Source organism: Stenotrophomonas sp. YJH_SMC_110, assembly GCF_059369255.1.
In genome coordinates, this window is record NZ_JCAFSM010000001.1 from 629,607 (window position 1) to 684,330 (window position 54,724).

The 54,724-nt window shown below is 67.6% G+C and carries 56 protein-coding genes (2 of these 56 only partly in view); 22 read left to right on the plus strand and 34 right to left on the minus strand.

Annotation, left to right across the window (positions count from 1 at the left end):
• On the plus strand, positions 1–122 hold the 3' portion of the coding sequence (locus AC5P6H_RS02760; protein WP_049439303.1) for a PepSY domain-containing protein. The gene continues 2,401 nt to the left of window position 1, outside the view; 122 of the gene's 2,523 nt are visible here — the last part of the coding sequence; its start codon lies beyond the left edge, outside the window; it ends in the stop codon at positions 120–122.
• Positions 123–214: 92 nt separating this feature from the next.
• On the opposite strand, the gene AC5P6H_RS02765 is transcribed toward AC5P6H_RS02760, so the two are convergent.
• Positions 215–2,752, minus strand: coding sequence for a methyl-accepting chemotaxis protein (locus AC5P6H_RS02765; protein WP_346601334.1), 2,538 nt, complete (start codon positions 2,750–2,752; stop codon positions 215–217).
• A 203-nt stretch (positions 2,753–2,955) separates the two neighbouring features.
• On the opposite strand from AC5P6H_RS02765, the gene AC5P6H_RS02770 reads away from it, so the two are divergent.
• Entirely contained in the window at positions 2,956–3,795 is an 840-nt protein-coding gene (locus AC5P6H_RS02770) for an arylamine N-acetyltransferase family protein (protein WP_495202303.1), read from the plus strand.
• Between the two features lie 65 nt (positions 3,796–3,860).
• Here the strand turns inward: AC5P6H_RS02770 and AC5P6H_RS02775 are convergent, their stop codons facing one another.
• Positions 3,861–4,232, minus strand: coding sequence for a VOC family protein (locus AC5P6H_RS02775; RefSeq protein WP_401729225.1), 372 nt, complete (start codon positions 4,230–4,232; stop codon positions 3,861–3,863).
• A gap of 82 nt (positions 4,233–4,314) precedes the next feature.
• Between AC5P6H_RS02775 and AC5P6H_RS02780 the strand changes: the two genes are divergently transcribed.
• Positions 4,315–5,031, plus strand: coding sequence for a transporter substrate-binding domain-containing protein (locus AC5P6H_RS02780; protein ID WP_495202304.1), 717 nt, complete (start codon positions 4,315–4,317; stop codon positions 5,029–5,031).
• Positions 5,032–5,065: 34 nt separating this feature from the next.
• Here the strand turns inward: AC5P6H_RS02780 and AC5P6H_RS02785 are convergent, their stop codons facing one another.
• Positions 5,066–5,965 (minus strand): LysR substrate-binding domain-containing protein, encoded by a 900-nt coding sequence (locus AC5P6H_RS02785; RefSeq protein WP_032959086.1) that lies wholly within the window; start codon positions 5,963–5,965, stop codon positions 5,066–5,068.
• A gap of 98 nt (positions 5,966–6,063) precedes the next feature.
• Here AC5P6H_RS02785 and AC5P6H_RS02790 point away from each other — a divergent pair, with 98 nt between their 5' ends.
• Entirely contained in the window at positions 6,064–6,207 is a 144-nt protein-coding gene (locus tag AC5P6H_RS02790) for a hypothetical protein (RefSeq protein ID WP_162838509.1), read from the plus strand.
• A gap of 7 nt (positions 6,208–6,214) precedes the next feature.
• Here the strand turns inward: AC5P6H_RS02790 and AC5P6H_RS02795 are convergent, their stop codons facing one another.
• Positions 6,215–6,781 carry a GIY-YIG nuclease family protein gene (locus AC5P6H_RS02795; RefSeq protein WP_049439308.1) on the minus strand — a complete coding sequence of 189 codons (567 nt, stop codon included), beginning with the start codon at positions 6,779–6,781 and terminating at the stop codon, positions 6,215–6,217.
• Positions 6,782–6,913: 132 nt separating this feature from the next.
• Here AC5P6H_RS02795 and AC5P6H_RS02800 point away from each other — a divergent pair, with 132 nt between their 5' ends.
• Positions 6,914–7,708: a D-alanyl-D-alanine carboxypeptidase family protein gene (locus AC5P6H_RS02800; protein WP_481453179.1), complete on the plus strand. Its 795-nt coding sequence runs from the start codon at positions 6,914–6,916 to the stop codon at positions 7,706–7,708.
• 5 nt (positions 7,709–7,713) lie between these two features.
• On the opposite strand, the gene AC5P6H_RS02805 is transcribed toward AC5P6H_RS02800, so the two are convergent.
• Together AC5P6H_RS02805 and AC5P6H_RS02810 are read right to left on the minus strand one after the other, a co-directional pair.
• On the minus strand, positions 7,714–8,307 hold the full coding sequence (locus AC5P6H_RS02805; RefSeq protein ID WP_049439310.1) for a TetR/AcrR family transcriptional regulator: 594 nt from the start codon (positions 8,305–8,307) through the stop codon (positions 7,714–7,716).
• Positions 8,308–8,323: 16 nt separating this feature from the next.
• Positions 8,324–8,920 (minus strand): NAD(P)H-dependent oxidoreductase, encoded by a 597-nt coding sequence (locus AC5P6H_RS02810; protein ID WP_049407909.1) that lies wholly within the window; start codon positions 8,918–8,920, stop codon positions 8,324–8,326.
• 126 nt (positions 8,921–9,046) lie between these two features.
• Here AC5P6H_RS02810 and AC5P6H_RS02815 point away from each other — a divergent pair, with 126 nt between their 5' ends.
• Positions 9,047–9,580, plus strand: coding sequence for a hypothetical protein (locus AC5P6H_RS02815; protein ID WP_032959082.1), 534 nt, complete (start codon positions 9,047–9,049; stop codon positions 9,578–9,580).
• 57 nt (positions 9,581–9,637) lie between these two features.
• Here AC5P6H_RS02815 and AC5P6H_RS02820 read toward each other — a convergent pair whose 3' ends face one another.
• A complete protein-coding gene (locus tag AC5P6H_RS02820) occupies positions 9,638–10,465 on the minus strand; it encodes an isocitrate lyase/PEP mutase family protein (protein WP_032959081.1) in 828 nt (275 codons plus the stop codon).
• A 164-nt stretch (positions 10,466–10,629) separates the two neighbouring features.
• On the opposite strand from AC5P6H_RS02820, the gene AC5P6H_RS02825 reads away from it, so the two are divergent.
• From AC5P6H_RS02825 to accC, 5 genes are all read left to right on the plus strand, one after another.
• Positions 10,630–11,358: a DOPA 4,5-dioxygenase family protein gene (locus AC5P6H_RS02825; protein ID WP_014648610.1), complete on the plus strand. Its 729-nt coding sequence runs from the start codon at positions 10,630–10,632 to the stop codon at positions 11,356–11,358.
• A 274-nt stretch (positions 11,359–11,632) separates the two neighbouring features.
• Positions 11,633–12,082, plus strand: a complete 450-nt coding sequence (gene aroQ / locus AC5P6H_RS02830) for a type II 3-dehydroquinate dehydratase (protein ID WP_032959080.1) — start codon at positions 11,633–11,635, stop codon at positions 12,080–12,082.
• Positions 12,079–12,504, plus strand: a complete 426-nt coding sequence (locus AC5P6H_RS02835) for a lysozyme inhibitor LprI family protein (RefSeq protein ID WP_032959079.1) — start codon at positions 12,079–12,081, stop codon at positions 12,502–12,504. Before aroQ ends, AC5P6H_RS02835 begins: the two co-directional genes overlap by 4 nt.
• A 54-nt stretch (positions 12,505–12,558) precedes the next feature.
• Positions 12,559–13,038, plus strand: coding sequence for an acetyl-CoA carboxylase biotin carboxyl carrier protein (gene accB / locus AC5P6H_RS02840; RefSeq protein WP_005419696.1), 480 nt, complete (start codon positions 12,559–12,561; stop codon positions 13,036–13,038).
• A 10-nt stretch (positions 13,039–13,048) separates the two neighbouring features.
• Positions 13,049–14,416 (plus strand): acetyl-CoA carboxylase biotin carboxylase subunit, encoded by a 1,368-nt coding sequence (gene accC, locus AC5P6H_RS02845; protein WP_014648613.1) that lies wholly within the window; start codon positions 13,049–13,051, stop codon positions 14,414–14,416.
• Positions 14,417–14,512: 96 nt separating this feature from the next.
• On the opposite strand, the gene AC5P6H_RS02850 is transcribed toward accC, so the two are convergent.
• Positions 14,513–14,887, minus strand: a complete 375-nt coding sequence (locus tag AC5P6H_RS02850; RefSeq protein WP_032959077.1) for a hypothetical protein — start codon at positions 14,885–14,887, stop codon at positions 14,513–14,515.
• A complete protein-coding gene (locus tag AC5P6H_RS02855) occupies positions 14,884–15,855 on the minus strand; it encodes a hypothetical protein (RefSeq protein WP_049439317.1) in 972 nt (323 codons plus the stop codon). The genes AC5P6H_RS02850 and AC5P6H_RS02855 overlap by 4 nt, the downstream gene beginning before the upstream one ends.
• A 164-nt stretch (positions 15,856–16,019) precedes the next feature.
• Here AC5P6H_RS02855 and prmA point away from each other — a divergent pair, with 164 nt between their 5' ends.
• From prmA to fis, 3 genes are all read left to right on the plus strand, one after another.
• Positions 16,020–16,940 carry a 50S ribosomal protein L11 methyltransferase gene (gene prmA, locus AC5P6H_RS02860; RefSeq protein ID WP_014648616.1) on the plus strand — a complete coding sequence of 307 codons (921 nt, stop codon included), beginning with the start codon at positions 16,020–16,022 and terminating at the stop codon, positions 16,938–16,940.
• Between the two features lie 42 nt (positions 16,941–16,982).
• Positions 16,983–17,750: a DUF3426 domain-containing protein gene (locus AC5P6H_RS02865; RefSeq protein ID WP_414611525.1), complete on the plus strand. Its 768-nt coding sequence runs from the start codon at positions 16,983–16,985 to the stop codon at positions 17,748–17,750.
• Between the two features lie 115 nt (positions 17,751–17,865).
• Positions 17,866–18,141, plus strand: a complete 276-nt coding sequence (gene fis / locus AC5P6H_RS02870) for a DNA-binding transcriptional regulator Fis (RefSeq protein WP_005419706.1) — start codon at positions 17,866–17,868, stop codon at positions 18,139–18,141.
• A 126-nt stretch (positions 18,142–18,267) separates the two neighbouring features.
• On the opposite strand, the gene AC5P6H_RS02875 is transcribed toward fis, so the two are convergent.
• From AC5P6H_RS02875 to AC5P6H_RS02900, 6 genes are read right to left on the minus strand one after another with little or no spacing between them, the layout of a single operon-like run.
• A complete protein-coding gene (locus tag AC5P6H_RS02875; RefSeq protein ID WP_014648618.1) occupies positions 18,268–19,263 on the minus strand; it encodes a phosphatidate cytidylyltransferase in 996 nt (331 codons plus the stop codon).
• Positions 19,260–19,889 carry a lysophospholipid acyltransferase family protein gene (locus AC5P6H_RS02880; RefSeq protein WP_014648619.1) on the minus strand — a complete coding sequence of 210 codons (630 nt, stop codon included), beginning with the start codon at positions 19,887–19,889 and terminating at the stop codon, positions 19,260–19,262. The genes AC5P6H_RS02875 and AC5P6H_RS02880 overlap by 4 nt, the downstream gene beginning before the upstream one ends.
• Positions 19,890–19,902: 13 nt before the next feature.
• Positions 19,903–20,340, minus strand: a complete 438-nt coding sequence (locus AC5P6H_RS02885; protein ID WP_126411426.1) for a hypothetical protein — start codon at positions 20,338–20,340, stop codon at positions 19,903–19,905.
• The gene (locus AC5P6H_RS02890; protein WP_126411427.1) at positions 20,337–21,665 is read right to left on the minus strand and encodes a phosphatase PAP2/dual specificity phosphatase family protein; all 1,329 of its coding nucleotides are present in this window, start codon (positions 21,663–21,665) and stop codon (positions 20,337–20,339) included. Before AC5P6H_RS02890 ends, AC5P6H_RS02885 begins: the two co-directional genes overlap by 4 nt.
• On the minus strand, positions 21,665–23,416 hold the full coding sequence (locus AC5P6H_RS02895) for a bifunctional alpha/beta hydrolase/class I SAM-dependent methyltransferase (protein WP_049439322.1): 1,752 nt from the start codon (positions 23,414–23,416) through the stop codon (positions 21,665–21,667). Before AC5P6H_RS02895 ends, AC5P6H_RS02890 begins: the two co-directional genes overlap by 1 nt.
• 34 nt (positions 23,417–23,450) lie before the next feature.
• Positions 23,451–24,068: a CDP-alcohol phosphatidyltransferase family protein gene (locus AC5P6H_RS02900; RefSeq protein ID WP_197604938.1), complete on the minus strand. Its 618-nt coding sequence runs from the start codon at positions 24,066–24,068 to the stop codon at positions 23,451–23,453.
• A gap of 208 nt (positions 24,069–24,276) precedes the next feature.
• Here AC5P6H_RS02900 and purH point away from each other — a divergent pair, with 208 nt between their 5' ends.
• Entirely contained in the window at positions 24,277–25,860 is a 1,584-nt protein-coding gene (gene purH / locus AC5P6H_RS02905) for a bifunctional phosphoribosylaminoimidazolecarboxamide formyltransferase/IMP cyclohydrolase (RefSeq protein WP_288496607.1), read from the plus strand.
• Positions 25,861–25,921: 61 nt separating this feature from the next.
• The gene (gene purD, locus AC5P6H_RS02910; RefSeq protein WP_478409227.1) at positions 25,922–27,205 is read left to right on the plus strand and encodes a phosphoribosylamine--glycine ligase; all 1,284 of its coding nucleotides are present in this window, start codon (positions 25,922–25,924) and stop codon (positions 27,203–27,205) included.
• Between the two features lie 78 nt (positions 27,206–27,283).
• On the opposite strand, the gene AC5P6H_RS02915 is transcribed toward purD, so the two are convergent.
• The 8 genes from AC5P6H_RS02915 to rhlB all read right to left on the minus strand — a co-directional run bounded on the left by AC5P6H_RS02915 (position 27,284) and on the right by rhlB (position 34,410).
• Positions 27,284–27,616, minus strand: a complete 333-nt coding sequence (locus AC5P6H_RS02915; protein WP_169411602.1) for a helix-turn-helix domain-containing protein — start codon at positions 27,614–27,616, stop codon at positions 27,284–27,286.
• Complete coding sequence (locus AC5P6H_RS02920; RefSeq protein ID WP_478409228.1) at positions 27,600–27,989, minus strand: type II toxin-antitoxin system RelE/ParE family toxin; 390 nt, start codon at positions 27,987–27,989, stop codon at positions 27,600–27,602. Before AC5P6H_RS02920 ends, AC5P6H_RS02915 begins: the two co-directional genes overlap by 17 nt.
• A 169-nt stretch (positions 27,990–28,158) precedes the next feature.
• The gene (gene rpoH, locus AC5P6H_RS02925; protein WP_126411431.1) at positions 28,159–29,034 is read right to left on the minus strand and encodes an RNA polymerase sigma factor RpoH; all 876 of its coding nucleotides are present in this window, start codon (positions 29,032–29,034) and stop codon (positions 28,159–28,161) included.
• A 278-nt stretch (positions 29,035–29,312) separates the two neighbouring features.
• A complete protein-coding gene (gene ung, locus AC5P6H_RS02930; protein ID WP_005419723.1) occupies positions 29,313–30,026 on the minus strand; it encodes a uracil-DNA glycosylase in 714 nt (237 codons plus the stop codon).
• A complete protein-coding gene (locus AC5P6H_RS02935; protein WP_019660837.1) occupies positions 30,023–30,865 on the minus strand; it encodes a response regulator in 843 nt (280 codons plus the stop codon). Before AC5P6H_RS02935 ends, ung begins: the two co-directional genes overlap by 4 nt.
• A 7-nt stretch (positions 30,866–30,872) precedes the next feature.
• Positions 30,873–31,820, minus strand: coding sequence for a permease-like cell division protein FtsX (gene ftsX, locus AC5P6H_RS02940; RefSeq protein WP_445391960.1), 948 nt, complete (start codon positions 31,818–31,820; stop codon positions 30,873–30,875).
• 3 nt (positions 31,821–31,823) lie between these two features.
• A complete protein-coding gene (gene ftsE / locus AC5P6H_RS02945; RefSeq protein ID WP_014648630.1) occupies positions 31,824–32,510 on the minus strand; it encodes a cell division ATP-binding protein FtsE in 687 nt (228 codons plus the stop codon).
• 178 nt (positions 32,511–32,688) lie between these two features.
• Positions 32,689–34,410 carry an ATP-dependent RNA helicase RhlB gene (rhlB, locus tag AC5P6H_RS02950; protein WP_049439326.1) on the minus strand — a complete coding sequence of 574 codons (1,722 nt, stop codon included), beginning with the start codon at positions 34,408–34,410 and terminating at the stop codon, positions 32,689–32,691.
• 508 nt (positions 34,411–34,918) lie between these two features.
• Between rhlB and trxA the strand changes: the two genes are divergently transcribed.
• The 3 genes from trxA (at position 34,919) to AC5P6H_RS02965 (ending at position 39,004) form a co-directional block, all read left to right on the plus strand.
• Positions 34,919–35,248: a thioredoxin gene (trxA, locus tag AC5P6H_RS02955; protein WP_005411275.1), complete on the plus strand. Its 330-nt coding sequence runs from the start codon at positions 34,919–34,921 to the stop codon at positions 35,246–35,248.
• Positions 35,249–35,475: 227 nt separating this feature from the next.
• Positions 35,476–37,221 (plus strand): transcription termination factor Rho, encoded by a 1,746-nt coding sequence (gene rho / locus AC5P6H_RS02960; protein WP_046429862.1) that lies wholly within the window; start codon positions 35,476–35,478, stop codon positions 37,219–37,221.
• A gap of 208 nt (positions 37,222–37,429) precedes the next feature.
• Positions 37,430–39,004: a sensor domain-containing diguanylate cyclase gene (locus tag AC5P6H_RS02965; protein WP_032961682.1), complete on the plus strand. Its 1,575-nt coding sequence runs from the start codon at positions 37,430–37,432 to the stop codon at positions 39,002–39,004.
• Positions 39,005–39,043: 39 nt separating this feature from the next.
• Here the strand turns inward: AC5P6H_RS02965 and AC5P6H_RS02970 are convergent, their stop codons facing one another.
• Both AC5P6H_RS02970 and aceK read right to left on the minus strand, forming a co-directional pair.
• Positions 39,044–39,934 carry an energy transducer TonB gene (locus AC5P6H_RS02970; RefSeq protein WP_049439329.1) on the minus strand — a complete coding sequence of 297 codons (891 nt, stop codon included), beginning with the start codon at positions 39,932–39,934 and terminating at the stop codon, positions 39,044–39,046.
• A gap of 80 nt (positions 39,935–40,014) precedes the next feature.
• On the minus strand, positions 40,015–41,745 hold the full coding sequence (aceK, locus tag AC5P6H_RS02975; protein WP_049439331.1) for a bifunctional isocitrate dehydrogenase kinase/phosphatase: 1,731 nt from the start codon (positions 41,743–41,745) through the stop codon (positions 40,015–40,017).
• Positions 41,746–41,900: 155 nt separating this feature from the next.
• Between aceK and AC5P6H_RS02980 the strand changes: the two genes are divergently transcribed.
• Positions 41,901–42,647, plus strand: coding sequence for a KilA-N domain-containing protein (locus tag AC5P6H_RS02980; RefSeq protein ID WP_014648638.1), 747 nt, complete (start codon positions 41,901–41,903; stop codon positions 42,645–42,647).
• A 74-nt stretch (positions 42,648–42,721) separates the two neighbouring features.
• Here AC5P6H_RS02980 and AC5P6H_RS02985 read toward each other — a convergent pair whose 3' ends face one another.
• The 9 genes from AC5P6H_RS02985 to AC5P6H_RS03025 all read right to left on the minus strand — a co-directional run bounded on the left by AC5P6H_RS02985 (position 42,722) and on the right by AC5P6H_RS03025 (position 51,770).
• The gene (locus AC5P6H_RS02985) at positions 42,722–43,081 is read right to left on the minus strand and encodes a hypothetical protein (protein ID WP_014648639.1); all 360 of its coding nucleotides are present in this window, start codon (positions 43,079–43,081) and stop codon (positions 42,722–42,724) included.
• A 53-nt stretch (positions 43,082–43,134) separates the two neighbouring features.
• A complete protein-coding gene (locus AC5P6H_RS02990; RefSeq protein ID WP_014648640.1) occupies positions 43,135–43,551 on the minus strand; it encodes a roadblock/LC7 domain-containing protein in 417 nt (138 codons plus the stop codon).
• Complete coding sequence (locus AC5P6H_RS02995; RefSeq protein WP_197604940.1) at positions 43,544–44,092, minus strand: GTP-binding protein; 549 nt, start codon at positions 44,090–44,092, stop codon at positions 43,544–43,546. Before AC5P6H_RS02995 ends, AC5P6H_RS02990 begins: the two co-directional genes overlap by 8 nt.
• Complete coding sequence (locus tag AC5P6H_RS03000) at positions 44,085–45,050, minus strand: hypothetical protein (protein ID WP_014648642.1); 966 nt, start codon at positions 45,048–45,050, stop codon at positions 44,085–44,087. The genes AC5P6H_RS02995 and AC5P6H_RS03000 overlap by 8 nt, the downstream gene beginning before the upstream one ends.
• 316 nt (positions 45,051–45,366) lie before the next feature.
• Positions 45,367–47,589, minus strand: a complete 2,223-nt coding sequence (locus AC5P6H_RS03005; RefSeq protein WP_046432822.1) for an NADP-dependent isocitrate dehydrogenase — start codon at positions 47,587–47,589, stop codon at positions 45,367–45,369.
• 357 nt (positions 47,590–47,946) lie between these two features.
• The gene (locus AC5P6H_RS03010; RefSeq protein WP_014648644.1) at positions 47,947–48,459 is read right to left on the minus strand and encodes a hypothetical protein; all 513 of its coding nucleotides are present in this window, start codon (positions 48,457–48,459) and stop codon (positions 47,947–47,949) included.
• A 45-nt stretch (positions 48,460–48,504) separates the two neighbouring features.
• Positions 48,505–48,798, minus strand: a complete 294-nt coding sequence (locus AC5P6H_RS03015) for a LysM peptidoglycan-binding domain-containing protein (protein WP_005419771.1) — start codon at positions 48,796–48,798, stop codon at positions 48,505–48,507.
• 285 nt (positions 48,799–49,083) lie between these two features.
• Positions 49,084–49,902, minus strand: coding sequence for an NADPH-dependent 7-cyano-7-deazaguanine reductase QueF (gene queF, locus AC5P6H_RS03020; RefSeq protein ID WP_049439336.1), 819 nt, complete (start codon positions 49,900–49,902; stop codon positions 49,084–49,086).
• Positions 49,903–50,450: 548 nt separating this feature from the next.
• Positions 50,451–51,770: a M20 family metallopeptidase gene (locus AC5P6H_RS03025; protein ID WP_197604946.1), complete on the minus strand. Its 1,320-nt coding sequence runs from the start codon at positions 51,768–51,770 to the stop codon at positions 50,451–50,453.
• 186 nt (positions 51,771–51,956) lie between these two features.
• Here AC5P6H_RS03025 and AC5P6H_RS03030 point away from each other — a divergent pair, with 186 nt between their 5' ends.
• Positions 51,957–53,201 carry an efflux RND transporter periplasmic adaptor subunit gene (locus tag AC5P6H_RS03030; RefSeq protein WP_014648647.1) on the plus strand — a complete coding sequence of 415 codons (1,245 nt, stop codon included), beginning with the start codon at positions 51,957–51,959 and terminating at the stop codon, positions 53,199–53,201.
• A gap of 74 nt (positions 53,202–53,275) precedes the next feature.
• Positions 53,276–54,724: the beginning of an efflux RND transporter permease subunit gene (locus AC5P6H_RS03035; protein WP_049440059.1), read on the plus strand. 1,785 nt of this gene lie beyond the right edge of the window; 1,449 of the gene's 3,234 nt are visible here — the first part of the coding sequence; the start codon lies at positions 53,276–53,278; its stop codon lies beyond the right edge, outside the window.

The following is a 54,724-nucleotide window of genomic DNA, read 5'->3' on the forward strand; positions in this document are numbered from 1 at the left end:
ATGTCTGTGGGTCGTTGCAGGGCATGGCCGAAGGCGTGGACCAGGTGCTGCGAACCGCGCTGGGTGATGAAGCGGTGGAAACGCTGCTGGAAAACGGGCGCTACCGCCGCGACGTGTATTGATTCCTGCCGCCGAACGCTGGTGTGAGCCGAGCATGGGCTCGGCTCTGCAGTGTTCGTGCAGCCGATGTAGCGCCGAGCCCACGCTCGACTGACTAGGCCGCCGCGCGCGCCTGCGGCATCGACTGCAAGCGGAACGCGCCCACGGCTTCTGCCAAGGCACGCACCTGCGCCTGCATCTGCGCCGTGGAGGCACCGGCCTCTTCCACCAGACTGGCGTTGCGCTGGGTGCTGGCTTCCATCTGCACGATGGTCTGGTTCACCTGAGCGATGCCCGCATGCTGGTCCTGCGACGCACTGCGGATACCTGCCAGCAGCTCGGCCAGCTGCTGCACGCTGCCGACGATCTCGCCCATCGTGGTGCCGGCCTGCGCGGCCTGCTGGTTGCCCTGGCCGACACGCGCCACCGAATCCTCGATCAGCCCCTTGATCTGCTTGGCCGCCTCGGCACTGCGCTGCGCCAGCAGGCGCACTTCGGCGGCCACCACGGCGAAGCTGCGGCCCTGCTCGCCGGCACGCGCCGCTTCCACCGCCGCATTGAGGGCAAGGATGTTGGTCTGGAAGGCGATGCCGTCGATCAACTGGGTGATGTCGCCGATCCGGCGCGAGGCTTCGCTGATGCCATGCATGGTCGCGACCACCTGGCCGACCGCCTCGCCACCCCGCTGGGCCACCGCCGCCGCGCCCTGCACCAGTGCATCGGCGCGGCCTGCGGCATCGGCGTTGCGGCCGACGGTATCGGTCAGCTCCTGCATCGACGCCGCGGTCTCTTCCAGGTTGGCGGCCTGCTGCTCGGTGCGCTGCGACAGATCGTGATGGCCGGCGACGATCTCGCCAACGCCGGTATCCAGGCTGGAGGTGGCCTGCTGGATGCGGGTGACGATGCGGCCCAGCTGCGCGACGGTGGCATTGGCATCGTCGCGCATGCGCGCGAACACGCCCTGCAGGTCCCCCTCCATGCGCACGCTGAGGTCGCCGCGGGCCAGCGCAGCCAGCAGTGCCTGCAGGTCACCAAGGTTGGTTTCAAAGGTGGCCAGCAGGCGATTGATGCTGGTCGACAAGGTGCGCACGAAGCCCTGCTTGCCCTCCAGCACGATACGGCCATGCAGGTCGCCGCGTGCTGCAGCATCGACCAGGGCAGCGACCTCGGTTTCCAGCAGCGTCTCCAGCGCACGACTGCGCCATTCCACCGCTACGCCGAGGAACTGCCCTTCGTCGATGATGGGGTTGGCAATCAGCTGGTAGCGCACGCCGGCATGGCCGATCTCGCGCTCCTCGCGCTGGCGCGCGCCGGCCAGGCTGGTCAGCGCCGGATGCAGGCGCACGGCATCGCTGCCCACCAGATCTTCGGCCTCGCGCTCGAGTTGCTGCAGCAGTGCCGGATTGACGTAGGCCACCCGGCCCTCGGCATCGATCACCATCAGCCCGGTCTGCGCACTGTCCAATGCCTGCCGCACACGGGTGTTGCCGCGCGCCACGGCACGCTCGGTCTCGATGCGCGCGCGCAGGCGCTGCTGCATGTCGACCAGGCGCTGCGCCAGCTGGCCGATTTCATCGTTGGCGTTGTAGACGCGCAGGGTGGTGTCGAGTCGGTCGTCGGCGATGTCGCTGGCGAAACGCAGGGTGTCCTGGATCGGCTGGCGCACCGCACGCAGCACCAGCACCAGGCTGGTGATCAACACACCGGCGACCAGCAGCAGGGTCACCGCGAACAGCACGCTCATGGTGCGTGCGCCGGCCTGCTGGCGCGCCTGTGCCTTGGCCAGCGCCGCCACCTGGGCCTGCTGGAAGACGGCCAGCGCCGGCGCCACGCCGGCGGCGGTATCCAGCAGCGATTGCGCCTCTACATCCAGGCCCACGCGGGCGGCGGTATAGCCCAGCAATGCGGCCTGATAGGCCTCCATGCCGTTACGAAGGGCATCCTGCGCATCGGTCGGCAGGCCCACCAGTGCGAGATCGAACGGCAGCTTTTCTTCGCTCGCACGGTCGGCATGGGTGGAGTCGCCATCGAGCAGCAGCAGTGCCTCCTGGCGGCGCATCTTCTGCAGGGACAACGCCAACGAAGGCCGCTGCAACGCATCCACCTGCGCCTGCAGGGCGTCGGCGGCCTGCTGCAATTGCGCGGCGAGGCCGGCATCGCCACGACCCATCTCATCGACGCGTTCGAACAGGGCGGCCACACCCTGCGAGAACGCGCCGGCGGCTTCGGTCAGTGCCCGCAGCGCCTCGCGCCGGCCGGGATCCATCGGCATCGCGCGCAGCGCCTGAAGATCGGCCTGGAGCGCCTTCTGCGTCGCCAGCAGCTGCGCGCGGTCGGCATCGTCGAAACTACGTGCATACTGGGTCTGCAGACGACGCGCCTCGGCCACCCGCGTGGCCACGCTCGCGGCCAGATCGCTGCCGTGCTGGTAGCTGGCCTGGCTGCGCGCCGCCTGCGTGCTGGCATGGCCGGTCCAGGCGTAGACGGCGGCGATCGCGATCAGGCCCAGCCCACAGACCCACAGGGTCGCCTTGAGCTTGCTGGCCACACTGAGCCGATGCGGCTGCAGCCACAGCAGCAGGCCGGGGGACGCCGAGCGCAGTGCGGCAAGCCGCATGCGCAGGGACCGGAGGTGGGGGACGACGGCCGACATGACAGGCTCCAGGCGGAAGGACGCACCTGTATCGGCGGGAAATGGCGCAACTTTAGGGCGCTCCTGGTTCACTCCCACCGATTGCTGGCGGACGCGGCCTTTGTACCCGGCACAGGCGACGGGGGGATGACACCCGCGCAATGCTTGACCTCAACCCCGGTTGGGAGAGCACAGTAGATCTCCCTCCCCCGCCCGGCGCGCGCATGACGACGCTCGATGTCCCCCGCTACCTGCAACGCCTGCAGCTGGATGCACCGCCACCGCTGACGCTGGCGGGCCTGACCCTGCTGCAGCAGCGCCACAACGCACTGCTGCCGTTCGAAACCCTCAGCTGCCTGCTGCGCGATGCAGTACCGATCGACCTGGACAGCGTGCAGCGCAAGCTGCTCGACGACCGTCGTGGCGGCTACTGCTTCGAACTCAACGGCGGCCTGCTGGCACTGCTGCAGGCGCTGGGCTTCGATGCACAGCCGTTGAGCGCGCGCGTGCTGCTGGCCGCCCAGGACGGCGAACTGACCGCACGCACCCACCTGCTGCTGCGTGTGCAGGTGGACGGCGATGACTGGCTGGTGGATGCCGGTTTCGGCAGCCTGACCCCGACCGTACCGCTGCGGCTGCATGATCCGCAGCCGCAGGCCACGCCCCACGAGCGCTTCCTGTTGCAGCGCCTGCCCGGCGAGGGGGATTTCGTGCTGTCCGCCGAGTCCGGCGATGGCTGGCGGGCGATGTATCGCTTCGACCTGCACGCGCCGGCACCGATCGACAACGTCGTGGGCAACTGGTACGTGTGCACCCATCCCGATTCCAGTTTCCCCGGCCAGCTGCGCGCATCCCTGACCGGGCCGGACTGGCGACGCACCATCGGCAGTGGCAACTACACCGAGTACCGTCCCGGCCAGGCACCGGTCAAGCGTCCGCTGCGCGATGTGGGCGACGTGCGCGAGGTGTTGCAGCAGCGCTTCGGCATGCAGCTGCCGGACGACCCACGGCTGGACCCGGCGATCAACGACTGGCTGCAGCGCTCACGCTCGGCCACGGTGTAGAGCCGGGCCGATGCTCGGATGAGCGTTGGCGGCTGGGTCAACAGCAGCCGAGCATGGGCTCGGCCCTACAGAACCACGCGCGCCTGCAGCGCAATGCGATTGCCTTCGCTGTCGGCGATCTCGGCCACGCGCCAGTCACCGGCATCGGCCGGGCCGAAGCGCAGCTCGGCCCCGGCCTGCAGCGCACGCTCGAGGCTGGCATCCAGGTCATCAACCCCGATGTAGATGCGCGCACCGTGGACGGAGGGCAGATAGTCGGCCCCCCGCACCAGCGCCATGCTGGCACCGGTGGCCTCATCGGCAAACGGCAGGTAGGCCATCCTGCAGTCGTGCAGCAGGATCGGTTCGTCCACCGCCACCTGCAGCCAGTGCTGGTAGAACGTGATGGCCCGGGCCAGGTCAGTGACCGGTATCTCGACGTGCAGGATGGGGTTCATGTCCGCAGGATAACCGGATGCTGACACTGCCTTGCAGGTCCGTACTGGCATGCTGGACCGCCCTTTCCCCGCGGAGTCCTGCATGTCCCTGGCCGATCATCGTGGTGCGCTGGCACCGCTGGGCTTCCTGCGCGTGGCCATCAACCTGGGCAATCCAGTACTGGCGCAGGGGGACGCGCGCTCACCGCGCGGGCCGTCACTGGAACTGGCCACGGCATTGGCGCAGCGCATGGGCGTGCAGGCACGCTTCACCTGCCACGACGCCGCGGCCGCGGTGGTCGCTGCAGCCAGCAAGGATGCCTGGGACCTGGCCTTCCTGGCCATCGATCCGGCGCGCGCCGGCCGCATCGCCTTCAGCGCCCCCTATGTGGAGATCGAAGGCACCTACCTGGTGCGCGAGGACAGCCCTGCGCAGCAGGTGGCCGACCTGGACCGCGATGGTCTGCGCATCGCGGTCGGTCGTGGCGCCGCCTACGACCTGTTCCTCAGCCGCGAACTGCGCCACGCCATGATCGAGCGGGCCGAGACGTCGGCCGCTGCCATCACCCTGTTCGATCTGCAGCGCCTGGATGCCGCCGCCGGCGTGCGCCAGCCGCTGGCCGCCTGGGCGCAGGCGCATCCCGGCCACCGCGTGCTGGCCGACCGTTTCACCGTGATCCAGCAGGCGGTCGCGGCGCCGGCCTCGCGCCCGGCCGATGCATTGCAGGCGCTGTTCGAGGAAGTGGAGGCGATCAAGGCAGGCTCGTTGCTGGGCGAAGCCTTCGCCCGTGCCGGGCAGGCGGTTACGTTGGTACGGTGACCGCGGGACACACGCAGTCGAGCATGGCTCGACGCTATAAATGCGCGTCTGCCATGTGCCGGACGTGCTCGGCCGCCTGAGCGTGCAGCCAGTCGCGGAAGGCCAGGAAGCCGCGATGGCGGGCCGAGCGCTGCGGGTAGACCAGCCAATGCGGCCAGGCGGTTTTCAGTCGCAGGCTGGACAGCGCCACCAGTTGGCCCGAATCCAGCAGCAGGCGCGCCCGCGTCACCCGTCCCAGCGCTACGCCCACCCCGTCCAGCGCCGCACGGTGATGCGCCTCCGAATCATCCAGCACCGCCACGAAGCGCGGCGGCGGGTTCTGCCCACTCAGCGCGAACCAGGCGCCCCACGCGCCATCGGGATCCCCCAGCAGCGGCCACTGGTTCAGCGGCACGCGGTCGATCCCTCCCATGCGTTCGATCAGCGCCGGGCTGGCCATCGGCAGCAGCCACTCGTCGAACAGCGGCTCCACCACCAGGCCCGGCCACTGCCCGCTGCCCAGCCGCAGCGCGGCGTCGAACTGGCGCTGTCGCTCGAAGTCAATCAGGCGTTCACTCGACTGCAGGTTGATCTCGATCTGTGGATGCTCGGCAACGAAGTGCCCCAAGCGCGGCACCAGCCACGCCGACGCCATCGACGGTACCGCGCTGATCGTCAGCACGTGCTCGGCGCGTGCGGCATAGGGCTGGAAGGCCTCGTTGATCGCATCCAGATGCGGGCCGACCTGGTCGAGCAGGCGCTGCCCTTCCAGGGTGAGGGTGACGCCGCGTGGCTGGCGGACCAGCAGTGGCTGCCCCAGCCGCTCTTCCAGCTGGCGCATCTGATGGCTGAGCGCACTGACGGTCAGGCTCATCGACGCCGCTGCGCGTGACAGGTTGCCCAGCCGCGCGGCGGCCACGAAGCCCTGCAGGGCGTGAAGGGGCGGACGGGACATCAGGCTTGAATTCCTCTCAAGGCATGCTTGCGGAAATGTCGCTTTTTCCCGGTCAATGCTGCCCGTATCGTGCAATCCACTCAAGTGGAGGGACGCTCATGAACATCTACGGCAGCCTGTTGTTCCTGCAGGGCCACGTGGCCAACGCCGAACTGGCCCGGCAGCTGGCCTGCCCGTCCACCGGCTCCCCCACGGGTGCGCCGCAACCGGCCGCGCCGGTTCAGAAACCGCGTGGCCGTTGAACACGGCTCAACCTGCATACCAACGCTGGACGTGTTCAGGCAGCCATGGCATTGGGTCGATATCCAGCGCCCGGCAACCGTCGAGGGTGTCACGCAGCACGCGCTCGCCGGGGCCACCGGGCATGCGCAGGCCATCCTCTTCCGGTAGCTGCACCGCCGCCCAGTCGTGCAGCCGGTCCATGCGCAGGCGCTGGGCGGCCTGCAGCCAAGCCTTGAGCTGGAAACAGCGATAGCCCTGTGCGCCCAACGCATCAACCGCGAGCGACAACGCCTGGTTGGCACCACGCACCCATTCGGTGCGACCTCCGGCCTTGTCCTGGACCGTCATCGGCGCCGGCGCGCGGTGCGCCTTGAACGGCGAACGCAGCTGCAGCTCCAGATCACGCGCATCGCGCTCGCTCTCCGCTTCCACCAGCGTACCGGCATCAAGGTCGAAGAACTCGAACCAGCGCCGGTGCAATGCGCTGATGCGCCCGAGCGGATCGCGTGAAAAGCCGATCTTCGCGTAGTCCTCCCACGCACAGGGGAAGACGTAGGCGAAGACACGACCGTCGATGCGGATATGCGACTGCATGTGCGCAGGCTGCCTCCACTGCAGCCCGGGCGCAACCGGGCGTTGCGGTGGGCGCCGCAGGGCTTTGGCAGTACGGCTTCATGCAGCCGCTTCGGACTATCCTCGCTGGCTGTCGCTGTCATCACCGCCACCATGCCTGCTCCTGCGCCTGCCCACCTGCCGGTCTCGTCCATCACCCTGGACGCGGCAACCTTCGCGGTGGTCCACCAGCACAACGCGGACATCGCGCGGCAACCGGCCTCGCTGACCAAGCTGATGACCGCCTACGCCGCTTACGGATGCGTCGAAGAGAACGGTGGCACGTGGGACCAGGCGGTCACCATCGCCGCCGAGGATGTGCATGCCGTAGCCGATGATGAAACACGCATGGGCCTGGTGCCCAGCGAAACAGTCACGCTGGCGCGCCTGCTGGAAGGGTTGATGATCGTCTCCGGCAATGATGCGGCGCTGGCCATCGCACGCCATCTGGACGGATCACAGCCTGCGTTCCTGGGCCGCATGAACTGGCACGCGCGCCAGCTTGGCCTGCGCAGCACGCGGTTCGCCAGCGTGTCCGGCATCACCACCCCGCACCATGCCTCCAGCGCGCGCGACATGGCGGTACTCGCCGCCTGCCTGCTGAATGACCATCCGCAGATCCTGGCAATCACCGCGCAGCGCACGTTCGCGCATGGCCGCTTCAGCCGCAGCAACCAGAACGCACTGCTTGGCGAAGACGGCGTGGATGGATTGAAGACCGGCTACACCCAGGCCGCAGGCTTCTGCCTGGCCGCCACTGCCTGCCGGGCTGTGCCCGGGCGGAACCTGCCGGTACGCCTGATCACCGTGGTGCTGGGCGCTGAAAGCCGCGACGCACGCGATGCCCTTGTGCGCGAGCGGCTGGCCGCCGGGTTTGCGGCGCTGGCCGACACCACCGCCGACGCCTGAGCGGATCAGCGCCGCTTGACCGTCGCCACGATCAAGCGCTGCAGCTCGGCCTCGGCGCCGACCTTGTCCAGCGCGCCTGCCGCCACGGCTTCGGACAGGGCTTCGGCCGCACCGAGAATCGCCCAGCGTCCGGCCAGGGGGACCGTGCCATCGGCCGCAAACGGGCCCAGCCAGGTGTCGCAGTTGTCGATGAAGTCCTGCTGGTAGCGCCGACGCACTTCATGGAGTTCCGGCGCGCCCACCAGCGCAGCGAGGATGCCCTGCACTTCACTGCCCTGGCTGAGGACGCAGTCGATGTAGCCGGAGGCGATGGCCGCCGCACGATCGGCCAGCTGCGCCCTGGCACGGCCGATACGCTCGTGGAAGACCACCGTCTGCCGCCCGTCATAGTCATCGTAGAGCGCGGCCAGCAGCCCGTTGCGGGTCACGAAGTGATCATAGGCCACCGGTTTGGTCACACCGGCCGCCTCGGCCAGCCGCCCCAGCGTCAATGCGTCGGTGCCTTCGTCGCCGACCAGCGCCCAGGCCACGTCCAGCAACTGGCGGGCGCGTTGCTCGCGGGTCAATCGGCGGCGCGTGGGAGCGGCGTTGGCAGGCATCGGTGGAGCACGGCGGTCAGCGCATCGGAGCACCGATTTTACGGCCGATCGCCAGCGCGGTCTGCAGATGCGCTTCGGCTGCACCGGAATCGGCGTCCAGCAGCAGGTCGGACGACAGCACGCGCGCGCCGCAGTAGTCGAAGATGCCCATGTCGATCTGGGTCTTCATCGCCGCACCGTAGCCGCGCCGTTCGATCATGTCCGCGCCAGCCCCGCCGATGCCGACCAGATGCACGCCCAACCGCTGCAGCTTTTTCTGCACCTTGCCATCGGCGCCGTCCTGGTAGGCCCAGCCCTGGGTGAACACACGATCGATCCAGCCCTTCAGCAGCGCGGGGAAGGACCACCAGTACAGGGGATAGACCAGTACCAGCGTGTCGGCAGCCTGCAGCCGCGCCTGCTCGGCGGCGACGTCAGCCGGAGTTGCGCCGGTGCCACGGAACAGCGCCTGGTCCTGCATGTTGAAGCGCGGATCGAAGCCTTCAGCCATCAGATCGGCGTGGGTCACGCTGTTGGCGGCATCCGACGCGGTGATGGCTTCGCCGATGCGCCTGGCGATGGCATGGGTCAACGCGCCGGGTTCAGGGTGGGCGGTAACGATGAGGGTGTGCATGGGGCATGTCCGGAGTTCACTAACTACCAATAGTAAGTAGTGTCACCCAGGATACCAGCGCCATGCGTGGGACGCTGTTTCCGCATCCACCGTATAGTGCGGCGGTTCCGACTGAGCTGCCCGACGATGCACCGGTATCTGCTTGCCCTTCTGCTGGCCCTGCCGATGGCAATGGACGTTACGCCCGCGCTGGCCGGTGAACTCAGTCCGGAAGACTCGGCCGCATTGCGCAAGGAGGTGCAGGCGATGATGGGCGCCTTCGCCCGTGGCGATACCGAGTTGATCATCGCGCGTACCCATCCCAGCCTGAAGCAGCTGGCCGGTGGCGACGAGGCCTATGCGCGGGCGACCCGCGACACCGTGAAGGCGCTGCGCAGGGCCGGCGTCAGCATCATCAGCGACGAGGCAGGCGTGCCGGGCCGCACCTATGCGGCCGGTGACGAGGAAGTCTGCTTCGTACCGCGCCAGTCACTGCTGCGCGTGCGCGAAGCGCCGATGCGCAGCACGTCATTCATGGTTGCTGTGCGACGCGTCGGTACAACGCAATGGCGCTATCTGGACGGCGCGGCGATGCTGGACAACCCGGCACTGCTGCAGCAACTGCTGCCGGCGCTGGAGCCGGGCGTGACGCTGCCCAGGGGTGGGATGGAAGCGCTGTAGTCGCAGGTGCGCGTCCATCCACGCCCGGGCTGGATCCATTGCAGACCTGGGCGTGTGTCAGCGGAACAGCGCGTTCAACGCCGCGCCCGAAGCCGCCTGCTGCAGGCCATCGAAGCGGCCGTCCTGCAAGATCGGCTCGATGGCCTGCATCAGCCCACCCCACGCAGCTCGCGCCAGCGCACCGCCCAGGCTGACCCGTCGCACGCCGAGTGCGGCGATGTCCTGCAGGCTCAGCGGTGTCGGTCCACCGACCAGCAGGTTCACCGGCTTCGCCCCTGCAGCGGCAACCACCGCGCTGATCTGTTCGGGCGTGCTGATGCCCGGTGCATACAGCACATCGGCGCCGGCCTCGGCATAGGCGCGCAGGCGCTGCAGGGTGTCCTGCAGATCCGGCACGCCAACGAAGAAATTCTCGGCCCGCGCGACCAGCAGCACATCGCCCCCCGCGCGGTCGATGGCCGCACGTGCCGCACACAGTCGCTCGACCGCCTGCCCGATCGGCCGCAGCGGCGCATCGGCCACGCCGCTGGCGTCCTCGATCGACAGCGCCGCGATACCGGTGTCGATGGCCGCCGCCACCGCCTCGCCCACTGCCTGTGGCGTGGCGCCGAAGCCATCACCGAAATCGGCGTTCAACGGCAGCGGTGTCGCGGCCGCCATCAGCCGCAGATGTTCCAGTGTGGCCTGCAGCGAAACCGCCCCATCCGGCCGCCCTTCACTCCAGGCGCAGCCGGCACTGGTCGTGGCCAGTGCCTGGAAGCCCTGCCGCTGCAGGTAGCGGGCGCTGCCCACGTCCCACGGATTGGGCAGCACGAAACAACCTCGCGCATGCAGCTGGCGGAAACGCGCGCGCTTGCGCTGGGTGTCGGCATCAAGCGGGGTCATGGCGGGGTCCCGGGCGGCGGACCTGCACCCTAGCCCACGCTGCGGCGGCACTCAATCACGGCGTGGGCCAACGTGCATGAGGTGATGCCGGCTGCTTATTGGACACCACCGTGCACGCTGCCCGAGCGTGCTTGCCTGCCACACAGTGCCCCACGGAGCCCCAGATGCACCCGGACCCGCAGACCCTGATCGACGCCGGCGACGATGACGCCCATTGGGCCGACCTGCTTTCACCCGCGCGCCGTCGCCTGATCGCGTCGGCCGGGCTGGCCGCTGGCGGCCTGGCCAGCGCGTCGGCTGCCACCGCAGCCGCGCGCAGCGACAACGCCGTGAACACCACCGAACCCGGGCGACCCGGCTTCCGCGCCATCGTTCCGCCGGCGCCCGAGGGCCGCAGCCCATGGGGCCAGGCCACGGCCAGCGAGCCTACCCCGCGGCCGGCCAGCGTGCGCCCCGGCGAGGCCACGCTGCCCACCCGGCCACGTGCCTACACCGCCATCAAGAGCTACCACGCCCACATCTACTTCGACGAGGACAGCTTCGAGAAGGCCGCGCTGCTGCGGCGCTGGGCCGCCGAGCGCTTCCCTGTGGAGCTGGGCAACTGGAACCTTGAGCCACGCGGGCCGCACGTCACCCCGTCGTTCTATTTCGGCTTCACCAACGACCTGCTGCCGGTGCTGGTGCCCTGGCTGCAGCTCAACAGCCTGGGCCTGACCATCCTGATCCACCCCAATACCGGCGATGGCCGCGCTGACCATCTGCATTACGCGTTGTGGGTGAACCGCGCGCAGCCGGTCAATGCCTACAACTGGCCGGCGCCGAAGCCCGGGCAGCCGGAACCGCTGGAAGAGGTGTTCCCGAACGTGGTGCCGACGGTGCCGCTGGAGATCTGAGCGGCCGGGGTGCCGGACAGCTCCATGTGGAGGCGCAGTGTGCTGCCCACCGAACCCCGTCTCCCCGCATGGCGTGGATGCCGGCATCGTCGGCCTACGTGCACGCATCCCCGTCCAGCACCACGTTCAGCGCGCCTTGATCCAGCGCCCGCCATACGGCCGCAAGCGCTCCGGCAGATTTCAAACATACGATTGAAACGCTGCAAACTTCGCCGAACTGGACAGCATCCGCCGGTTCCGCCAGACTGCCGCCCTTTCCCGTCTTCCGGATCCCATGGCGAAGCTGCTGGTCCTGCACGGCCCCAACCTCAACCTGCTCGGCACCCGCGAGCCGGAGGTCTACGGCCACACCACGCTGGCCGACATCGACCAGGCCCTGGCTGCCCAGGCATCGGCCGCCGGACACACCGTGGAACGCCTGCAGTCCAACGCCGAGCATGTGCTGGTGGACCGCGTGCAGGCTGCGCGCAGCGACGGAACCGCTTTCATCCTGATCAACCCCGCCGCCTTCACCCACACCTCGGTCGCCCTGCGCGATGCGCTGGCGGCGGTGGCGGTGCCGTTCATCGAGATCCACCTGTCCAACCCGCATACCCGTGAGCCGTTCCGCCAGCACAGCTACTTCAGTGACAAGGCAGTGGGCGTGGTATGCGGTTTCGGTGCCGACAGCTACCGCTACGCGATGGACGCGGCGCTGCTGCGCGTGCAGGCGGCCAGCGCGTGAAGATGCCGCCGCGCGTGCTTGCCGGCATCCTGCTGTGGGCCGGTCTGTGCGGCGCCAGTGTCGCTGCCGAGCGCGCGGCCGCGGGCATCGACTGCGCACAGGCAAGCGGCGGCTACGAGCGCGACATGTGCGATTCCGATCGCCTGGATGATGCCGACAGCGCATTGAACGCCGTCTACGCGCAGGCGCGTGGCGAACTGAAGGCGCAGGCAACCGATGGCAGCTGCAGCCGCTGCGCGGCGGCCGAACAGCAGCTGGTGAAGGCCCAGCGCATCTGGATCACCTTGCGCGATGCAGATTGCGAGGCGGTGTATGCCTTCAATGCAGACGGCACCTCGCGCAACCCCGCGAAGATGCAATGCCTGATCACCCAGACGCGCGACCGTACGCGGCAGCTGCGCGAGTTCTACGAACTGCTTTGAACCGAGTGCAACCGCACTCTCCACCACACTGACATCACGAGCAAAGAGGCCACCATGGATCTCCGCAAAATCAAGAAGCTGATCGACCTGCTGGAAGAGTCGAACCTGGCTGAAATCGAAATCAAGGAAGGCGAAGAGTCGGTGCGCCTGTCGCGCGCCCCGGTGGCCGGCTATGCCGCCCCGGTCGCCGCGCCGGTGTATGCCGCTCCGGCCGCCCCGGCGCCGCAGGCGATGCCGATGCAGTCGCCGACCGAAGCCTCCACCGGCGGCAGCGCCAAGCCGGGCCCGGCACTGCCGGAAGGCCACGTGCTGCGCTCGCCGATGGTCGGCACCTTCTACGCCTCGTCCGCCCCGGACAAGCCGGCCTTCGTCACCGTGGGCCAGCAGGTCAAGGAAGGCGAAACCCTGGCCATCATCGAAGCGATGAAGATGTTCAACCCGATCGAAGCCGACACCTCCGGCACCATCGTTGCCATCCTCGGCGAGAACGGCCAGCCGGTGGAATTCGACCAGCCGCTGTTCGTGATCGGCTGAGGGGCGCGCCATGCTCGACAAAGTCGTCATCGCCAACCGAGGGGAGATCGCGCTGCGCATCCTGCGCGCGTGCCATACCCTCGGCATCCGCACGGTGGCCGTGCACTCCACGGTCGACCGCAACCTCAAGCACGTGGCCATGGCCGACGAGTCGGTCTGCATCGGTCCGGCGCCGTCGCCGCAGAGCTACCTCAACATCCCGGCCCTGATCGCGGCGGCGGAAGTCACCGATGCCCAGGCCATCCACCCGGGCTACGGCTTCCTGTCGGAGAACGCCGACTTCGCCGAACGCGTGGAAGAATCCGGCTTCATCTTCATCGGCCCCAAGGCCGACACCATCCGCATGATGGGTGACAAGGTCGAAGCCATCCGCGCGATGAAGGCCGCGGGCGTACCGTGCGTGCCCGGCTCGGGCGGCCCGCTCGGCGAGGACATCGTCGCCAACACCAAGATCGCCCGCGAGATCGGTTATCCGGTCATCATCAAGGCGGCCGGCGGTGGCGGTGGTCGCGGCATGCGCGTGGTGCACGCCGAAGCGTCGCTGAAGACCTCGATCGAAACCACCAAGAGCGAGGCCAAGGCCGCGTTCGGCAATGGCGAGGTCTACATGGAGAAGTTCCTGGAGAATCCGCGCCACGTGGAAATCCAGGTGCTGGCCGATGGACAGGGCAATGCCATCCACCTCGGTGAGCGCGACTGCTCGATGCAGCGCCGCCACCAGAAGGTGGTGGAAGAGGCACCGGCGCCGGGCATCACCGCCGAGCAGCGCGAGCAGATCGGCAAGGTCTGCGTGGAAGCCTGCATCCGCATCGGCTACCGCGGCGCGGGCACGTTCGAGTTCCTGTACGAGGACGGCCGCTTCTACTTCATCGAGATGAACACCCGCATCCAGGTGGAGCATCCGGTCACCGAAATGGTCACCGGCATCGACCTGGTGGCCGAGCAGCTGAAGATCGCCGCCGGCCAGAAGCTGTCGATCAAGCAGAGCGACGTGGTGCTGACCGGCCATGCCATCGAGTGCCGCATCAACGCCGAAGACGCCGAAACCTTCGTGCCGAGCCCGGGCACCATCACCGGCTTCCATCCGCCGGGTGGCCCCGGCGTGCGCGTGGACACCCACATCTACAGTGGCTACCGCGTGCCGTCGAACTACGACTCGATGATCGGCAAGCTGATCGTGCACGGCCCGGACCGCGAAACCGCCATTGCCCGCATGCGGGTGGCACTGAGCGAAATGGTGGTCGATGGCATCAAGACCAACATCGCCCTGCAGCAGCGGATCATGCGTGACAAGGGCTTCCAGGCCGGTGGCCAGAACATCCACTACCTGGAAAAGCGCCTGGCCGAGCGCAAGAACAAGCCGATCGCATTGACCTGATCGGCGCCAGGTGCTGGACATGAAAAGGGCGGGGATCTCCCCGCCCTTTTCTGTTCCTGTAGAGCCGGGCCCATGCTCGGCTCCACAGCGAGCACGTCAGCGCTTGTCGGCCACGTCGGCCGGAATCTGCGAATGGGCCAGCGGCCGCACGCCATTGGGCGAGGTCGGATCGACGATCACCATGGTTTCGGTCGAACCATCGGGCCACACCACCTGGAAGGTGCTGCCGGCCGGCAGTGAAGCGAATGGCATGCCACTCTGCGCGCGGTAGACCGCAGCGACCTGGCTGGCACCGGCGCGGCGCACGTCTTCCTGCGCCTTCACCGTGGTCAGCTCCACCTTCGACAGATGCCGGTAGCGGTCCTCGTAGGTATCGATCATCAGCAGGCCAACCGCCCCAGCCGAGTAGGCCACGAACAGCGCCACCCAGAACCAGAACTTGGCCCCATGCAGGAATCGACGGTAATTCATCGCCCGTCCCTCTTTCCAACCAATCGCTTGATCCATTCCTTCATTTTCCCAGCACCTTGCCGCGATACCGCAGCGTCATACACGAAATCCCGGAAATCCTGCGCTCCATCCTGCGAACAGATCCCTCCGTTCGCACAAAAATTGTTGACCAGCACGCTGTCCGCTCCACAGGCCAGGCCGAGTTCACAGGCCGCAAGCCGCCATGCAAGTTCACTGAGCTGCTCGCCCGCCACCAGCCCGTCAAGCGCGCGGTCACCGGCCGCACGCACGCCCATGGCTGGCGCGATGGCCATGTAGGCCTCGGGGTCGCGCGAGGTGCGCACGCGCTCGACCAGGTCGCGGCGGTACTCGGCACTGTCATGCAAGGGCTCGCCCTCGGCGAACAGCGACGCTTCCGCGGCCAGGTTGCCCTGCGCGGCCGCCTTGCGGCGTTCGGCCAGCACCAGCGCCGCGCCCAGCTTGTCGCCCGGCACGAAACCGCCACACCGCTGTGCCACCCGCTCGCGTGCCTCGATCATCGCCGGCGCCGCAGTCAGGCCCAACCCGCTCAGTACGTTGTTGTCCAGGCGGTAGCCACCCGGATCCAGTGCGTACTGCGCGCAATAGTCATAGACGCGGCTGAGCATCCAGCGCGCCTCGTGATTGCCGTTGTCGGCCTGTGCGCGCAGGCGCTGGGCGTAGGCATACAGGTCGCTGGCGTCTTCGATGTCGGCGCGCAGGTCCAGCGGCAGGCCCGACGGCAGCGTGTTGCCGCGCTCGAAAGCCGCCAGCCGCCGCGCCAATGCTTCCGGCACCACCGGCAGCGGCGCTCCGCCGTCACGGCTGGCCATGACCAGCGGCAGGTCCGGCGACGCCGACGTCGACGCCACGCCCGCGGCATGGCCGCTGGCCCGATACCCGGCCACGCCCAGCACGGCCACCGCCGGCAGCACGAGCAACCAGGTTTTCAGGGTCGGAGCGAAGGCCATCGGCGGTGGTGAGCGTTCACGGCACACAGGAAAGCGCCGAGTTTAGCAAGGCCCGGCAGGCCTGTCTGAACTGCCCCCATTCATCTCAAAGCGGCATCTCAGGCAATACGGAGACGCCCCGATGGTCTAGCATTGCCCCCTTTCCCGCGACTGTCCCCACCGCCATGCCGTTCCTGGAACTGACCCTGCGCTGCACCGAAGCCACCCAGCCCCGCTATGAAAATGCGCTGGAGGACGTCGGCGCACTGGCCGTGACCCTGCTTGATGCCGAAGCCGACACCAGCAACGAACAGGCCATCCTCGAACCCGGCGTGGGGGAAACGCCGCTGTGGGACACCCTGGTGCTGAGCGCGCTGTTCCCCGCCGACAGCAATGCGCTGCTGCTGCTGGCCGCCCTGGAATCCTTCGACCCGGAACTGGACTGGAGCAATGGCAGCTTCCGCGCCGTCGAAGACGAAGACTGGGAGCGCGCATGGCTGGACCAGTTCCAGCCGATGGATTTCGGCAGCCGCACCTGGATCGTGCCGTGGAACCATGAACTGCCGGACGCTGCACAGGCCGCCGATGCCGCCGTGGTGCGGCTGGACCCGGGCCTGGCCTTCGGCTCGGGCACCCACCCGACCACCGCCCTGTGCCTGCGCTGGCTGGACCAGCTGGCCGTGGACGGCCAGCTGCAGGGCCAGCGCGTGCTCGACTTCGGCTGCGGCTCGGGCATCCTCGCGCTGGCCGCGCTGAAGCTGGGCGCCGCCGAAGCGATCGGCGTGGACAACGACCCGCAGGCGCTGGTCGCCACCGCCGACAATGCCGAGCGCAATGGCGAGCAGGCCCGCATGCAGGTGTACCTGCCGCAGGACGAACCGGTCGCCACCTACCCGATCGTGGTCGCCAACATCCTTGCCTCGGCGCTGGATGCGCTGGCCGAGCTGCTGGCCGCACGCGTCGCCGCCGGCGGTCGCATCGCCCTGTCGGGCATCCTGCAGGGCCAGGAAGGCGAACTGCTGCAGCGTTATGCCGCGTGGTTCGACGATCTGCAGGCCACCCAGGATGGCGACTGGATGCGCATCACCGGCACGCGCCGCGCCTGATCGTGATTGAATGACCGCTGGATCCGAGCCCGCGCCCTGAGCATGTCCGAGCCGAACCCGCCGCGCCGCCCTTTGGCCACCTTCCTGCGCCCCGCGTCGGAAGGCGAGGCCGCACCTGCGACCGACGCGCGCACGCCCGACCCGTCGGCGCATGACATCCCTGCCGCGAAGTCCGGGGACCCGGTCGACGCGGCGCTGCCGCCGATGGCGGAGACGCGACAGCTCGATGACACCGTCATCCTCGACGAAGCGCCCGTGATCGAACCCGTCCTTGCCGGCCCGGCCGCGCAGGCGGTGGCCGGCGATGCGCCGAGCTTCCTGGGCACTTCGCGGCCGCGCGCGCTGCCGACGCCGCGCTGGCACTGGGTGCTGGTCGCCGGGCTGGCACTGCTGCTGGTACTGCAGAGCGTGCTGGCCGATCGTGCGCGACTGGCCGCCGACGCCGGCAACCGCACCTGGCTGGGCGCACTGTGCGGCGTGCTGCGCTGCAGCCTGCCGGCCTGGCACGAGCCGACCGCGTTCACCATGACCAGCCGCGAGATCCGCCCCCTGCCCGGCCAGGCCGGTGTGCTGCAGGTGCAGGCCAGCATCCGCAACGATGCGCGCTGGGCACAGGCCTGGCCGGACCTGCGCCTGTCACTGTCCGATGCCGATGGCCGGGTGATCGGCAGCGGCGTGTTCACGCCCGCGCAATACCTTGGCGAAAGCCCGGCCACGACCGTGCTGGAACCGGGCCAGAGTGCGCGCGTCGCGTTCCGCGTGCAGGAACCCGCCGCGTCCACCGTCGCATTCACCTTCGACTTCCTCTGACCAGGGTAGAGGCGACCAGCCGTGGCAGGTCGGGCACGCTCGCGCTAGACTGGCCGCCACCACCTCGTCCGGCCGCGCGCTCCGCGCGCACGGGCCAACCGAATCGGGAACCCCCTTGAACGCTGTCCTCTCTCGTCCTGACAACAGTCGTGGCGCTCCCCGGCCACCGCTGCGTGAACACGTCGCCCAGTCCGTGCGCCGCTACCTGCGTGATCTTGATGGCTGCGACGCGGACGATGTCTACGAGATCGTGCTGCGCGAGATGGAAATCCCGCTGTTCGTGGAAGTGCTCAACCACTGCGAAGGCAACCAGAGCCGCGCCGCCGCGATGCTGGGCATCCACCGCGCCACCCTGCGCAAGAAACTGAAGGAATACGGCATCAGCGCCTGAGCGCGCGCGGGTAGTGCCGGGCGCTCGCCGGCAACCCCATGAACGATGGCAGGATGTCGCAGTTGCCGGCCAGCGGCCGGCACTACCGGTAGATCCACGCCATGCGTGGATGCAGCCCCGGCGGGATCACCCGCCGCCGCCCGCCTTCCAGTAGTACCGCACCACATGGAAGAACACCGGCGCGGCGAAGCACACCGAATCGAGCCGGTCGAGCATGCCGCCATGGCCCTCGATCATGTGGCCCCAGTCCTTGATCCCACGGTCGCGCTTGATCGCCGACATCACCAGGCCGCCCCAGAATCCCATCAGGTTGATCAGCAGCGACAGGCCGAACGCCTGCAGCGGCGTGAACGGGGTGATCCACCACAGCGCCGCCCCAAGCGCGCTGGCGCTCAGCACGCCACCCACGAAGCCCTCCACCGTCTTCGACGGCGACAGCTTCGGCGCGATCAGGTGCCGGCCCAGCAGCTTGCCCCAGATGTACTGCAACACGTCCGAGGACTGCACCACGATCACCAGGAAGGCGAACAGCAGCACGTTGCGCGAGGGGTCGTGACCGGGCACGTGCAGGTTCAGCAGCAGCGGCACGTGCGAGATGCAGAACACGCAGATCATCAACCCCCACTGCACCTTCGCGGTGCGCTCCAGGTAGTGCGTGGTATCGCCACCGATGGTCGACAGGATCGGCAGGAACAGGAACGCATAGACCGGGATCAGCAGCGTGTACATGCCGTACCAGTCGATCCACACCAGGTAGTACTGCCACGGCAGCACGATGTAGAACGCAGCCAGCAGCGCGTAGTAGTCGCCTGAACGGGTCGGTGCCAGGGTGATGAACTCGCGCAGCGCGAACAACGAAATGATCGCGAACAGCACGATCACCCCGGCGCGACCGAAGAACAGCGCCAGCCCGACCACGATCGCCATCACCCACCATGCACGGATACGCGACACCAGGTTGGCGATCACCGCGCTGGGCTGACCTCGCTGGCGCCAGCGCAGGGTCTCGGCCACCAGCGTGGCCAGCACCAGCACCGCGCCGACGCCGGCAAACAGCAGGCCGGTCTGCTGGCCGACACTCTGCGTTGCCAGATCGCCAGATACATCCAGCACGAAACTCATGCACGACCTCCATTCGGCGCCAGGTCCAGCAGCGCCTGCCGGCTGCGGGCCAGGAATGCGGCCTTGTCCTCGTCGGCCTGCAGCCGCAGCGGCGTGCCGAAGGTGGCCGTGCACAGCAGCGGCAACGGCAGGAACCGCCCCTTCGGCATCACCCGCTTCAGGTTGTCGATCCATACCGGCACGAACTCCAGCTCCGGCCGTTGCCGCGCCAGATGGTAGATGCCGCTCTTGAACGGCAACAGCGGTTCATCGCCGATATTGCGCGTGCCTTCCGGGAACAGGATCAGCGAGCAGTCTTCGTCCACCGCATCGCGCAGTACCTGCAACGGGTCCTGCTGGCGATGGCCGGCCTCACGCTCGACCAGAACACCGTTGAACACCGCATCGATCAGGTAGCGACGCAGGCCATCACGCTGCCAGTACTCGGCCGCGGCCACCGGGCGCACCTGGCGCCGCAGTGCCGGTGGCATCGATGACCAGATCAGCACGAAGTCACCATGGCTGGCGTGGTTGCCGTAGTACACGCGGCGCTCGCTGGACGGCGCGCAACCGATCCACAGCGCGCGTGCGCCGGTCACCACATGGATCGCGCCACTGCAGGCGCGGGCAATCAGTTCGGCAAACATCGGTCACTCCCATTCACGTCTGCGGCCACACCACGGCCAGCACCAGCAGTGCGAACTGCACTGCGGTCAGCAGGTACTGGCGCAGCAGCAGGCGGCGCATGCCGGACCAGCGCGCATCCCAGCCACGCAGTGGCGCATCGGGCGACGCGCGGCGCAGGCCACTGTCGTGCAGCAGCTGATCGATGCGGCGTGCGGCGGCTTCGCCCTCCAGTCCTTCATCGCACAGCAGCTGCAGCAGGCTGGCATCCAGCCCCACCCGCCACGCGTGGTAGGCCTGTGCGATGCCCGCGGCAACACTGAGCAGCAACAGGCCGGCAGCGATCATCGCCAGCCCCGGCTCGGTGCCGAGCAGCAGCAGTGCCACCAGCAACAGGCCCAGCGACAGCAGCGCCGGCCAACGCCCCTGGCGCAGCAGCAGCTGCATGGTCACCAGATCAGGAACCGTGCTCATGCGCGCGCTCCTGCCGCAGCAGTGATGGCATGCAGATGCGCCGCGTGCAGCACGATGCCGGGGCGTGCAGCCCGCACGATCGCCACTGCCGCGTTCGCATCGGCGGCACGACCACTGCGCAGCAGCCAGGTGGCGACGCTGGCGGCGCTGCGCGAATAGCCCAGCGCGCAGCACACCAGCAGCGGCCCCTGCACGCGCAGACGCTCGATGGCATCGGCCGCCTCGCGCAGCTGTTCCGGCGTGGGCACCACCAGGTCCAGCATCGGCACGCTGGCATACGCCGCGCCCGGCGCGCGGCAGGACAGTTCAGCACAGGTATCGACCACGCCGACCAGCGGTGTTGGCAACGCAGCACAGGGAATGCGTCCCAGCCACACGTCATCCATCACCGGCACCGGATGCGGCGCACGCCGCGTCCACAGCCGCGAATTGACCCAGGCTGCGCCCAGGTACGGCGCCAGCAGCCAGCGTGCCGCCATTGTCAGGCGACCATCGGCGCGCTTCTGGAACACCGCGGTACCCAGCCCGGCATAGGCCAGCGCCACCAGCAGCAGCGACACCACCGGCCACAGCAGCCACAACGCGGCGCCACGCAGAAGCACCACCGGCACCAGCAGTACAGCGGCCCCCAGCAGGTACACCCCTGCCAGGCGCCAGCGCTTGGCATCACGTGCCGTGCGCCATGCACGCAGCGGGGGCGTGCCCTGCTCCGGCCACAGCCACACGCACAACCAGCCGGCCAGCAGGCCGGTCGGGATATCGATGAAGTGATGCTGGAACGTGGTCAGCACCGAGACGCCGATCAACAGCGCCCACACATGCAGCACCCAGCGCCACACCCCGTGCAGGTACTGTGCGAACTTCACCCACAGCACGATCAGCAACACGATGTGCAGCGACGGTGCCTGGTTGAACGGCTTGTCGAAGCCCAGCAGCACATCGAACAGCCAGCCGAACACACCGCCGATCTGCGGACGCTCGAAGCTGAAGCGCAGCGGCCACAGCAGGAAGCAGCTCACGGCGATCAGCTGTGCGCTGAACAGCCGCAATGCGTGCCGGTCCAGCTCCAGCCGTTGCCGGCACAGGAAGAACGAGACCGCGTAGAACAGGTCGATCGACCAGTACGGCACGATGGTCCATGGCACGAACGGGATGCGGGTCTCCCAGCCGAACGCCATCACCGGCAGGGTAGCGTGGCGGCCGGCCATCCAGTTGGCGAAGCCATAACTGGCGAAGAAGAACGGACCCAGCAGGGCCAGCCACAACAGGGCGCGCCGCCAGGGGCGCCCCTCTGCGGCCAGTGGGGATGCGGCGAGCGTCGCCATCACGCGGTCCGGCGCGCCAGCGATACGGTGAAGATGCCGAAGTCGTCGATACGCTGCGCCACCTTCTCGAACCCGGCCAGGCGCACCAGTTCGTCCATCTCCTGCTGGGTACGGCGGCGCATCACCCACGCCGCGCCACCGCGGTGGCTGGTCAAGGCACGGGCAATGAATTCCAGCTGCGGGTGCCAGGGCTGGCCGGTATAGGCCAGGTAGCCACCCACCGGCACCGCTGCGGCAATGCCCTGCAGCGAGCGCAGCACGGCGTCGTTGTCGGGGAACAGTTCGTACAGGCCCGAGACTACCGCCAGGGTCGGCGCTGGATCGACCTTGGCCAGCTGTGCCGGGTCGAACGCATCACCCTGCTCGAAGCGCGCGATGTCGGCCGCGCCCAGGCGCTGGATCAACGCCTGGCCCTGGGTCACGTTCAGATCGCTGAAGTCGCGCAGCACGATGCGGTCGGCGCGCTGCTCGCCCTGGCCCAGTGCTTCCAGCACATAGCGGCCATGGCCGGCGGCCACGTCCAGCACCCGCACCGGCGTGCCCTGCCCGCGCAGGCGCTGTGCGGCGTCGCGCAGCAGTTCCTGCAGGTGCTGGCCACGCACGCGGATGCCACGCCAGCCGATCGCATCCAGGTAGTTGCGGTCGACCATCCGCCCCAATGGGCCCTTGCCGCGCGCCTCATTCCGGTAGATGTAGTCCAGCGTGCTACCGGAATCGAAACCGGTCTGCAGGCCCAGCGCGATGCCTTCGGACAGCGTGCCGCCGAAGCGCAGGCCGCCACGTACAACGCGCCAGCGCAGGTCGGCCAGGCTGTTGCGTTCCGGTGGCCAGGCCAGGATCTCCGACTCTTCGAAGGTCGGCCCATGGCGGTGCGCGTCGCGCCGTGACAGCTCGCGCAACGGTTCGGCGAAACGCGCCTGGATGAAGCTGCGGATGCGCGCCAGTGCCGGTGCCCGATCGCGCTCGCCCAGCGTGTCGTGGAAGAAGCCCGGCAGGTGCACCCGCTCCTTGATCGGGCTGGACAGGCGCTCATAGAAGCGATCCTGCGGGCCACGGTGCACCACGAAATCCGAGCCGGACACCAGCAGCTGCACCGGCACGCTGATCGCCTGCGCATCGGCCACGATGCGGTCGGCCGCTTCGTACAGGCCCAGCAGCACGCGCACCGAGATCGGCCGGGTGATCAGCGGATCGGTACGGTAGCTTTCCACCCGCGCCGGGTCATGGGTCAGCCACTGCGGCTTGACGTAGCTGTTGACGAAGAAGTTGCCGCGCAGCTTCTGCATCAAGGCCAGGCCCGGCCGCGCGAACGGCACGTACAGCTTCACCTTGAACGCCGGTGAAGCCATCACCAGCGCACGCAGGCGTGGCGCGTAATCGTGCACCCAGGTCGCGGCGACCACCGCCCCTACGCTCTGCGCGATCACCACGATGTCTTCCACCGCAATGCCGTGCTCGGCGCCGATGTGGGCGATGAAGCTGTCCAGGTCGCGCACCAGCGCCGGGAAGCCCGGTGCATCGCCACGCGCACCCGGCGAACGGCCATTGCCGCGCGCATCCCAGGCGAAGAAGGCGGTGTCGGGCAGGTCCAGCTCATCGACCAGGTGGGTGACACGCCCGGAGTGCTCGTGGCCGCGGTGCAGCAGCACGATGGCCCGGGTGGCCGGGGTGGCGGTGGTGCCCGCCCAGTACCGGTAGAACAGCGGTACCTGGTCGAAGCTGTGGAATTCCCGTTCCTGCGCCTGACGCATGCAATCTCCTGATTGTCTTTTTGTATCTGCTTGATTAATTCGACGAAACCGCCGTTTCCCGCAGTCCGCGACGGACGCGGTTGATCATGGTCAGCATGCACAGCACCGCCATGGCCGCAGCCACGCCAGTGACCGTCATCGCGCCAACCCACTCAAACGCCAGCAGCAGACCCAGCACGCCGACGACGAAGGCGCGGTCACTCTTGCCCATCGGGCCGTCATAGCGGCGGCTGGCACCGACCATCAGCCCCAGCACCCCGGCGTACTCGCTCAGCGCCGCCGTCCAGGCCACCAGCCACAGCACTTCCGGGCGCACGCCCGGCACGCTGAGCAGGCTCAGGTACAGCGCCGCGTCGGCGATCACATCGCACAGCTCGTTCAGATAGGCGCCCAGCCGCGACTGCTGGCCGAACTCGCGGGCCAACATGCCGTCCACGGCGTTGAGCGCCATGCGCAGCAGCATCCACAGCGGCAGCAGCAGGTACAGCAGGGGCCGGGCCGGCGCGCAGCACCAGACGGCGGCAGCGACCAGCAGCGAGACCACGGCCGCGGTCACGGTCACCGCATTGGCGGTGATCCCCATGCGGTACAGACCGCGTACGGCCGGACGCAACAGGTCCTGAAAACGTCCTTTCAATGCATAGATCGACACGATCCGAACCCGCTGATCCTTGGCAGTTCCGGCACAGCCTACCCGATTGGAGCAGCGCGCCCCATCGAATTGCTTGCGGACCGCCCCCGGCCAGGCTGTGCTGAAGGCGGCCACAGGCCGTGGGTGCGGGTCGATTTTCCCCGCCGGCGCCCGCCACCGGCCCCCACCGCCTACAATATCGGCCCCGCTCCGCTGCCGATTCTGTCCCATGACTGCTGATCTGTTGCCCGTCCGCCGGGCCCTCCTCTCCGTTTCCGACAAGACCGGCCTGGTCGAGCTGGCCACTGCGCTGGCGGCACGCGGCGTGGAGCTGTTGTCCACCGGCGGCACCGCCAAGGCGATCCGCGATGCGGGCCTGGCCGTGAAGGACGTGGCCGAGGTCACCGGCTTCCCGGAAATGATGGACGGCCGGGTCAAGACCCTGCACCCGATGGTGCACGGCGGCCTGCTGGGCCGCTCCGGCCTGGATGACGCAGTGATGGCCGAGCACGGTATCGGTGCCATCGACCTGCTGGTGCTGAACCTGTACCCGTTCGAATCGGTCACCGCCCAGGCCGACTGCACCCTGGCCGACGCGGTCGAGAACATCGACATCGGCGGCCCGGCCATGCTGCGCTCGGCGGCCAAGAACTTCGCCCGCGTGGCGGTGGCCACCGATCCGTCGCAGTACGCCGAGCTGCTGGCCTCGCTGGAGGCCAACAACGGCCAGCTGACGGCGGCCACCCGCTTCGCATTCTCGGTGGCCGCGTTCAACCGCGTCGCCCAGTACGATGCGGCGATCAGCAACTACCTGTCGGCGGTCACCGCCACTGACGCCGCCGTGCCGGCCCGTGCCGAGTACCCGGCGCAGATGAACTCCACCTTCGTGAAGGTGATGGACCTGCGCTATGGCGAGAACCCGCACCAGAGCGGCGCGTTCTACCGCGACCTGTACCCGGTGCCGGGCACGCTGGCCACCTTCCAGCAGCTGCAGGGCAAGGAGCTGAGCTACAACAACCTGGCCGACGCCGATGCGGCGTGGGAATGCGTGCGCCAGTTCGATGCGCCGGCCTGCGTCATCGTCAAGCACGCCAACCCGTGCGGCGTGGCCGTCGGTGCCGGCAACGGCGATGCCTACGAGCTGGCCTACGCCACCGACCCGACCAGCGCCTTCGGCGGCATCATCGCCTTCAACAAGCCGCTGGATGCCGCCACCGCCAAGGTGATCCTCGATCGCCAGTTCGTCGAAGTGCTGATCGCCCCGGACTACGAGCCGGCCGCGCTGGAGTACGCGCAGAAGAAGGCCAACGTGCGCGTACTGCGCATCCCGCACGGCAACGGGCTGAACAACTTCGACAGCAAGCGCGTCGGCTCGGGCCTGCTGCTGCAGTCCTCGGACAACCGCGGCATGACCCGCGACGAACTGAAGGTGGTCAGCAGGCTGGCGCCGACCGACAAGCAGTTCACCGACCTGCTGTTTGCCTGGAAGGTCGCCAAGTTCGTGAAGTCCAACGCGATCGTCTACGCCAAGGACAACCGCACCATCGGTGTCGGTGCCGGCCAGATGAGCCGCGTGTACTCGGCCCGCATCGCCGGCATCAAGGCCGCCGATGCGAACCTGGTGGTCGAGGGCTCGGTGATGGCCTCCGACGCCTTCTTCCCGTTCCGCGATGGCATCGATGCCGCTGCAGCCGCCGGCATCAAGGCGGTCATCCAGCCGGGCGGTTCGATGCGCGATGCCGAAGTGATCGCCGCCGCCGACGAACATGGCCTGGCCATGGTGTTCACCGGCGTGCGCCACTTCCGCCACTGATCCGCATCACCAAGCCGGGCCCTGCCCGGCTTTTCTCTTCCGTACCCGAGAACCCTGTCCCATGAAGATCCTCGTCATCGGCTCTGGCGGCCGCGAACACGCCCTGGCATGGAAGCTGGCCCAGTCCTCCCGTGTCACCGAAGTGATCGTGGCGCCCGGCAACGCCGGTACCGCCAGCGAAGACACGTGCCGCAACGTGGCAGTCAAGGTCACCGATATCGACGGCCTGCTGGCGCTGGCCCAGGCCGAAGGCGTAGCGCTGACCGTGGTCGGCCCGGAAGTACCGCTGGTGGCCGGCGTGGTCGACCGCTTCCGCGCCGCCGGCCTGCGCATCTTCGGGCCGACCGCCGCCGCCGCGCAGCTGGAAGGCAGCAAGGCCTACGCCAAGGACTTCCTGGCCCGCCACAACATCCCCACCGCGTACTACGCCGTGCACAGCGACGTGGACGCCGCGCTGGCGTATGTACGCGAGAAGGGCGCACCGATCGTGGTCAAGGCCGATGGCCTGGCCGCCGGCAAGGGCGTGATCGTGGCGATGAGCCTGACCGAGGCCGAGGACGCGGTGCGTGACATGCTGTCCGGCAACGCGTTTGGCGATGCCGGTGCGCGCGTGGTCATCGAGGAATTCCTCGACGGTGAGGAAGCCAGCTTCATTTCGATGGTGGACGGCGTGCATGCGCTGCCGATGGCCACCTCGCAGGACCACAAGCGCGTCGGCGACGGCGACACCGGCCCGAACACCGGCGGCATGGGCGCCTATTCGCCGGCCCCGGTGGTGACGCCGGAGGTGCATGCACGGGTGATGCGCGAGGTGGTGAACCCCACCGTGCAGGGCATGATCGCCGACGGCATCCCGTTCACCGGTTTCCTCTACGCCGGCCTGATGATCGATGCCAGCGGCGCACCGAAGGTGATCGAATTCAACGTGCGCTTTGGCGACCCGGAAACCCAGCCAGTGATGCTGCGCCTGCAGTCGGACCTGGTCGAGCTGGTGGAAGCGGCTATCGATGGCCGCCTGGATGAGGTCGAAGCGCAGTGGGACGCGCGCCCGTCGCTGGGCGTGGTGCTGGCGGCCAGGCCGTACCCGGAAGCGCCGATCACCGGTGACGTGATTTCCGGCCTGGACGACGTGCCGACCAGTGCCAAGGTGTTCCATGCCGGTACGGCATTGGATGCGCAGGGCCACGTGGTCAGTGCGGGCGGTCGCGTGCTGTGCGTGGCCGCACTGGGCGACAGCGTGCGCGACGCGCAGGCCAATGCCTATGCCGGCGTGGCCAAGGTGAGCTGGGCCAACGAGTTCCACCGCAACGACATTGGTTGGCGCGCGATCGCACGCGAGGGGTGAGGCACCCCCACGCTTCCATGCATGGCGCGGATTGAATACCACAGTAAAGCAAAGGCCCGGCATTGCCGGGCCTTTGCTTTACAGGACTGCTTCGAGACCCTTCCGATCAATCAGGTTCAAAAGCTTCAGCGACGGCCCGCTCGGCTTCTTCCCGCCCTGTTCCCAGCTACGGACCGTCGAAACGCTGGTGTTGAGCACACCTGCGAACACCGGCTGGCTAAGTTCCAACGACGTGCGAAGTGCACGGATCTGGGCGCTGCTGTATTCGGGCACAGGCCCAAGACAAAGCGCCTCGTACATGCTCATGCGCCGCTTGTCGATGAAGCCGCTGGCGTAAAGGCCCGCCGCGCCTTCATGCACCGCATCGAGGATCGCACTCTTTGCACGTCCATGTTCAACCGTCTTTGTCATGGCAAATCTCCTGCAGTTCTCCGCAGATAACTGCCCTGTCCAACTGTTCAGGGCTCATTCTCAAGAACTCAGACGCATACAGCTGAAGGGCGTCCCGTTCCGCACTACTGATGGGCGCGCGCGCGTTCTTCTCGTAGCAGAAGAGAAAGAACCAGTAGCGCCCCACCTTAGTTGCGACAATAACGCGGGCGCTACCGCGCTTTCCGCGGCCCGGCAGCGCAACCCGCTTTTTGAGAAGGCCGCCCCCTATATCTGCATCAATCAGTCCTTGACGCATTTCCACCACCGCGCGGCACAAGGCTCTATCGGTCAGTGAAGAACGTCGTGTACTGCGGTTGAAGCTTCGAGTGCGGAAGACACGTGACCTGATCATACCGTGCCACCGAGTGGTACGGCGTGAAAATCAGCGTCCAGCGCATGCTCCGGTCGGCGCAGCTGCCGCCCTGGCGCCAGGATTGATCCACGCCATGCGTGGATGCGCTCCAGAAACAAAAAGGCCCGGCATCTCCGCCGGGCCTTTCTTCATTCCAACGCCTTCACGCTTACGCGGTGAACAGCGCCTTCATCTTCTTCAGCGCGTTCGCTTCAACCTGGCGGATGCGCTCGGCCGACACGCCGTACTCGTCGGCCAGTTCCTGCAGCGTCACCTTGCTGTCCGCGTCCAGCCAGCGGCGGCGGATGATGTCGCGCGAGCGGGCATCCAGTTCCGCCAGGCCTTCGCGCAGCAGCTGCATCTGGTTGTCTTCGCTGTCGGCACGTTCGTAGGCCATCGACGGGTCTTCGTCATCGGCAACCAGGAACGCAGCCGGCGACGGCGGTGCGTGTTCGTTGTCCTCGTCGGCCGGCGCATCGAACCCGATATCGCGACCCGACAGGCGCGACTCCATTTCCATGACCTCGCGCTCGGACACGTTCAGGTCCTTGGCCACCGCGCTCACCTCAGCCGCGTTCATCCAGCCCAGGCGCGTCTTCGACTTGCGCAGGTTGAAGAACAGCTTGCGCTGCGCCTTGGTGGTGGCGACCTTCACGATGCGCCAGTTCTTCAGGATGAACTCGTGCATCTCGGCACGGATCCAGTGCACCGCGAAGGAGACCAGGCGCACGCCCATGTCCGGGTCGAAGCGCTTGACCGCCTTCATCAGGCCGATGTTGCCTTCCTGGATCAGGTCGCCCAGGGCAAGGCCGTAGCCGTTGTAGCCGCGGGCCACGTGCACCACGAAGCGCAGGTGCGAATGCACCAGCTCACGGGCGGCGTCCAGATCGTTGCCGTCGCGGAAGCGACGGGCCAGGTCCTGTTCGTCATCGACCGACAGCACCGGGATCTGGTGCACGGCACCGATGTAGGCGTCCAGCGAACCGAGCGCACTGGGAATCGGGAGATTGTTTGCCACAAGGGCAGTAGAGGTGTTCTGGCTCATAGGCACCCATCTTAGCAGTCCGGGATTTGGACTGCTAAAGGAGGAAAAAGTTCCAGCATCCCATTGATGCAACACTGGTCCCAAACAGAGCCCTACCGTAGCGCGATTTGATGACAGTGGCGAGCATGCTTTTCGGGATTCACAATCCCTTGGAATTCAAGCAATTACCTGCCGTAAAGCGGCCGATTCCGGTCAAGCGGAGCTGAACGGGCCGTTCTGAAGGCCCATTCAGGCCCGGGAACGTTGCCCGGTATTCAGGCCCAGCGGCCCGCCGGCCCTCAGAGTGCCGAGCGCGGCGGCAGCGACCAGTCGATCGGGGCTTGGCCGCGGCGCTGCAGGTACTCGTTGGCCATCGAGAAATGACGACAGCCGAGGAAGCCCCGATGGGCCGAAAGCGGCGACGGATGCGGCGACTTCAGCACGCGATGGCGGCGGGTGTCGATCACCTTGCCCTTCTGCTGCGCATAGGCGCCCCAGAGCATGAACACCAGCCCTTCGCGCTCGCGGTTGAGCACATCCACCACGTGGTCGGTGAAGCCTTCCCAGCCACGACCCTGGTGCGCACCGGCCTTGCCCTCTTCCACCGTCAGTACCGCATTGAGCAGCAGCACGCCACGCTGCGCCCACGGAATCAGGCAACCGTGGTCCGGACGCGGGATACCGAGATCGCTCTCGATCTCCTTGTAGATGTTCAGCAGCGACGGCGGCACCGGCACGCCCGGCGGCACCGAGAAACTCAGGCCATGTGCCTGGCCGCGACCGTGGTACGGGTCCTGCCCGAGGATCACCACCTTCACCTGCTCGAACGGCGTGGCGTCGAACGCGGCGAAGATCTGCGGGCCGGGCGGGAACACCGCCGCGCCACTGGCCTTGCGCTGGCGCAGGAAGCTGGACAGCTCGCGCATCTGCGGCTGCAACAGGTAATCGCCGACATGCTGCTTCCAGCTCGGTTCCAGCTGGATCGTCGGGGTGTCGGCTACTTCATCCATCATCGCAACAGAGGTCCATCGTTCAATCGGGCCAGCCTCAGCTGGAACAGCACCTTGGTGACCAGCAGCCGTTCTTCGATCGGCTTGAGCACCAGGTCGTTGGCACCGGACTGCAGCAGCCCGGTCTGGTTGTGCGGGTTGCCATCGCCGGTCATCACCAGCACCGGCAGGCGGCGCTTGCCGTAGCCGAAATCCACGCGCACGCGCTGCACCACGTCGCGACCGCTCAGTTCGCCCTTCAGGGTGACGTCGGTCAGCACCAGGTCGATGCGGTGGCGACTGCGGCCCAGCGACTCGGCGGTGAGCAGGGTGAACGCTTCTTCGGCGCTGACCACGTGCAGCACGTTCAACTGCTGGCGTTCCAGCATGCGCTTGGTGGCCTCGGCCACCACGCGGCTGTCCTCGATATAGAGGATGGTGGCACCGGGGATGGTCTGCGGCTGCACGTAGCCGCGGATGAAGGTCGCCAGTGCTTCATGGCCGAGCGATTTGTCGAAATAGTCGGTGACGTACTCGGTGAAGCGGCGCTGCTCCAGGTGCTGCTGGGCATCGCCGGAGACCACGATCACCGGCACATAGGCCTGGCCGGCCGCTTCGCGCACCATCCGCGCCAGCGCCAGGCCGTCGCCATCGCGCAGGGTCAGCGAGGTCGTCACCAGGTCCACCGGCCCCTGTGCCAGCGCCTGCTGTGCGTCCTCGATGCTGTCGCAGCCGATCACCTCCACGCCCGGCAGGTCACGCTGCAGGACGTCGGCGATCAGCTTGCGCACCAGCTTCGAGCCATCGACCACCATCACCCGCGTCGCGGGCCCTTCAAGGTGTTTCAGCGCTTGCGGTTGCATGCCGGTCTCAGGTGTCGGTCGGGCGGGTCTGGCGGAGGAAGTGGCCGGTGACCAGCCAGGCGCCCAGCCAGCCCAGCAGCAGCGTGCCGAGCAGGACCAGGCCACCGTGCAGCAGGTCCAGGCCGTGCAGCACGAACGGGCTGCCATAGCTGCGCGAGAGTTCGGCCAGCGGCACGCGCAGCGCGGCACCGGCCGCCCCGATCAGGCCCAGCGCCACCGCGCCGGCGCCCAGCCCGTACCACGCGCCCAGGTACAGGAAGGGACGACGGATGAAGCCATCGCTGGCGCCCAGCAGCTGCAACACGCCGATCTCTTCGCGGCGGGCCTGGATGTCCAGGCGCACCGTGTTGCCGACCACCAGCGCGGCACCTGCGCCGAGCAGGACCGACAGCACCTGCACCAGCCGCGCACCGAAGGCAAGCCAGGCATCCAGGCGCTGGCGCCACAGCGCATCGTGCTGCACCAGATCGGCCTCGGGCAGGCTTTCCAGCGCGCGCGCCAGGCGTGCGTCGTCCTTGCCCTGGCCGGGAGTGATCACCAGCAGCGAAGGCAGCGGATTGTCGTTGAGTGCGTCGATCGCCTCACCCAGGCCGGCATCGCGCAGTTCCTGCAGGCCCTGCTCGGGCGTGCGCACGTTCACTTCGGCCACGTCGTCGCGGTCGCGCAGCTGGCCGGCCAGGCGCAGCGCGCCGGGTGCATCGACGTTGCCCTTCAGGAACACGTTGATGTCGCGCGACTGCTGCACGCTGCCGGCGAACTGCTTGAGGTTGTCCAGCGCGATCGACAGGCCCAGCGGCAGCGCCAGCGCCAGCGCCATGACCATCACCGTCAGCAGGGTCGCCCATGGCTTGCGGCAGGCGCGGCCCAGGCTGAACACCACGCTGTGCACGTGGTGCTGGAACCAGACGCCCACGCGCGAGGGGGCGGCGGCTTCGCTGTTTTCGTTCTTCGCCATCGGTTACTCCGCCAGGTCCTGCGGCGAGATGTCATCCACCAGCCGGCCATGGTCGAGGATCAGCACGCGCTTGCGCATGCGGCGCAGCAGCGGCAGGTCGTGGCTGACCACCAGCACGCTGGTGCCGCGCGAGGGCAGCTCGGCGAACAGGGCCATGATCTCCGCCGCCAGGGTCGGGTCGAGGTTGCCGGTCGGCTCATCGGCCACCAGCAGCTTGGGCTCGCCGACGATGGCGCGGGCGATGCCCACGCGCTGCTGCTCGCCGGCCGACAGCTGCGAGGGCAGCGCCTTCTCGCGATGGCCCAGGCCCATCCGCTCCAGCACCGAGCGCACGCGCTTGCTGATGTCGCCACGGCGGGTGCCGCGCAGGATCAGCGGCAGCGCCACGTTCTCGGCGATCGAGCGGTCCATCAGCAGCCGGTGGTCCTGGTAGACCGCGCCCACCGCGCGTCGGTGGCGGGGCACGTCGCCGCCGCGCACCTTCAGCAGGTTGCGCTCGTCGAACACCACCGCGCCGCGGCTGGGCCGCTCGTCGAGGTGGATCAACTTGAGCAGGGTGCTCTTGCCCGCACCGGAATGGCCGGTGACGAACAGCATCTCGCCCGGCGCGACCTCGAAGCTGACATCGATCAGCGCCTCGTGGCCACCGGCGTACTGTTTGCTGACATTGTCGAAGCGCAGGACACTCATGCCCCGATTATGCAGGAGCGGCGCGACCTCGTGGAGACGGTCGCGCGATAGGTAGTGCCGGCCGCTGGCCGGCAGCTGTGTGGGTTGCCTGCCAGGGTGGGTGCCGACCGTTGGTCGGCACACCGGTCAAGGTCACCCGACCAACGGTCGGGGGCTACCTGCTGATCGGCAGCGCCGATCAGCTGCCCGACAGCATCCGGCGGATCTTGCGGCCGATGCGGGTCAGGAACGAATCGCCGCTGTCGGCCGCCGTGCGCACCGGCTTGGCCACCACCTGCACCGGGGTCACCGGGCTGGCGCCGTTGCCGGCGTTGGCCTGCACGCCCTCGCCACCCTCGACCGGACGGCCGTGGCGACGACGACGGCGCTTGCGCGGCTTGCGCTCGCCATCCACGGCACCTTCCGGCGCGCCCTCGGCGCGGGGCGGGCGCGGCGGACGCGGAGCCTGGGCGACAGCGGCTTCAGCACCTTCGGCCGGGGCAGCTGCAACCTGCTCGCCTTCCACGCGCGGCTTGCGCGGGCCACGCGAACGGCGCTCGCCGCTGCGCTCACCGTCGCGACGCTCGCCACGGCCACCGCCGGAGCGGCCCCCACTGCGACCACCACCACGGCGCTCTTCTTCAGCGGCGCGGGCTTCGCGCGCTTCACGGAAGATCTGGCCGACGCTCTCGTTCTCCTCACCTTCCTCGCCAGCAGCCGGGGCCGGGCGTTCCGGGCGCGGCAGCGGCGTCAACAGTTCCTTGGTGACCGGCTCGGACGGGATCTTCTGCTCGATGTAGGCCTCGATGTCCGGCAGGCCCATCGCGTAGCGTTCGCAGGCGAAGCTGATCGCATCACCCTCTTCGCCCAGGCGCGCGGTACGACCGATGCGGTGCACGTAGTCTTCGGCGTCGAACGGCAGGTCGTAGTTGTAGACGTACTTGATGCCGTCGATGTGCAGGCCACGCGCGGCCACGTCGGTGGCCACCAGGATTTCTAGCTGGCCCTTCTGGAAGCGGTTGAGCAGGCTCTCACGCTTCTTCTGCGGCACGTCGCCGGACAGCACGCCGACGCGGTAGCCGGCCTTTTCCAGCGAGCGGGCGACGCGCTCGACGAACACCTTGGTATTGACGAACACCATGGTGCGCGCGCCTTCACTGCGCGACAGCAGGCCCAGCAGCAGCGGGATCTTCTCGTCGTCGGCCGGGAAATAGATGCGCTGGCGCACGCGCGCAGCGGTGATGGTCTCGGCTTCGACCACCAGCTTCTGCGGCTCGTTCATGTGCTCGTAGGCCAGCTCCAGCACGCGATGGCTGAGGGTGGCACTGAACAGCAGGGTCTGGCGGATGGTGCGTTCCGGCATGCGGCGCAGCAGGAAGCGGATGTCCTTGATGAAGCCCAGATCGAACATGCGATCGGCTTCGTCCAGCACGCAGATCTCGCAGGCATGCAGCGAAACCACCTTGTGCTGCTTGACGTAGTCGATCAGGCGGCCCGGGGTGGCGATGATCACGTCCACGCCCTGCTGCAGCAGCTCACGCTGCTTGTCGTAATCCACGCCACCGTAGACCAGCGCGAAACGCAGGCCCAGGTCGGAACCGAACTTCACCGCATCCTTGTGGATCTGGATGGCCAGTTCGCGGGTCGGGGCAAGGATCAGCGCACGCGGATCCTCCGGCTTGCGGTCGGCCAGCGCCGGGCGGGTCAGCAGGCGGTTCACGACAGCGACCAGGAAGGCCAGGGTCTTGCCGGTGCCGGTCTGGGCCTGGCCGGCAACATCACCGCCGGGCAGCGCGACCGGCAGGGTCAGCGCCTGGATCGGGGTGCAGCGGGTGAATCCGGCTCCTTCAAGGCCGGCCTGCAGGGCCGGATGCAGCTCGAAGGAGGAGAAGGTCAAATCGGTCAGCGGTTTGTCGCTCATGAGTCCGTCTTGGTATGGCCGCCGGCCCGTGGGGCGGCTGGCACTTCATCGTCTAGGGGCACCGTCGCAAACTGCGGCCCCTGCGGCGGGTTGGCAGGCTGGGACCACCGGTCCGCGCGCCGCACAATGCCCCAGTTTACCGCACTCGGGCAGGCAAACCGGAATGCGGCGTCTCATAGCGTCCAGAGACGCCACCTTCACCCAGCCACACCGGACTTGAACGGCCTGCCCGGGTTCGCTGGTGTCGCCCACTGCCAGCCCCATGTACAGGAAGACAGTGAAATCCGACACATACCGGCCATCGAAGCGATCACGATACGCTGGGTTCCAACCGGCGCCTGTCCCTGCCCTGCGATAGGGGTACACTGCCGGCCGTGAGCGTCCAGGCATCCCGCCGAACGCACCGCGGCAGTGCGCCGCGAGGCAACGACGAGGGTCGCGCCACCGGGCATGGCCCAGTTCACCCACCTCCGGCATGGCCGGGTGCAATCCAAGACGAGAAACCAAGATGAGCGACAAGGTTGTACATGTCGGCGACGCCGACTTCGATAGCGCAGTGCTGAATTCCAAGGAACCGGTGCTGGTCGATTTCTGGGCCGAGTGGTGTGGCCCCTGCAAGATGATCGCCCCGGCGCTGGACGAACTGGCCGATGCCTACCAGGGCCGCGCCAAGATCGCCAAGGTCAACGTCGACCACAACCGCGCACTGGCCGCCAAGTACCACGTGCGTTCGATTCCGTACCTGGTCGTGTTCAAGGACGGCGAGAAGGTCGGCGAGCAGATCGGTGCGGTGGGCAAGGCTCAGCTGGCCGGCCTGCTGGACAAGGCCCTGGCCTGATCCTGCTGTTCCCGGCAGCCGCTGCCCGCGGCTGCCGGCGGGCGCCCCGCGTCCATCATGAATGCTGTTCCCGGCGGCCCTTGCATGCCGCCGCAGGCCGATGATAGTGTCGGCATATCCGGCCGCGCTCGCGTGCCGCACCCTCTGGACGCAGTTTCTTCCAGACCCATTCCCAACGTTCGCCGCCCCAGCCGGGCGCTCGCACCTTCAAGCGAGGAATAACGCTCTTGTCCGATAACACTTCCGAAACCGGCAGCGCCGATGCGCCCGCCGAAAAGCGCGTGCGCAAGCCCCGCGTGAGCAAGGCCGCCGCCCCGGCAGCCGCCGAAACCAGCGCCGCTCCGGCGCAACCGACCCTGCCGCTGGCAGCCGCGCCCGAAGCGCCGGCACCGGCTGCAGCCGCCCCCGCGCCGAGCGCGCCTGCCACTGAAGCCCCCGCCTCCGGCGGCGGTGAGGGTGGCGAAGGCCGCGAATCCGGACAGCGCCAGCAGAACCACCAGGGCGGTGGGCAGCACCAGGGCCAGGGTCAGAACAACAACCCCTACAACCAGAACGGCCAGCAGGGCCAGGGCAATCGCCGCGACCGTTTCCGCAACCGTCGCGACCGCGACCGCAACCGCGGTGGCCGCGATGACGGCATGCCGCAGGACGGCGGCGAGCAGCAGCCCTTCGTGCCGCGCCCGCACGCCAACGTGCCCGAGGGCTTCCCGGTCTACTCGCTGAGCGACCTCAAGCGCATGCCGGCACAGAAGCTGCTGGAGATCGCCGAGCAGCTGCAGATCTCCGAAGGCGTGGCCCGTGCCCGCAAGCAGGACGTGATCTTCGCCCTGCTCAAGGTGCTGACCCGCCACGGCGACGGCGTTGCCGCCGATGGCGTGCTGGAAATCCTGCCGGACGGCTTCGGCTTCCTGCGCGCGGCCGAAGCCAGCTACCTGGCCGGCCCGGACGACACCTACATCTCGCCCAGCCAGATCCGCCGCTTCAACCTGCGCACCGGCGACCACATCTCCGGCCGCATCCGCTTCCCGAAGGACGGCGAGCGCTACTTCGCGCTGAACATCGTCGACACCATCAACGGTGAGCCGATCGAAGCGTCGAAGAACAAGGTGCTGTTCGAGAACCTGACCGCGCTGTTCCCGCGCCGCCGCTTCACCCTGGAGCGTGGCAACGGTTCGTCGGAAGACATTACCGGCCGCATCCTCGATCTGATGGCGCCGCAGGGCAAGGGCCAGCGCTCGCTCATCGTGTCCCAGCCGAAGGCCGGCAAGACGATGATGATGCAGCAGGTCGCCACTGCCATCACCACCAACCATCCGGACGTGCACCTGATCGTGCTGCTGATCGACGAACGCCCGGAAGAAGTGACCGAAATGCAGCGCACCGTGCGCGGCGAGGTCATCAGCTCGACCTTCGACGAGCCGGCCGCGCGCCACGTGCAGGTGGCCGAAATGGTCATCGAGCGCGCCAAGCGCCTGGTCGAGCACAAGAAGGACGTGGTGATCCTGCTCGACTCGATCACCCGTCTGGCTCGCGCCTACAACAACGTGGTGCCGAGCTCGGGCAAGGTGCTGACCGGTGGTGTGGACGCCAACGCCCTGCACCGCCCGAAGCGCTTCTTCGGTGCCGCGCGGAACGTGGAGGAAGGCGGCAGCCTGACCATCATCGCCACCGCGCTGGTCGACACCGGCTCGAAGATGGACGAGGTGATCTACGAAGAGTTCAAGGGCACCGGCAACAGCGAAGTGCACCTGAGCCGCCGTATCGCTGAAAAGCGCGTGTTCCCGGCCATCGACATCAACCGTTCCGGCACCCGCCGCGAGGACCTGCTGATCGAGCCGGAACTGCTGCAGAAGATCTGGATCCTGCGCAAGCTGCTGCATCCGATGGATGAAATGGCCGCGATGGAGTTCCTGCTGGACAAGATGAAGAACACCAAGTCCAACGACGAGTTCTTCGGTTCGATGAAGCGCTGATCCACGGCATTGCATCGAAAGGAACCTGCCGCTCGCTGCGGCAGGTTTTTTTTTGCCTGCAGGGCGACCCACTTCACTTTGCCGCCGCCGACTTTTGGCGATAATCCGCCCGATACCCTGCCCGGCCCTGCGGGCGTGGCCACCGATTCCGCTGTCGCCCCTTCCGGAGAACCGGTCGGGTCCAGCCTCCTGCCGGATCCGTCGACGCATGCGAACGCTGTCTCCCCGCCTCAACCTGGGCAAGCTGATCCTCGCCCTGGCCCTGCTCAGCGCCATCATCGCCCTGGCCAATACCCTGCTGGCCAGCTACCGCGTGCAGCGCGACCAGCTGGTCGGCAATACCCTGGAAGCCAACCGCGTCTATGCCACCAAGCTGGCCGAGACCACCCAGAACTTCCTGCTGGCCGCACAGCAGGAGCTGGCCTACGCCGCCACCCGGCTCGGCCAGAGTGACCTCGATCCGGCACAGGCGCAGGACGAGGCCAGCCGCCTGCAGCTGCAGACCAACAGCTTCAATTCCTCGCTGGTGGTGGACGCCGACGGCCTGGTGATCGCCACCTCGCCGCAGACCCTGCAGCTGCAGGGCGAGATCCTGCACAGCGTCGGCAACAATGCCGCATTGGCTGCACGCCAGCCGATGATCAGCGACCCGTACCAGTCGACCACAGGCAAGCTGCTGGTCTCGCTGTCGCACCCGATCTTCGACCGCCAGGGCCACTATCGCGGCTACGTCAGCGGCACCCTGTACCTGCGCCAGCGCAGCGCGCTGCATACGCTGCTGGGCAAGCACTACTACCGCGACGGCTCCTACCTGTACGTGGTCGACCGCCATGGCCGCCTGCTGTACCACGCCGACGGCAAGCGGGTCGGCGACTACGTGGTCGGCAACCCGGCGGTGAAGGCGGTGGTGCGCGGTGAGCGCGGCGCGCAGCAGGTCCGTAACAACCTGGGCGTGTCGATGCTGGCCGGTTACGCGCCGGTACCGGCCACTGGTTGGGGCATCATCGCCCAGCGGCCGACCGAGGCCACATTGCAGCCGTTGTCACGGTTGATGACCGCGGTGATCTGGAACGCGATCCCGCTCGGCCTGCTGTCACTGCTGATCACCTGGTGGTTCGCCCGGCGCATCTCGATGCCGCTGTGGCAGCTGGCGCGCAACGTGCAGGGTGGCGAGGACACCGGCAGCGCGATCAACCACGTCAGCGGCATCCGCGCATGGTACTTCGAGGTTGCCCAGCTCAAGCAGGCGGTCCTGCACAGCTTCAACGCCCTGCAGGACCGCATTGGCACACTCAACCGCGCCAACCGTACCGATCCGCTGACCGGCCTGCTCAATCGCCGCGGCCTGCAGCAGGCGCTGGATGCGCTGCAGGTGCAGGGCATTCCGTTCGCGATCCTGGCGCTGGACATCGATCGCTTCAAATCGATCAACGACAGCCACGGCCATGACGTCGGTGACGCCGCCATCGTCCATATCGCCGACCAGATGCGCCGCTACTCGCGCGACAGCGACATCCTCTGCCGTGCCGGTGGCGAGGAATTCCTGCTGCTGCTGCCGGGCATCAGTACCGACTCGGCGCGCCAGGCCGGCGAGCGCCTGCGCCAGCACATCGCCGATCATCCGTTCGAGCCGGTCGGCACCATCACCGTGTCGCTGGGCGTGGCCCACTTCCCCAGCTTCCATGTCGATGCCGAGCAGGCGCTGCGGCTGGCCGACAAGGCCCTGTACATGGCCAAGGAACAGGGCCGCAACCGCGTGGTGGTCTACCCGTACGCGGACTGAAAAGCGGCCGGCCTGGCCGACCGCTCCATCGCACCGGGCTCAGCGCTGCGCCAGCGGCGTCAGCAGGCGCAGGCCGCGCTGGGTGCCATCGACCATGTACACGCCGCCGGCCGGCAGCAGATCACTTCCCGCCTGTCCGGCGCCATCCGGCGTGCGCCAGGGTGCGGCCTGGCGCGGGCCGGGGATGAAGGCACGCCAGCGGCCGTAGCGTTCCGGCTGGCCGTTGTCGCTGTTGTTCAGGGCGAAAGTGACCGGCACGCGCACGGTCCATGAATCCCGCGTGCTGTCCTCGCCGGTGGTCGGCGGCGAGAAGGTCCACTTGCGGGCCGCACTGATACTGGCCTTGGCGAAGATGTCGCGCATCCTGGCCATGGTCCGTTCCGGTGCGACCACGGTCATGTTCACCTGCTCGGCAATGACATCGGCCACGGTGCCGTCGCGTGCGACCTTGACCAGCAGCAGTACGTCACCCTGCCCGCCATTGCGGAAGGCCTCTTCGGGGTAGCGCGGCGGCGGCATGCGCTTCTGGGTGATCGAATCGGTAGCCTTCGGATCATATTCACTGAAGTCGACGCTGGTCATGCTGATCTGGTAGTTGCCGTCTTCCTGCTGCTTGCCACGCAGGCGTACGCGCAGCGGCGCGTGGACGGCCACCGGCGTGCCATCGCGCAGCGTCGGTTCGAACTGCCAGCCGCGTATGGCGCCTTCCACGAACGACACGATGCCGGGTGCGAGCATGGCACGCTGGTCCAGGACCAGCGTGCTGACCGAACCATCGGCCGCCACGTCGATACTGCCTGACAGCACCATGCTCATCTCGGCAGTGGCGCGCACGGCGCGCGCGTTCTGGGCCACGGCATCGGCCGGCAGCAGGGGAGCACCGGCGGCGAACGCCAGGGCCAGCGCAAGGAACAGGGGGGAACGCATCATTGCCGGATCCATGGTGATGAGGTGAACCCCGAGCGTACCGCAGTCCGAGCGGGACCGGCAGGCAGTCCACGCCACGCCGTTCAGGCCAGGCGATGGACCGCCGCATAGGGCGGGGTATCCGGATAATCACCGCTGGCGAAGCGCGCCTGCAGGCCCTGCCACCACGCGGGATCAAACAGGTGCCGGTAATGTTCGCGCACCGCCGCCAGCTCGCCCGCCGGCAGGCCCATGAACGGGCCGAAGCGCTCTGGAAACACGTCGCGTGGCCCGACGTGGAACCAGGGTTCGTCGGCCATGGCTTCCTCCGGCGTGCGCGGCTGCGGCCAGGCGCGGAAGACGCAGTCGCTGACCAGGCACAGCTCGTCATAGTCGTAGAAGACTGCCCGGCCATGCCGCGATACGCCGAAGTTCTTCGGCAGCATGTCGCCGGGGAAGATGTTGTTGCGCGCCATGTCGGTGATCGCCTGCGCGTAGTCGAGTACCGCCGCACGCACCGCATCGCCGCCCTGCTCGCGCAGGTACAGGTTCAATGGACGGAAGCGACGCTGCACGTAGCACAGTGCGACTTCCACCTGATCGCCATCGACGCGCACGCTCTGCGCGCACTGCGCAAGCAGCTCCTGCAGCAAGGCCGGTGCGAAGCGGTCGCGCGGGAAACGCAGATGGCGGTACGGCTGCGCATCAAGCAGGCGACCGACACGGTCGAGGTTGAACACCAGCGCATACTTCTCTTCCACCTGCTGCCGCGACATCGACTTCGGCCACGCGAAGCGGTCGCGGATCAGCTTGAACACCAGCGGATAGCTGGGCAGGGTGAACACCGCCATGACCATGCCCGGCGTGCCTTCGGCATGCACCAGCCGCTCCTGCGGATGTTCGTTGAAGTGGCGGAAGAAGGTACGGTAGCGCTCGGTCTTGCCCTGCTTGGCGCGGCCCAGCACCGTATAGATCTCATCAATGGGCTTGCCCGGCAACAGGCTGCGCAGGAACACCACCGCATCGCCCACCGTGGCAAGGTCGGCCTGGAAATAGCTGCGCGACACGCCGAACAGATGGGCGACATCGCGACGCCGGGTCAGCACCGCATCTGCACGCAGGCCCTGCCCATCGTTGACCAGGGCGATCACGCACGGTGAGAAGCGGTGTTCGCCGAACACGCGACCCACCAGGTAGGCGCGGCGCTCCCGGTAGAACACGGTGTCGAGCAGCTCGATGCTGCGCACCGGCGTATCACCCCAGTGGGCCAGATCATCCTGCAGGCGCACAGCGATGGCCGCCGCGCAGCGCAGCTGGTGCGCATACGGAATGTCGAAGCGGTAATCGGCCAGCACGCGCTGGAGAGCCTCCACCGGCCGCGTCGGCGAGACCGCATAGGTATGCCGTGCGACCGGGTGGGTGATCGCATCGGACGGCTCGACATCGAAGGCGATGAACTCCAGCGCCGGGTCCACGCCACGGGTGGAGAACAAGCGCCGCGACAGCGTGTTGTAGAAGGTCTTGTACAGCTCGGCGTCGATCAGCCCCCTCAGCAGTGCGCTATAGCGCGCATGCACCTGCAGCCACAGCGCGCGTTCCCCGATCGCTTCGCCGGCGAGGCGCCGCAGCGCATCCATCTGTTCGGCGATGCACAGGTCGTACAACGCGATGCGCTCGACTGCATCCCGGCGCGCGCCCACCCAGTCGCGCTGCTCGAAACGCTGCCGCGCACGGGCGGTGATCGCCGCAAAGCGGGCGTGATACTGCTCGAAGCCGGCGTGAATGGCGCCGGCGATGCGCGACGCCAAGTCGGCAACGGTGTCAGGCTCGGACATGCAGGGCTCACCCGGGAGGACCTGCCTCACCATACGCTGGCGTGGGGTGGCTTGTGTAGGGCCACTGCATGCCGCGACAAACGCAACGATTCCTACAGACCTGATGCCTCCCTGCTGCCTACCCTTTCAGGCCCAACAACGGCACGAGGTGACGCATGCAGCAAATGACCTTTATTCCGCGCGTGGAGGAAGGCAACGTCATCCCGCAGCGCGCCCGCGACGGCTACATCAGCGCGACCGCCCTGTGCCAGTCCGTCGGCAAGCGCTGGTCCGACTACCGGGCACTGAAATCGACGGAGGAGTTCCTGCAGGAGCTCATGGCGCAGACGAAGCTGTCCGAGAATGAGCTGATCCACGTGGTATCCGGTGGGAACCCGGCCATGCAGGGCACCTGGATCCACCCCTACCTCGCCATCCACCTCGGCCAGTGGCTGTCGCGCAGGTTCGCAGTGAAGGTCTCGCAGTGGGTGGTGGAATGGCAGCAGGGTCGCGCCAATGCGTTGCTGCCCGTGCACATCGACCGCTACATGCAGAACCGTGCCAAGGTGCCGTACACCCATTTCTCGATGCTCAACGAGCTGACGTTGAACCTGATCGCACCGCTGGAGCAGGCGGGCTATACGCTCCCGCAGGCGCTGGTGCCGGACATCTCCGAAGGCCGACTGTTCTGCAAATGGCTGAGGGATCATCGCGGCGTCGACACCGATGCGCTGCCCACGTATGACCACGCCTACCCGGACGGCCGCACGGTGCAGGCCAAGCTGTATCCCAACGAGTTCTACGAGGACTTCCGCCGCCACTTCAACGAAGTGTGGCTGCCAGATCATGCGCCCAGATACTTCGCCGCACGCGACAGCAAGGCTCTCTCGTTCGTCTCTGCACTGCTGCTTCCAGCAGCCTGAAGGCAGCGCCGAACGTGCTCGGCTGCTTCGGCTGGAAGCAGCCGAGCATGGTCCGGCGCTACGGAGGCGGCCGCTCAGATCGCCAGTTCGGCCTCCACGTCCTGCACCTTGCGCCGGGCCAATGCCAGGTTGGACTTGGTACGGTCCAGCACGATGTAGAAGAACAGGCCCTTCTTCTTCGCCACCGGGCGCATGATGTGGTACGCCTTGCCCAGCGAGATCAGGATGTCCTCGATGCTGTCGTTGAGGTTCAGCGATGCGGCGGTCTTCATCTTCGCGCGGATCACTTCGGTATTGCCGGCGGCGGCCACTTCCATGTCCATGCCGGCACCGGCTTCGCCCAGCAGCATGCCACTTTCGTAATCGACCAGCGCCACTGCCTGCGCGCCGTCGATGCCCATCAGTGCGTTCAACGAATCATTCAATCCAGCCACGTCGCACCCCTTGTCGATGTTGGTCCGAGCCCCTTGTTCCCCTGCGGCCGGGCTCACGATCCGCCGAGTTCGGCCAGGATCGCCTGGCCACATTCCCTGCTCTGCCACAGCACCTGGCCGATCACGCTGCGCTGGTCGCAGGCCGCCATCAGCAGCAACGGTGCGCGCCCTTCGGCCTGGATCGCCAGCATCAGCACCTTTCCGCCCGCCGCTTCCAGCATCAGTGTCTGCAGATCGCCCAGCACCAGTTCGCGCCCGACCGCCGCAGCCAGCGCCAGCATCGCGCTGGTCATCGCCGCCAGCCGTTCGCCGCGCCCTTCGGCGCCGGCGCTGACCAGGGCAAAGCCATCGACGCTGGCCAGCACGACCGTGCGCACGCCTTCGACCCGCTGCTGCAGGTCCTGCAGCAGGGGCTGCAGGCGCTCACGCTGACCGGCGTCGGGCAGTACCGCCAGCTGCCCGTCAGCCATGTGCAGCCACCAGTGCGTGCGCTTCCATTTCGCTCATCAGTACATCCATCAGCAGCAGTCCCTGTCCTCGGTCACGGGCATCCACGGCCAGCAGCGGCAGCGGCTGGTCGTCAAGGCAGGCACGGATGGCCCAGTCATCCAGTGCGGCCTGCGGTGCCTGGTCCAGGTGGGTGACCGCCACGACCAGTGCCAAGGATGATGCGAACGGCTGCAGCACCTGCAGATAGCCTTCCAGCTCGCTGGCCAGGCCGGCGCGGCGCGCATCCAGCAGCAGCACCGCGCCACGCGCGCCCTGCAGCAGGATCGGCCACAGGAAATCGAAACGCTGCTGGCCGGGTGTGCCGTAGAGACGCAGGCGTTCGCCGTTGGGCAGGTCGATGTCTGCATAGTCCAGCGCCACGGTGGTGGAGGCCTTGTCGGCGCCGAGGCGATCAGTGTTGGCCACATCCGTGTCGACCACCGCGCCAGCCGCGATGCTGCGTACCAGCGTCGACTTGCCGCTGCCCATGCCGCCCAGCACGACCACCTTGTGCTCACGCATTGCGCTCGCTCCCGCGCAGGTGCCGCCACAGGCGGGCGAGCAGTCCGTTGTCGGTGCGGGTGCCACCTGCCGCCATCATCAGCGTCGCCGGGGCGGCCTGCAGCTGCGCGTAGCCACACAGATAGGCGGCATGGATGAAATCGCGAACGGCCGCCGCCGGCAGTTCGAGCAGCATCGTGCATTCCTCAACCGTACACGCACGCTTGAGCAGCAGCGAGCACAGGCGGAAGCCATCGTGGTCATGGCCCAGTACGCGGAAGTCCGGCCAGCGCAGCAGCTTCACCGAGGCGCCGCGCAGGCGCTCGTCCAGCGCCTGCCAATGGCGGCTGCGTTGCGCCCATTGCCACAGCAGTGGCCGCAGCGGCTGGCGTGGCCGCTCGCCGGCCAGGGCCTGCAGGCGCGCCGGTGTCAGCGCGTCCAGCTGCAGGCGCTCAAAGGCATCGGCCAGCCGCTCCACCAGCGCCGCAGCCGGCTCCTGCAACAGCACGGCCTGATCGTGCTCCAGATCCATCAGCAGCAGAGGCTCGCCTGCATCACCCAGCAGTGCCTGGCCCTGTCGCAGCGGCAGCCGCTCGCGCAGCAGACGGGTGATGGCGTGCGCGCCATCTGCCAGGCGGATCGGCGCAGGTGTCTGCATGACCAGGGGCTCCGGTGCCAACTGCATGCGACGCAACGCGCGACCGATGGCACCGTCATCAAGCACGTCCTGATGCCCGTCGCCATCACGCAGCTGGCCGCCGATGTCCTCGATCCAGCACTGCAGGCGCGGACGTTGCTGTCGCATGCGCTGGGCGGCGTTGCGCAGCGCCGGGGTATCGCGGATGACCAGCAGATCACAATCGTCCAGATCCTGGCTGCGGCGGACCTGGCCATCCGGCAGCGCCGAGGCCAGGCGCAGCCGTTGCAGCAGGGCCTGCTCGCCCTGGATATCGGTTCCCACTACCAGCACGCGTGCCATCCGTGTTCCCCGTGCGGCCACCTCCCCGGTGGCCTCGCGTCGCCAAGGCTAGGGCATCGCCAGCGGCGGCCGTCGTGATCGATTGCTCAGATTCAAGGCGACTGCGAAACCGCGCCGATCCATTCTGCGACCGCCATCGCGGGCAAGTTTCATGCCCCGTTGACGGCATTCCGACGACCGACGGATGTCACGGTTCTGGACACGGGTCGAATGGGGTCAGATCCCTTTTGCTTGCAAAAGGGATCTGACCCCAGCGCCATAAAAAGAAACCCGCGCCGAAGCGCGGGTTCCGGTGTCACGGCCGAACGGCAGTGGATCAGCCGCGCAGCTGTTCCAGCGCGGCGTTGAAGGTCGCGCTCGGGCGCATCGCCTTGCTGGCCTTGGCCACGTCCGGGCGGTAGTAGCCGCCGATGTCCACGGCCTTGCCCTGCACTGCGATCAGCTCTTCGACGATCTTCTGCTCGTTGTCGGTCAGCGTCTTGGCCAGCGGGGCGAAGCGCGCCTTCAGGGCGGCGTCCTCGTCCTGCGCGGCCAGGGCCTGGGCCCAGTACAGCGCGATGTAGAAGTGGCTGCCACGGTTGTCGATGCCACCCAGCTTGCGCGATGGCGACTTGTCGTTGTCCAGGAACTGGCCGTTGGCTTCGTCCAGCGCCTTGGCCAGCACACGGGCAGCGGCGTTGTCGTAGCGGTTGCCCAGGTGTTCCAGCGACGCGGCCAAGGCCAGGAACTCACCCAGCGAATCCCAACGCAGGTAGTCCTCTTCAACGAACTGCTGCACGTGCTTCGGGGCCGAACCACCGGCACCGGTCTCGAACAGGCCGCCACCGGCCATCAGCGGCACGATCGACAGCATCTTGGCGCTGGTGCCCAGTTCCATGATCGGGAACAGGTCGGTCAGGTAGTCACGCAGCACGTTGCCGGTCACCGAGATGGTGTCCTCGCCCTTGCGGATGCGGTCCAGCGAGAACGCGGTGGCTTCCACCGGCGGCAGGATGCGGATGTCCAGGCCGGTGGTGTCGTGGTCCTTCAGGTACTGCTCGACCTTGGCGATGACCTGCGCGTCGTGGGCGCGGGCGGCGTCCAGCCAGAACACGGCCGGGGTGCTGCTCAGGCGGGCGCGCTCGACGGCCAGCTTGACCCAGTCCTGGATCGGCGCGTCCTTGGTCTGGCACATGCGCCAGATGTCACCGGCTTCCACGGCGTGCTCGAACACCACGGCGCCGGCATCATCGGTGACCTTGACCACGCCATCGGCGGCGATCTGGAAGGTCTTGTCGTGCGAGCCGTACTCCTCGGCCTTCTGCGCCATCAGGCCGACGTTCGGCACCGAACCCATGGTGGCCGGGTCGAAGGCACCGTGCGCCTTGCAGTCGTCGATGACGGCCTGGTACACGCCGGCGTAGCAGCGGTCCGGAATGACCGCCTTGGTGTCCTGTAGCTTGCCTTCGGCATTCCACATCTTGCCCGAGTCGCGGATCATCGCCGGCATCGAGGCGTCGACGATCACGTCGCTCGGCACGTGCAGGTTGGTGATGCCCTTGTCCGAATTGACCATGGCCACGCCCGGGCGCTGCGCGTACTCGGCGGCCAGGTCGGCCTCGATCGCGGCGCGGGTGGCTTCAGGCAGCGACGGCAGGCGCGCAGCCAGGTCACCAATGCCGTTGTTGGCATCGAAACCGGCCTGCTTCAGCACGTCGGCGTGCTTGGTCAGTACGTCCTTGTAGAACTCGTTCACCGCCACGCCGAACATGATCGGGTCGGAGACCTTCATCATGGTCGCCTTCAGGTGCAGCGAGAACAGCACGCCCTGGGCCTTGGCATCGGCAATCTGCTCGCCGATGAACGCGGCCAGTGCCTTGCGGCTCATGACGGCGGCATCGACGATCTCGCCCGCCTTCACTGCGGTCTTTTCCTTCAGCACCACGGCGCTGCCGTCCTTGCCGTGGAAGGTGATCTTCAGCGAACCGGCGTTGGCCAGGGTGGCCGACTTCTCGCTGCCGTAGAAGTCACCGGCGGCCATGTGCGCGACGTGCGACTTCGAATCCGACGCCCAGGCGCCCATGCGGTGCGGATGCTTGCGCGCGTAGTTCTTCACCGACAGCGGTGCACGGCGGTCGGAGTTGCCTTCGCGCAGCACCGGGTTCACCGCACTGCCCTTGACCTTGTCGTAGCGCGCCTTGTAGTCGCGCTGCTGGTCGTCGGCCGGGGTTTCCGGGTAATCCGGCAGCGGATAGCCCTGGTCCTGCAGTTCCTTGATGGCCGCCTTCAGCTGCGGCACCGAGGCGGAGATGTTCGGCAGCTTGATGATGTTGGCGTCCGGGGTGGTCGCCAGCTGGCCCAGCTCGGCCAGGTCGTCGCTGACCTTCTGCGCGTCGCTGAGCAGTTCAGGGAACAGCGACAGGATGCGGCCGGACAGCGAGATGTCACGGGTTTCCACCACGATGCCTGCGGTGGCGGTGTAGGCGCCGACGATCGGCAGCAGCGACTGGGTGGCCAGGAACGGTGCTTCGTCGGTCAGCGTGTAGAGGATCTTGGACATGGGGGACTTGGACTCTGTAGCAGTGCTCAGGGGAAGGCCGGCGCCAGCGCCGGGCCACGTGCAACCGTGTCGCGCGCGGGGCCGGGCCCCACGCTTTCCCCCGTCGCCGTCAGGGTGGGCGCGCGGCGGGGAAACCCCTGCATTGTCGCGTTTTCAGCCGCGCGGGGCAAAGCTGTGCCATACGCGGCGGTACTGCACGGCGGCAACGCTGTGATCCATCCGCGCCAGGATGAAGCCCCCCACAGCATCAGCAGATCCACGCCATGCGTGGATGAAGCCAGCCATCGCCCAACAAAAAAGGACGCAGCCTCGCGGCTGCGTCCATCGTGAGCCCTGCCGGGAGAGAGTCGGCAGGACTTACTTGACCTCGAACTCCTGCGGCGTTCCGGCCGCCTTGCCATCGACGGTGACCTCGGCGCGGTACTTGCCGGCCGGCCAGCCCTTTGCATTCTTGAACGTGACGTTGGTGGTTTCCGCACCACTGGTGTTCAGGGTGGCGTTCTGTTCGCCGGCTACCTGGCCGTCCTGATAGGTCAGCTTGGCGCCAACGGTGACGTTGTTGGCAGCGCCGTCGGTCTTGACCGAGACGATGATGTCATCCTTCGGTGCGAACAAAGCCGTCGTCGCAACCGACTTGTCGGCGGCGGCGGTCTTGCCGACGGTGACCGACGAGACGTTGACCGCAGCGGCTTCGGCCATCGGCGGCGGTGCGCCGGTCATCGGCGCGGGAGCTGCGGGTTCGGCCGGGGCGGTCGCTGCCGGAGCGGCGTTGCTGTCGGTCGACTCTTCCTTCTTCTTGCAACCGACCAGAGCAACGCTGCCCAGCAGGGCGGCGATCAGGGCGGTCTGTAGCGGGGTGGTCTTGATCATTCGGGGTTCCTCCCAGGGATTGTCGGACGGCGTTCGATGGCCGGCTTACTTCGGCGGCAGTTTCAGGGTCTGGCCCGGGAAGATCTTGTCCGGGTCATCAAGCACATCGCGGTTGGCTTCGAAGATCTTTTTCCAGGCATTGGCGTCGCCCAGATGCTGCTTGGCGATCTTCGACAGCGAGTCACCCTTCTGCACGGTATAGGTGCCGCCGCTGACAACGTCTGCGGTGCTGTCCACCGAAGCGCTGACGCCGGAGAAGTCCGCCTTCGGCACCTGCTCGGCGGTACTGTCGACACTGCCACTGACGCCGGAGAAATCGGCTTTCTTCTCGGTACTCATCCACAACTCCCGTCTGCATGACTACGTGATTCGCACGGTGCCATGGAGGTTGTTAAATGGGGATGGTGCAGATGTGAAGCCGCCCCCCGGGGCGGCTGAACAATCGGGGGAATGGACGCCCGGTAGTGCCGGCCGCTGGCCGGCTGTGCCAGGGGGATCCGGCCTTGGCCGATTGCCGGCCAGCGGCCGGCTCTACCCGTAACCACCTGCGAATCATGGTAGTGCCGGCCGCTGGCCGGCGCTCGCCGGGCATGGCCCGGCGCAACGGGCAACCGCCTATGGCGGTTACTGCCGCAGTTCGCGGTAGGTCGCGGCCGGGGCGGCGATGCCCGGGCTGGCACGCCAGGGGTTGATATCCAGGCCGCCACGACGGGTGTAGCGGGCCTCCACTTCCAGCCACTGCGGCTGGCAGCGCGCAGACACCTCGCTGAAGATCCGTTCAACACACTGCTCGTGGAACTCGGCGTGCTCGCGGTAGCTGACCAGGTAACGCAGCAGGCCGGCGCGGTCGATCTTCGGCCCGCGGTAGCGCAGGCTGACCGTGGCCCAGTCCGGCTGGCCGGTAACCGGGCAGTTGGACTTCAGCAGCGCCGAGACCAGGGTTTCCTCCACCACCTCGCCGGCATCAGCGGCGAGGAAGTCTGCCTGCGGCGGGCCGTAGCAGTCGATCTCCAGGTCCAGCCCATCGATGGATTCGCCGAGCGGCGTCTCACGCAGGCCCGGCAGGCCGAATTCGACCTCCACCGGCGCACCGGCGCAGGCCGACAGATCCGCCACGATGCGCGCGCGCAGTGCCTCGGCGCTGTCGATACGGGTGCTGTTGAGGGAGTTCAGGTACAGCTTGAACGACTTCGATTCGATCAACCGCGGCGAGGTGCACGGCACCTGCACGGTGGCGACGGCGACCTGCGGCTTGCCACGCGCGTCGAGCCAGCTCAGCTCGAAGGCATGCCAGCGGTCGTGGCCAACGAACGGCAGCGCGGCGTCATCGAGGCCGATCTCGGCGCGGGCGCCGCTGCGGGGGATGGGAAACAGCAGGCCGGGATCGTACTGCGACGGGTAACTGACCTCGCGACCGAGGCTGGAATCCTGTGGGGTGTTCATGGGCGCCATTGTATCGCGCGGACGGCGGGCCTTCGGCCGGGCTGGCCAACGGCGGAGCCCCTCCGTGGTGGGGTTGGTGGGTCGTCGAAAGCCTGGGTTCCGGGTGTGGGCCAGGCGGGCGGGATGGGCGGGGACGCCGTGAACCCATCCCTGGGGGCTTAGCCGCGCCATCCATGGCGCGGATACCCCGCCCATCCCACCCGCCCGGCCCTCCGACACATTTCTGTCGCCGATCCACCACGGGAAAGATCAGGAAAATCAAAATCAGAATCCGATCCTTCAGACGTTCATGACGTCCGCCGTGCCGACCAACGGTCGGCACCCACCAACAGCAGCGGGCACCAACAGCCGCGGGAAACTGTCGAAGGCGGGGTGGGTCCGGTTGAGGGGGTGTCCGCGGCATGGATGCCGCGGCCAAGCCCCCGGGGACGGGTTTACGGCGTCCCCCTCAACCGGACCCACCCCGCCATCCCACGGAATGCCCGCTGTTGACGTTGACGTTGCCGTTGATCCAAGCGGGTGCAGGGCTGCAAGCCCTGCGGAAACCCTCACTCCGCCGGGGTGCCGGCACCGTGCAGGTAATCCAGGCTCACCTGCAGCAGCGCGCGGAACCCGACATCCAGCGCCTTCTCATCCAGCAGGAACTTCGGCGAATGGTTGGCCGGCGCCGTTGCCGGGTCGATGCCCGCGCTGGTGGAGCCGACGAAGAAGAACATGCCCGGCACTTCCTTCGCGTACAGCGAGAAATCTTCCGCACCCATCTGCAGCGGTGGCTCGTATACGTTGTCCTTGCCCACCACCGCCTGCAGGCTCGGCAGCATCTTCGCGGTCAGTGCCGGGTTGTTCACCGTGGCCGGGTTGCCATCGGCTTCGTAGATCTCGGTCACCGCCTTGGCACCATGCGCGGCGGCGGTGTGCTCGGCCACGCTGCGCAGGTCGGCGAAGATCTGCTGGCGCATGCCTTCGTCGAAGGTGCGGATGGTGCCGACCATCTCCACTTCATCGGGAATGATGTTGTAGCGGATGCCGCCGTTGATCGCGCCGAAGGTCAGCACTGCCGGCTGCTTGGACAGGTTGGCGCGGCGGCTGACGATGGTCTGCGCGGTGCCCACCAGGTCGGCGGTGGCGACGATCGGATCAACCCCGTTCCACGGCGCCGAACCATGCGTCTGGCGGCCGATCACCTTGATCCCGAACCGGTCCGAGGCCGCCATCAACGGGCCACCGCGCACCGCGATCTGACCCACCTGCACGCTGGAGAACACATGCAGGCCGAACACCGCTTCCGGCTTGAAATCGGCGAACAGGCCTTCCTTCAGCATGAGTGCCGCACCACCCTCTTCCGGCGGCGGTGCGCCCTCCTCGGCCGGCTGGAAGATCAGCATCACCTGGCCCGGCAGGTCCTTCTTCATCGACACCAGTGCTTCGGCCACGCCGAGCAGGGTCGCGGTGTGCGCGTCATGGCCACAGGCATGCATCACGCCCACGGTCTGCCCGCGGTACTGGTCAGTGGCCTTGGAGGCGAACGGCAGGCCGGTCTGCTCGGTCACCGGCAGCGCGTCCATGTCGGCGCGCAGGGCGATCTTCGGCCCCGGCTTGCCGCCCTCGATGATCGCAACCACGCCGTGGTGGGCGATGCCGGTCTTCGGCTTCAGGCCCATCGCACGCAGGCGCTTGGCGACCTCGGCCGAGGTGCGCGCCTCGCGGTTGGACAACTCCGGATGCTGGTGGAAATCGCGGCGCCATTCGACCACCTTGGCCTGCAGCCGCTGCGCGGCGGCGGTCACTTCCGGGCGCTGCCCGTCCTGGGCGTGGGCAAGGGCCGGCAGGGCCAGCAGCAGGGCGGACAGCAGCAGCGAACGGCGCATCGCAATCTCCACAGCAGAAGGGTTCCAGCTGAATGTAGGGCAACACCGCCGCCACGGGAACCTCCGGCGCTCGATCCGGTCTTAGCGCCCGTCCCATCCGTCATGCAGGAAACGTGATGTGGCACAGGTATGCTTTGCGCATTGCCCCGGCGTCCCGCCTGGTCCAGCCCTCTCGGAGTCCTCGTAATGTCACGTGTTTGGAAGATCGTGCTGCTGGTCGTGGCAGTGCTGGTGCTGGCCGTGGTCGGCCTGCGCGTCATGGGCGGGGGCAAGGACAAGGCCGGTGGTGCAGCTGCGGGGGCGCGCCAGGGCGGCGAGGATCCGAATGCCGGTCCAGTACCGGTGACCGTGGTGGAGGCCACGCGCCAGGACGTGCCGGTGTATGCCAGCGCGCTGGGCACGGTGACTGCGATGAACACCGTTACCGTCAGCCCGCAGGTCGGCGGCCAGCTGATGAGCCTGAATTTCCGCGAAGGCCAGGAAGTGAAGCAGGGTGACGTGCTGGCGGTGATCGATCCGCGCACGGCCCAGGCCAGCTATGACCAGGCCGCCGCAGCCAAGCGCCAGAACGAAGCCCTGCTGGCCACTGCGCGCTCCAACTTCCAGCGCTCGAACGCGCCTGAGTATCGCCAGTACGTCGCCAAGACCGATCTGGATACACAGCGAAACCAAGTGGCACAGTACGAAAGCGCCGTGGCCGCCAACGAGGCCAGCATGCGTTCGGCGCAGGTGCAGCTGCAGTACACCAAGGTCACCGCACCGATCTCCGGCATCGCCGGCATCCGCGCGGTCGACGCGGGCAACGTGGTCAACGCCGGCACCGCGCTGGTCACGCTGACCCAGATCCATCCGATCCACGTGCTGTTCAACCTGCCCGAGCGCCAGCTCGGCGACGTGCGCCAGGCGCAGGCCGCCGGCACGGTGCCGGTGGCCGCGCTGGACCGTGCCGATTCGCATGTGTTGTCCGGCGACGGCAAGCTCGACGTGGTCGACAACCTGATCAGTGCCGACAGCGGCACGTTCAAGGCGCGTGCGATTTTCGACAACACCGACAACGGCCTGTGGCCGGGCCAGTTCGTCAACGTGCGCATGCAGCTGCGCACGATCGCCGGTGGTGTGGTCATCCCCACCCAGGCGGTGCTGCGTGGCCCGGATGGCGAGTACGTCTACATCGTGCAGGGCGACAACACGGTAAAGATGCAGACGGTGCGCAGCGGCGTGGAAGTGGGCGACAGCCAGGTGCAGATCGCCGAAGGCCTGAAGGGCGGCGAGCGGGTGGTCAGTGAAGGCCAGTTCCGCCTGAAGCCGGGCAGCAAGGTCACCGCGCTGAAGCCGGGCGAGACCCCGGCCGCACCGACCGAGGCCGAACTGAAGGCGGCCGAGCAGAAGAACGCAGGCGGCGGTGGCCGTCGCGGTGGTGGCCCGCGCTGAGCGCAGGCCACTGATCTCCCTCGCGCCGGCATACCCGCCGGCGCCGACATTGAAGTGCCAGCAAGGATCAGTCCGTGGGCTTTTCGACGATCTTCATCCGCCGCCCGATCGCCACCTCGCTGTTGATGGCGGGCCTGTTGCTGCTGGGCATCCTCGGTTACCGCAAGCTGCCGGTGTCGGCGCTGCCGGAAATCGATGCGCCCAGCCTGGTGGTCACCACCCAGTACCCCGGTGCCAACGCCACCACCATGGCTTCGCTGGTCACTACCCCGCTGGAGCGCCAGTTCGGGCAGATTTCCGGGTTGGAGCTGATGACCTCCGACTCGTCGGCCGGGTTGTCGACGATCATCCTGCAGTTCTCGATGGACCGCGACATCGACATCGCCGCGCAGGACGTGCAGGCGGCGATCCGCCAGGCCACCCTGCCCTCGTCGCTTCCCTACCAGCCGGTCTACAACCGGGTGAATCCGGCCGACGCGGCCATCGTCACCCTGAAGCTGACCTCCGACACGCGCCCGCTGCGCGACGTCAACAATTACGCCGACTCGATCCTGGCCCAGCGCCTGTCGCAGGTGCAGGGCGTGGGACTGGTGTCGATCGCCGGCAACGTGCGCCCTGCCGTGCGCATCCAGGTCAATCCGGCGCAGCTGTCGAACATGGGCCTGACCCTGGAGCAGCTGCGCAGCGCACTGACCCAGGCCAACGTCAATGCGCCCAAGGGCTCGTTGAACGGCAAGACGCAGTCCTACAGCATCGGCACCAACGACCAGCTGGCCAGCGCCGCCGAGTACCGCGACACGATCATCAGCTACAAGAACGGCCGCCCGGTGCGGCTGTCGGACGTGGCCGAGGTGATCGATGGCGTGGAGAACGACCAGCTGGCCGCCTGGGCCGATGGAAAGCCGGCGGTGCTGCTGGAAGTCCGGCGCCAGCCTGGTGCCAACATCGTGCAGACCGTCGAGCGCATCCGCGCGATCCTGCCGCAGCTGCAGGGCGTGCTGCCGGCCGACGTGCACCTGGAGATCTTCAACGACCGTACCGAGACCATCCGCGCCTCGGTGCATGAAGTGCAGTTCACCCTGATCCTCACCATCGGCCTGGTGGTGGCGGTGATCTTCGTGTTCCTGCGCCGGTTGTGGGCCACGATCATCCCGTCGGTGGCAGTGCCGTTGTCGCTGGCCGGCACCTTCGCGGTGATGGCGTTCGCCGGCATGTCGCTGGACAACCTCTCGCTGATGGCGCTGGTGGTGGCCACCGGCTTCGTGGTCGACGATGCGATCGTGATGATCGAGAACATCGTGCGCTACATCGAGCAGGGCAAGAGTGGCAAGGAAGCGGCCGAGATCGGCGCGCGCCAGATCGGCTTCACCGTGCTGTCGCTGACCGTCTCGCTGGTGGCGGTGTTCCTGCCGCTGCTGCTGATGCCCGGCGTCACCGGACGCCTGTTCCACGAGTTCGCGTGGGTGCTGAGCATCGCGGTGGTGCTGTCGATGCTGATCTCGCTGACGCTCACCCCGATGATG

Bases quoted from the DNA above. Each gene is read 5' to 3' on its own strand.
- AC5P6H_RS02765 (WP_346601334.1), bottom strand. From the start codon at position 2,752: ATGTCGGCCGTCGTCCCCCACCTCCGGTCCCTGCGCATGCGGCTTGCC.
- AC5P6H_RS02770 (WP_495202303.1), top strand. From the start codon at position 2,956: ATGACGACGCTCGATGTCCCCCGCTACCTGCAACGCCTGCAGCTGGAT.
- AC5P6H_RS02775 (WP_401729225.1), bottom strand. From the start codon at position 4,232: ATGAACCCCATCCTGCACGTCGAGATACCGGTCACTGACCTGGCCCGG.
- AC5P6H_RS02780 (WP_495202304.1), top strand. From the start codon at position 4,315: ATGTCCCTGGCCGATCATCGTGGTGCGCTGGCACCGCTGGGCTTCCTG.
- AC5P6H_RS02785 (WP_032959086.1), bottom strand. From the start codon at position 5,965: ATGTCCCGTCCGCCCCTTCACGCCCTGCAGGGCTTCGTGGCCGCCGCG.
- AC5P6H_RS02790 (WP_162838509.1), top strand. From the start codon at position 6,064: ATGAACATCTACGGCAGCCTGTTGTTCCTGCAGGGCCACGTGGCCAAC.
- AC5P6H_RS02795 (WP_049439308.1), bottom strand. From the start codon at position 6,781: ATGCAGTCGCATATCCGCATCGACGGTCGTGTCTTCGCCTACGTCTTC.
- AC5P6H_RS02800 (WP_481453179.1), top strand. From the start codon at position 6,914: ATGCCTGCTCCTGCGCCTGCCCACCTGCCGGTCTCGTCCATCACCCTG.
- AC5P6H_RS02805 (WP_049439310.1), bottom strand. From the start codon at position 8,307: ATGCCTGCCAACGCCGCTCCCACGCGCCGCCGATTGACCCGCGAGCAA.
- AC5P6H_RS02810 (WP_049407909.1), bottom strand. From the start codon at position 8,920: ATGCACACCCTCATCGTTACCGCCCACCCTGAACCCGGCGCGTTGACC.
- AC5P6H_RS02815 (WP_032959082.1), top strand. From the start codon at position 9,047: ATGCACCGGTATCTGCTTGCCCTTCTGCTGGCCCTGCCGATGGCAATG.
- AC5P6H_RS02820 (WP_032959081.1), bottom strand. From the start codon at position 10,465: ATGACCCCGCTTGATGCCGACACCCAGCGCAAGCGCGCGCGTTTCCGC.
- AC5P6H_RS02825 (WP_014648610.1), top strand. From the start codon at position 10,630: ATGCACCCGGACCCGCAGACCCTGATCGACGCCGGCGACGATGACGCC.
- aroQ (WP_032959080.1), top strand. From the start codon at position 11,633: ATGGCGAAGCTGCTGGTCCTGCACGGCCCCAACCTCAACCTGCTCGGC.
- accB (WP_005419696.1), top strand. From the start codon at position 12,559: ATGGATCTCCGCAAAATCAAGAAGCTGATCGACCTGCTGGAAGAGTCG.
- accC (WP_014648613.1), top strand. From the start codon at position 13,049: ATGCTCGACAAAGTCGTCATCGCCAACCGAGGGGAGATCGCGCTGCGC.
- AC5P6H_RS02850 (WP_032959077.1), bottom strand. From the start codon at position 14,887: ATGAATTACCGTCGATTCCTGCATGGGGCCAAGTTCTGGTTCTGGGTG.
- AC5P6H_RS02855 (WP_049439317.1), bottom strand. From the start codon at position 15,855: ATGGCCTTCGCTCCGACCCTGAAAACCTGGTTGCTCGTGCTGCCGGCG.
- prmA (WP_014648616.1), top strand. From the start codon at position 16,020: ATGCCGTTCCTGGAACTGACCCTGCGCTGCACCGAAGCCACCCAGCCC.
- AC5P6H_RS02865 (WP_414611525.1), top strand. From the start codon at position 16,983: ATGTCCGAGCCGAACCCGCCGCGCCGCCCTTTGGCCACCTTCCTGCGC.
- AC5P6H_RS02875 (WP_014648618.1), bottom strand. From the start codon at position 19,263: ATGAGTTTCGTGCTGGATGTATCTGGCGATCTGGCAACGCAGAGTGTC.
- AC5P6H_RS02880 (WP_014648619.1), bottom strand. From the start codon at position 19,889: ATGTTTGCCGAACTGATTGCCCGCGCCTGCAGTGGCGCGATCCATGTG.
- AC5P6H_RS02885 (WP_126411426.1), bottom strand. From the start codon at position 20,340: ATGAGCACGGTTCCTGATCTGGTGACCATGCAGCTGCTGCTGCGCCAG.
- AC5P6H_RS02890 (WP_126411427.1), bottom strand. From the start codon at position 21,665: ATGGCGACGCTCGCCGCATCCCCACTGGCCGCAGAGGGGCGCCCCTGG.
- AC5P6H_RS02895 (WP_049439322.1), bottom strand. From the start codon at position 23,416: ATGCGTCAGGCGCAGGAACGGGAATTCCACAGCTTCGACCAGGTACCG.
- purH (WP_288496607.1), top strand. From the start codon at position 24,277: ATGACTGCTGATCTGTTGCCCGTCCGCCGGGCCCTCCTCTCCGTTTCC.
- purD (WP_478409227.1), top strand. From the start codon at position 25,922: ATGAAGATCCTCGTCATCGGCTCTGGCGGCCGCGAACACGCCCTGGCA.
- AC5P6H_RS02915 (WP_169411602.1), bottom strand. From the start codon at position 27,616: ATGACAAAGACGGTTGAACATGGACGTGCAAAGAGTGCGATCCTCGAT.
- AC5P6H_RS02920 (WP_478409228.1), bottom strand. From the start codon at position 27,989: ATGATCAGGTCACGTGTCTTCCGCACTCGAAGCTTCAACCGCAGTACA.
- rpoH (WP_126411431.1), bottom strand. From the start codon at position 29,034: ATGAGCCAGAACACCTCTACTGCCCTTGTGGCAAACAATCTCCCGATT.
- ung (WP_005419723.1), bottom strand. From the start codon at position 30,026: ATGATGGATGAAGTAGCCGACACCCCGACGATCCAGCTGGAACCGAGC.
- AC5P6H_RS02935 (WP_019660837.1), bottom strand. From the start codon at position 30,865: ATGCAACCGCAAGCGCTGAAACACCTTGAAGGGCCCGCGACGCGGGTG.
- ftsX (WP_445391960.1), bottom strand. From the start codon at position 31,820: ATGGCGAAGAACGAAAACAGCGAAGCCGCCGCCCCCTCGCGCGTGGGC.
- ftsE (WP_014648630.1), bottom strand. From the start codon at position 32,510: ATGAGTGTCCTGCGCTTCGACAATGTCAGCAAACAGTACGCCGGTGGC.
- rhlB (WP_049439326.1), bottom strand. From the start codon at position 34,410: ATGAGCGACAAACCGCTGACCGATTTGACCTTCTCCTCCTTCGAGCTG.
- trxA (WP_005411275.1), top strand. From the start codon at position 34,919: ATGAGCGACAAGGTTGTACATGTCGGCGACGCCGACTTCGATAGCGCA.
- AC5P6H_RS02965 (WP_032961682.1), top strand. From the start codon at position 37,430: ATGCGAACGCTGTCTCCCCGCCTCAACCTGGGCAAGCTGATCCTCGCC.
- AC5P6H_RS02970 (WP_049439329.1), bottom strand. From the start codon at position 39,934: ATGATGCGTTCCCCCCTGTTCCTTGCGCTGGCCCTGGCGTTCGCCGCC.
- aceK (WP_049439331.1), bottom strand. From the start codon at position 41,745: ATGTCCGAGCCTGACACCGTTGCCGACTTGGCGTCGCGCATCGCCGGC.
- AC5P6H_RS02980 (WP_014648638.1), top strand. From the start codon at position 41,901: ATGCAGCAAATGACCTTTATTCCGCGCGTGGAGGAAGGCAACGTCATC.
- AC5P6H_RS02990 (WP_014648640.1), bottom strand. From the start codon at position 43,551: ATGGCTGACGGGCAGCTGGCGGTACTGCCCGACGCCGGTCAGCGTGAG.
- AC5P6H_RS02995 (WP_197604940.1), bottom strand. From the start codon at position 44,092: ATGCGTGAGCACAAGGTGGTCGTGCTGGGCGGCATGGGCAGCGGCAAG.
- AC5P6H_RS03000 (WP_014648642.1), bottom strand. From the start codon at position 45,050: ATGGCACGCGTGCTGGTAGTGGGAACCGATATCCAGGGCGAGCAGGCC.
- AC5P6H_RS03005 (WP_046432822.1), bottom strand. From the start codon at position 47,589: ATGTCCAAGATCCTCTACACGCTGACCGACGAAGCACCGTTCCTGGCC.
- AC5P6H_RS03010 (WP_014648644.1), bottom strand. From the start codon at position 48,459: ATGATCAAGACCACCCCGCTACAGACCGCCCTGATCGCCGCCCTGCTG.
- AC5P6H_RS03015 (WP_005419771.1), bottom strand. From the start codon at position 48,798: ATGAGTACCGAGAAGAAAGCCGATTTCTCCGGCGTCAGTGGCAGTGTC.
- queF (WP_049439336.1), bottom strand. From the start codon at position 49,902: ATGAACACCCCACAGGATTCCAGCCTCGGTCGCGAGGTCAGTTACCCG.
- AC5P6H_RS03025 (WP_197604946.1), bottom strand. From the start codon at position 51,770: ATGCGCCGTTCGCTGCTGCTGTCCGCCCTGCTGCTGGCCCTGCCGGCC.
- AC5P6H_RS03030 (WP_014648647.1), top strand. From the start codon at position 51,957: ATGTCACGTGTTTGGAAGATCGTGCTGCTGGTCGTGGCAGTGCTGGTG.